The sequence below is a fragment of the Schleiferilactobacillus harbinensis genome (assembly GCF_008694105.1).
In the GTDB taxonomy this organism is placed as follows: domain Bacteria; phylum Bacillota; class Bacilli; order Lactobacillales; family Lactobacillaceae; genus Schleiferilactobacillus; species Schleiferilactobacillus harbinensis.
In genome coordinates this window covers 1,547,762-1,604,123 of record NZ_CP041364.1, presented here as the reverse complement: position 1 = coordinate 1,604,123, position 56,362 = coordinate 1,547,762, and the positions used below count along the sequence as shown (strand labels likewise).

Annotated in this window: 62 protein-coding genes and 1 riboswitch (2 of these 63 cut by a window edge); of the genes, 40 read left to right on the top strand and 22 right to left on the bottom strand. The window is 53.8% G+C overall.

Annotated elements, in window-relative coordinates; genetic code table 11:
• The 4 genes in view from FMM01_RS08175 to FMM01_RS08160 are tightly spaced (at most 24 nt apart) and all read left to right on the top strand, a layout consistent with a single transcriptional unit that may run on beyond the window.
• Positions 1-582 carry the 3' portion of an aspartate kinase gene (locus FMM01_RS08175; RefSeq protein WP_150392176.1) on the top strand. Its footprint begins 795 nt before the window's first position, so 582 of the gene's 1,377 nt are visible here — the last part of the coding sequence; its start codon lies beyond the left edge, outside the window; its stop codon occupies positions 580-582.
• 19 nt (positions 583-601) lie between these two features.
• Positions 602-1,648 carry a homoserine O-acetyltransferase/O-succinyltransferase family protein gene (locus FMM01_RS08170; protein ID WP_150392175.1) on the top strand — a complete coding sequence of 349 codons (1,047 nt, stop codon included), beginning with the start codon at positions 602-604 and terminating at the stop codon, positions 1,646-1,648.
• Positions 1,645-2,670: a homoserine dehydrogenase gene (locus FMM01_RS08165; RefSeq protein WP_150392174.1), complete on the top strand. Its 1,026-nt coding sequence runs from the start codon at positions 1,645-1,647 to the stop codon at positions 2,668-2,670. Before FMM01_RS08170 ends, FMM01_RS08165 begins: the two co-directional genes overlap by 4 nt.
• A 24-nt stretch (positions 2,671-2,694) precedes the next feature.
• Positions 2,695-3,789 carry an aspartate-semialdehyde dehydrogenase gene (locus FMM01_RS08160; RefSeq protein ID WP_150392173.1) on the top strand — a complete coding sequence of 365 codons (1,095 nt, stop codon included), beginning with the start codon at positions 2,695-2,697 and terminating at the stop codon, positions 3,787-3,789.
• 285 nt (positions 3,790-4,074) lie between these two features.
• Here the strand turns inward: FMM01_RS08160 and FMM01_RS08155 are convergent, their stop codons facing one another.
• Both FMM01_RS08155 and FMM01_RS08150 read right to left on the bottom strand, forming a co-directional pair.
• Positions 4,075-5,736, bottom strand: coding sequence for a glycoside hydrolase family 13 protein (locus FMM01_RS08155; protein ID WP_027829690.1), 1,662 nt, complete (start codon positions 5,734-5,736; stop codon positions 4,075-4,077).
• Positions 5,737-5,843: 107 nt separating this feature from the next.
• A complete protein-coding gene (locus FMM01_RS08150; RefSeq protein ID WP_027829689.1) occupies positions 5,844-6,272 on the bottom strand; it encodes a PTS sugar transporter subunit IIA in 429 nt (142 codons plus the stop codon).
• Positions 6,273-6,510: 238 nt separating this feature from the next.
• Between FMM01_RS08150 and FMM01_RS08145 the strand changes: the two genes are divergently transcribed.
• The 14 genes from FMM01_RS08145 (at position 6,511) to FMM01_RS08080 (ending at position 16,634) form a co-directional block, all read left to right on the top strand.
• On the top strand, positions 6,511-6,966 hold the full coding sequence (locus FMM01_RS08145; protein WP_027829688.1) for a helix-turn-helix transcriptional regulator: 456 nt from the start codon (positions 6,511-6,513) through the stop codon (positions 6,964-6,966).
• Between the two features lie 216 nt (positions 6,967-7,182).
• Complete coding sequence (locus FMM01_RS08140) at positions 7,183-8,670, top strand: BglG family transcription antiterminator (protein WP_150392172.1); 1,488 nt, start codon at positions 7,183-7,185, stop codon at positions 8,668-8,670.
• Entirely contained in the window at positions 8,660-9,103 is a 444-nt protein-coding gene (locus tag FMM01_RS08135) for a PTS sugar transporter subunit IIA (RefSeq protein ID WP_027829686.1), read from the top strand. The genes FMM01_RS08140 and FMM01_RS08135 overlap by 11 nt, the downstream gene beginning before the upstream one ends.
• Positions 9,090-9,563 carry a PTS sugar transporter subunit IIA gene (locus FMM01_RS08130; RefSeq protein ID WP_027829685.1) on the top strand — a complete coding sequence of 158 codons (474 nt, stop codon included), beginning with the start codon at positions 9,090-9,092 and terminating at the stop codon, positions 9,561-9,563. The genes FMM01_RS08135 and FMM01_RS08130 overlap by 14 nt, the downstream gene beginning before the upstream one ends.
• Positions 9,560-9,859, top strand: a complete 300-nt coding sequence (locus FMM01_RS08125; protein WP_027829684.1) for a PTS sugar transporter subunit IIB — start codon at positions 9,560-9,562, stop codon at positions 9,857-9,859. Before FMM01_RS08130 ends, FMM01_RS08125 begins: the two co-directional genes overlap by 4 nt.
• 32 nt (positions 9,860-9,891) lie before the next feature.
• Entirely contained in the window at positions 9,892-11,289 is a 1,398-nt protein-coding gene (locus FMM01_RS08120) for a PTS galactitol transporter subunit IIC (protein ID WP_150392171.1), read from the top strand.
• Positions 11,290-11,334: 45 nt separating this feature from the next.
• Positions 11,335-11,634, top strand: a complete 300-nt coding sequence (locus FMM01_RS08115; RefSeq protein ID WP_027829682.1) for a PTS sugar transporter subunit IIB — start codon at positions 11,335-11,337, stop codon at positions 11,632-11,634.
• Between the two features lie 197 nt (positions 11,635-11,831).
• On the top strand, positions 11,832-12,374 hold the full coding sequence (gene amaP, locus FMM01_RS08110; RefSeq protein WP_150392170.1) for an alkaline shock response membrane anchor protein AmaP: 543 nt from the start codon (positions 11,832-11,834) through the stop codon (positions 12,372-12,374).
• 30 nt (positions 12,375-12,404) lie between these two features.
• Entirely contained in the window at positions 12,405-12,590 is a 186-nt protein-coding gene (locus FMM01_RS08105) for a hypothetical protein (protein WP_027829681.1), read from the top strand.
• 34 nt (positions 12,591-12,624) lie between these two features.
• Positions 12,625-13,062 carry an Asp23/Gls24 family envelope stress response protein gene (locus tag FMM01_RS08100; RefSeq protein WP_146995111.1) on the top strand — a complete coding sequence of 146 codons (438 nt, stop codon included), beginning with the start codon at positions 12,625-12,627 and terminating at the stop codon, positions 13,060-13,062.
• 26 nt (positions 13,063-13,088) lie between these two features.
• Positions 13,089-13,505, top strand: coding sequence for an Asp23/Gls24 family envelope stress response protein (locus FMM01_RS08095; RefSeq protein ID WP_051225499.1), 417 nt, complete (start codon positions 13,089-13,091; stop codon positions 13,503-13,505).
• An 825-nt stretch (positions 13,506-14,330) separates the two neighbouring features.
• Entirely contained in the window at positions 14,331-15,275 is a 945-nt protein-coding gene (locus FMM01_RS08090; protein ID WP_027829678.1) for an ABC transporter ATP-binding protein, read from the top strand.
• Positions 15,268-16,101 (top strand): ABC transporter permease, encoded by an 834-nt coding sequence (locus FMM01_RS08085; protein ID WP_146995057.1) that lies wholly within the window; start codon positions 15,268-15,270, stop codon positions 16,099-16,101. Before FMM01_RS08090 ends, FMM01_RS08085 begins: the two co-directional genes overlap by 8 nt.
• Positions 16,102-16,147: 46 nt before the next feature.
• Positions 16,148-16,252, top strand: a riboswitch (TPP riboswitch).
• Positions 16,253-16,337: 85 nt separating this feature from the next.
• Entirely contained in the window at positions 16,338-16,634 is a 297-nt protein-coding gene (locus tag FMM01_RS08080) for a thiamine-binding protein (RefSeq protein ID WP_027829676.1), read from the top strand.
• 60 nt (positions 16,635-16,694) lie between these two features.
• Here FMM01_RS08080 and FMM01_RS08075 read toward each other — a convergent pair whose 3' ends face one another.
• From FMM01_RS08075 to FMM01_RS08055, 5 genes are all read right to left on the bottom strand, one after another.
• Entirely contained in the window at positions 16,695-17,594 is a 900-nt protein-coding gene (locus FMM01_RS08075) for a cation diffusion facilitator family transporter (protein WP_027829675.1), read from the bottom strand.
• Between the two features lie 128 nt (positions 17,595-17,722).
• The gene (locus tag FMM01_RS08070) at positions 17,723-19,042 is read right to left on the bottom strand and encodes a M20/M25/M40 family metallo-hydrolase (RefSeq protein ID WP_186810234.1); all 1,320 of its coding nucleotides are present in this window, start codon (positions 19,040-19,042) and stop codon (positions 17,723-17,725) included.
• On the bottom strand, positions 19,039-20,325 hold the full coding sequence (locus FMM01_RS08065; RefSeq protein ID WP_150392169.1) for a PTS sugar transporter subunit IIC: 1,287 nt from the start codon (positions 20,323-20,325) through the stop codon (positions 19,039-19,041). Before FMM01_RS08065 ends, FMM01_RS08070 begins: the two co-directional genes overlap by 4 nt.
• A gap of 19 nt (positions 20,326-20,344) precedes the next feature.
• Entirely contained in the window at positions 20,345-21,295 is a 951-nt protein-coding gene (locus tag FMM01_RS08060; RefSeq protein ID WP_150392168.1) for a glycosylasparaginase, read from the bottom strand.
• A 208-nt stretch (positions 21,296-21,503) separates the two neighbouring features.
• Positions 21,504-22,454, bottom strand: coding sequence for a LacI family DNA-binding transcriptional regulator (locus FMM01_RS08055; RefSeq protein ID WP_223850052.1), 951 nt, complete (start codon positions 22,452-22,454; stop codon positions 21,504-21,506).
• Positions 22,455-22,572: 118 nt separating this feature from the next.
• On the opposite strand from FMM01_RS08055, the gene FMM01_RS08050 reads away from it, so the two are divergent.
• The gene (locus FMM01_RS08050; RefSeq protein WP_150392167.1) at positions 22,573-23,970 is read left to right on the top strand and encodes a 6-phospho-beta-glucosidase; all 1,398 of its coding nucleotides are present in this window, start codon (positions 22,573-22,575) and stop codon (positions 23,968-23,970) included.
• Between the two features lie 37 nt (positions 23,971-24,007).
• Here the strand turns inward: FMM01_RS08050 and FMM01_RS08045 are convergent, their stop codons facing one another.
• Positions 24,008-24,292, bottom strand: coding sequence for a hypothetical protein (locus tag FMM01_RS08045; RefSeq protein WP_027829669.1), 285 nt, complete (start codon positions 24,290-24,292; stop codon positions 24,008-24,010).
• A gap of 220 nt (positions 24,293-24,512) precedes the next feature.
• Between FMM01_RS08045 and FMM01_RS08040 the strand changes: the two genes are divergently transcribed.
• Positions 24,513-24,722 (top strand): hypothetical protein, encoded by a 210-nt coding sequence (locus FMM01_RS08040; RefSeq protein ID WP_150392166.1) that lies wholly within the window; start codon positions 24,513-24,515, stop codon positions 24,720-24,722.
• Between the two features lie 210 nt (positions 24,723-24,932).
• Here FMM01_RS08040 and rpmG read toward each other — a convergent pair whose 3' ends face one another.
• From rpmG to FMM01_RS08005, 7 genes are all read right to left on the bottom strand, one after another.
• Positions 24,933-25,082, bottom strand: coding sequence for a 50S ribosomal protein L33 (gene rpmG, locus FMM01_RS08035; protein WP_027829668.1), 150 nt, complete (start codon positions 25,080-25,082; stop codon positions 24,933-24,935).
• A gap of 105 nt (positions 25,083-25,187) precedes the next feature.
• A complete protein-coding gene (locus FMM01_RS08030) occupies positions 25,188-26,336 on the bottom strand; it encodes a GGDEF domain-containing protein (protein WP_223850051.1) in 1,149 nt (382 codons plus the stop codon).
• Between the two features lie 9 nt (positions 26,337-26,345).
• Positions 26,346-27,731: an FAD-dependent oxidoreductase gene (locus FMM01_RS08025; protein ID WP_150392164.1), complete on the bottom strand. Its 1,386-nt coding sequence runs from the start codon at positions 27,729-27,731 to the stop codon at positions 26,346-26,348.
• A 21-nt stretch (positions 27,732-27,752) separates the two neighbouring features.
• Complete coding sequence (locus tag FMM01_RS08020) at positions 27,753-28,454, bottom strand: EAL domain-containing protein (protein WP_223850024.1); 702 nt, start codon at positions 28,452-28,454, stop codon at positions 27,753-27,755.
• A gap of 63 nt (positions 28,455-28,517) precedes the next feature.
• Positions 28,518-28,721 (bottom strand): helix-turn-helix domain-containing protein, encoded by a 204-nt coding sequence (locus FMM01_RS08015; protein ID WP_150392163.1) that lies wholly within the window; start codon positions 28,719-28,721, stop codon positions 28,518-28,520.
• Positions 28,722-28,734: 13 nt separating this feature from the next.
• Entirely contained in the window at positions 28,735-29,211 is a 477-nt protein-coding gene (locus tag FMM01_RS08010) for a DUF2975 domain-containing protein (RefSeq protein ID WP_150392162.1), read from the bottom strand.
• Between the two features lie 14 nt (positions 29,212-29,225).
• A complete protein-coding gene (locus FMM01_RS08005) occupies positions 29,226-29,702 on the bottom strand; it encodes a DUF2975 domain-containing protein (RefSeq protein ID WP_150392161.1) in 477 nt (158 codons plus the stop codon).
• Between the two features lie 224 nt (positions 29,703-29,926).
• Between FMM01_RS08005 and FMM01_RS08000 the strand changes: the two genes are divergently transcribed.
• The gene (locus tag FMM01_RS08000) at positions 29,927-31,384 is read left to right on the top strand and encodes an NCS2 family permease (RefSeq protein WP_027829662.1); all 1,458 of its coding nucleotides are present in this window, start codon (positions 29,927-29,929) and stop codon (positions 31,382-31,384) included.
• Positions 31,385-31,454: 70 nt separating this feature from the next.
• Positions 31,455-31,784 (top strand): hypothetical protein, encoded by a 330-nt coding sequence (locus FMM01_RS07995; RefSeq protein WP_150392160.1) that lies wholly within the window; start codon positions 31,455-31,457, stop codon positions 31,782-31,784.
• Positions 31,785-31,811: 27 nt separating this feature from the next.
• Here FMM01_RS07995 and FMM01_RS07990 read toward each other — a convergent pair whose 3' ends face one another.
• Genes FMM01_RS07990 through metE form a run of 3 tightly spaced genes read right to left on the bottom strand, consistent with a single transcriptional unit; the run spans position 31,812 to position 35,368 of the window.
• Complete coding sequence (locus FMM01_RS07990) at positions 31,812-32,174, bottom strand: iron chaperone (protein ID WP_027829660.1); 363 nt, start codon at positions 32,172-32,174, stop codon at positions 31,812-31,814.
• 55 nt (positions 32,175-32,229) lie between these two features.
• Complete coding sequence (gene metF / locus FMM01_RS07985; protein ID WP_146995045.1) at positions 32,230-33,102, bottom strand: methylenetetrahydrofolate reductase [NAD(P)H]; 873 nt, start codon at positions 33,100-33,102, stop codon at positions 32,230-32,232.
• Positions 33,080-35,368, bottom strand: coding sequence for a 5-methyltetrahydropteroyltriglutamate--homocysteine S-methyltransferase (metE, locus tag FMM01_RS07980; RefSeq protein ID WP_150392159.1), 2,289 nt, complete (start codon positions 35,366-35,368; stop codon positions 33,080-33,082). The genes metF and metE overlap by 23 nt, the downstream gene beginning before the upstream one ends.
• A 569-nt stretch (positions 35,369-35,937) precedes the next feature.
• Between metE and FMM01_RS07975 the strand changes: the two genes are divergently transcribed.
• From FMM01_RS07975 to tnpC, 5 genes are all read left to right on the top strand, one after another.
• A complete protein-coding gene (locus FMM01_RS07975; protein WP_150392158.1) occupies positions 35,938-39,345 on the top strand; it encodes a hypothetical protein in 3,408 nt (1,135 codons plus the stop codon).
• Positions 39,315-40,553, top strand: a complete 1,239-nt coding sequence (locus FMM01_RS07970; RefSeq protein ID WP_150392157.1) for a hypothetical protein — start codon at positions 39,315-39,317, stop codon at positions 40,551-40,553. Before FMM01_RS07975 ends, FMM01_RS07970 begins: the two co-directional genes overlap by 31 nt.
• A gap of 79 nt (positions 40,554-40,632) precedes the next feature.
• Complete coding sequence (locus tag FMM01_RS07965; RefSeq protein WP_146995692.1) at positions 40,633-40,827, top strand: hypothetical protein; 195 nt, start codon at positions 40,633-40,635, stop codon at positions 40,825-40,827.
• Positions 40,802-41,161: an IS66 family insertion sequence element accessory protein TnpB gene (gene tnpB, locus FMM01_RS07960; RefSeq protein ID WP_057824131.1), complete on the top strand. Its 360-nt coding sequence runs from the start codon at positions 40,802-40,804 to the stop codon at positions 41,159-41,161. Before FMM01_RS07965 ends, tnpB begins: the two co-directional genes overlap by 26 nt.
• Before the next feature lie 100 nt (positions 41,162-41,261).
• The gene (gene tnpC, locus FMM01_RS07955; protein WP_150391513.1) at positions 41,262-42,818 is read left to right on the top strand and encodes an IS66 family transposase; all 1,557 of its coding nucleotides are present in this window, start codon (positions 41,262-41,264) and stop codon (positions 42,816-42,818) included.
• Positions 42,819-42,979: 161 nt separating this feature from the next.
• On the opposite strand, the gene FMM01_RS07950 is transcribed toward tnpC, so the two are convergent.
• On the bottom strand, positions 42,980-43,666 hold the full coding sequence (locus FMM01_RS07950) for a type 1 glutamine amidotransferase (RefSeq protein ID WP_150392156.1): 687 nt from the start codon (positions 43,664-43,666) through the stop codon (positions 42,980-42,982).
• A gap of 81 nt (positions 43,667-43,747) precedes the next feature.
• Positions 43,748-44,293, bottom strand: a complete 546-nt coding sequence (locus FMM01_RS07945) for a CvpA family protein (RefSeq protein WP_190973485.1) — start codon at positions 44,291-44,293, stop codon at positions 43,748-43,750.
• A gap of 156 nt (positions 44,294-44,449) precedes the next feature.
• Between FMM01_RS07945 and FMM01_RS07940 the strand changes: the two genes are divergently transcribed.
• Complete coding sequence (locus tag FMM01_RS07940) at positions 44,450-46,066, top strand: APC family permease (protein ID WP_150392154.1); 1,617 nt, start codon at positions 44,450-44,452, stop codon at positions 46,064-46,066.
• A gap of 88 nt (positions 46,067-46,154) precedes the next feature.
• Positions 46,155-46,583: a hypothetical protein gene (locus FMM01_RS07935; protein ID WP_051225496.1), complete on the top strand. Its 429-nt coding sequence runs from the start codon at positions 46,155-46,157 to the stop codon at positions 46,581-46,583.
• A gap of 40 nt (positions 46,584-46,623) precedes the next feature.
• Here FMM01_RS07935 and FMM01_RS07930 read toward each other — a convergent pair whose 3' ends face one another.
• Together FMM01_RS07930 and FMM01_RS07925 are read right to left on the bottom strand one after the other, a co-directional pair.
• Positions 46,624-47,157, bottom strand: a complete 534-nt coding sequence (locus tag FMM01_RS07930) for an ECF transporter S component (protein ID WP_150392153.1) — start codon at positions 47,155-47,157, stop codon at positions 46,624-46,626.
• Positions 47,157-47,540, bottom strand: coding sequence for a DUF4430 domain-containing protein (locus FMM01_RS07925; protein ID WP_150392152.1), 384 nt, complete (start codon positions 47,538-47,540; stop codon positions 47,157-47,159). The genes FMM01_RS07930 and FMM01_RS07925 overlap by 1 nt, the downstream gene beginning before the upstream one ends.
• 72 nt (positions 47,541-47,612) lie before the next feature.
• On the opposite strand from FMM01_RS07925, the gene FMM01_RS07920 reads away from it, so the two are divergent.
• The 11 genes from FMM01_RS07920 to croR form a co-directional block, all read left to right on the top strand.
• Positions 47,613-48,194 carry a GNAT family N-acetyltransferase gene (locus FMM01_RS07920; protein ID WP_223850023.1) on the top strand — a complete coding sequence of 194 codons (582 nt, stop codon included), beginning with the start codon at positions 47,613-47,615 and terminating at the stop codon, positions 48,192-48,194.
• Between the two features lie 100 nt (positions 48,195-48,294).
• On the top strand, positions 48,295-49,029 hold the full coding sequence (rsmG, locus tag FMM01_RS07915; RefSeq protein ID WP_150392151.1) for a 16S rRNA (guanine(527)-N(7))-methyltransferase RsmG: 735 nt from the start codon (positions 48,295-48,297) through the stop codon (positions 49,027-49,029).
• A gap of 53 nt (positions 49,030-49,082) precedes the next feature.
• The gene (noc, locus tag FMM01_RS07910) at positions 49,083-50,057 is read left to right on the top strand and encodes a nucleoid occlusion protein (protein ID WP_150392150.1); all 975 of its coding nucleotides are present in this window, start codon (positions 49,083-49,085) and stop codon (positions 50,055-50,057) included.
• Between the two features lie 13 nt (positions 50,058-50,070).
• The gene (locus tag FMM01_RS07905) at positions 50,071-50,838 is read left to right on the top strand and encodes a ParA family protein (protein WP_150392149.1); all 768 of its coding nucleotides are present in this window, start codon (positions 50,071-50,073) and stop codon (positions 50,836-50,838) included.
• Positions 50,828-51,706, top strand: a complete 879-nt coding sequence (locus FMM01_RS07900; RefSeq protein WP_027829645.1) for a ParB/RepB/Spo0J family partition protein — start codon at positions 50,828-50,830, stop codon at positions 51,704-51,706. Before FMM01_RS07905 ends, FMM01_RS07900 begins: the two co-directional genes overlap by 11 nt.
• Before the next feature lie 15 nt (positions 51,707-51,721).
• Positions 51,722-51,973: a DUF951 domain-containing protein gene (locus tag FMM01_RS07895; RefSeq protein WP_150392148.1), complete on the top strand. Its 252-nt coding sequence runs from the start codon at positions 51,722-51,724 to the stop codon at positions 51,971-51,973.
• A gap of 42 nt (positions 51,974-52,015) precedes the next feature.
• On the top strand, positions 52,016-53,116 hold the full coding sequence (gene ychF, locus FMM01_RS07890) for a redox-regulated ATPase YchF (RefSeq protein WP_027829643.1): 1,101 nt from the start codon (positions 52,016-52,018) through the stop codon (positions 53,114-53,116).
• A gap of 27 nt (positions 53,117-53,143) precedes the next feature.
• Positions 53,144-53,908 (top strand): DUF1129 domain-containing protein, encoded by a 765-nt coding sequence (locus tag FMM01_RS07885; RefSeq protein WP_051225494.1) that lies wholly within the window; start codon positions 53,144-53,146, stop codon positions 53,906-53,908.
• Between the two features lie 117 nt (positions 53,909-54,025).
• Positions 54,026-55,513 (top strand): IMP dehydrogenase, encoded by a 1,488-nt coding sequence (gene guaB, locus FMM01_RS07880; protein WP_027829642.1) that lies wholly within the window; start codon positions 54,026-54,028, stop codon positions 55,511-55,513.
• Positions 55,514-55,603: 90 nt separating this feature from the next.
• Positions 55,604-55,927, top strand: a complete 324-nt coding sequence (locus FMM01_RS07875) for a hypothetical protein (protein WP_150392147.1) — start codon at positions 55,604-55,606, stop codon at positions 55,925-55,927.
• A gap of 232 nt (positions 55,928-56,159) precedes the next feature.
• A protein-coding gene (gene croR, locus FMM01_RS07870) for a response regulator transcription factor CroR (RefSeq protein ID WP_035441395.1) crosses the window boundary here: on the top strand, positions 56,160-56,362 show its start. Its footprint extends 490 nt past the window's final position; the window shows 203 of its 693 coding nt (coding positions 1-203); it begins with the start codon at positions 56,160-56,162; its stop codon lies beyond the right edge, outside the window.

Sequence of the window (56,362 nt, the reverse complement as noted above, 5' to 3'; positions counted from 1 at the left end):
CCGGCCATTCAAGGGGATGTGCGGATCAACGTCAAGAATACCAACGACCCCGAGGCCCCGGGGACGCTCATCGCACCGACCAAAGAGGTCAACCATCATCATTTGATCACTGGAATTGCTGCCAGCAACGGCCATATTGCCCTGTACATTCACCGCTACCTGCTGAACCGCGAAGTGCGGTTCCCCTTGCAAATCCTGCAGGTGTTGGCCAAGTACCACGTAAGCTATGAGCAAATGCCGGCGGGGGTGGATGATTTGACGATTATATTTTCCCAGAAGCAGGTGATTCCCGCGGTTCAGACGGCCATGACCCGGGAGATTCGGGCGGCAGTCCAGCCGGATGTGCTGCGCTGGATTCCGAATTTGGCGATGGTGGTCGTGGTCGGGGAGGGACTGGCGCATCGGACAGATTTGGTGGCCCAGATTCTGACGCAACTGGCCACGGTGGAAATTGCCCCGGTGATCATCAGTCAGGGCGCCGCCCGCATCAACCTGACCATGGGCGTTGATACCACCCAGGCCGCCGCGGCGATCCAAGCGCTGTACGCGCTGAGCGCGGAGGATTATAATAACGCCCAATGAGAAAGGCAGGCGAAGAAAAATGAGTACAGTGACCCGATTGAATGGGCTGACCCGGGATCCGGTGCCGCAACCGACCACTGGTGCAAAAAAGATTCTGGTCTTGAATTTAATGCCCAACCGGGCGGTCACGGAGCAGCAGTTTGCTTCGATTTTTGCGGCCACGGGTTTTCCGGTGACGCTCACGTTCTGTCTGCCGGCCAGCCACCAGATTCGCCGGCATGCCAATCAGCTGCATGCCGCCTATGCCACTTTTCCAGAAATTGAAGACCAATTCTTTGATGGCCTGATCATCACCGGCGCCCCGTTGGATCAAAAGCCGTTCACCGATGTGGATTATTGGGATGAGCTCCAGGAGATTCTGACCTGGCGCCGGACTCACGTTCAGGGCAGTCTGTTTCTTTGCTGGGGCGCCTATGCCGCTGGAGCGGTCGATGGCGTATTTGCCGGCCACAGTATTCCAGAGAAAATTACCGGGGTATTCACGGTTGAAGGGTATACAATGCCCCAATCCCGGTATTTTTTGGTGCCGCTGGCAGCGATTGAGCGGGGCGAGATTGTGGCTGGCAACTTGGACTTGGGCGCTGTGATTGTCACCGACGATACCACCCACTCGACCTATGTGGCCGGGCACTTTGAATACAGCGCCAACACACTGGCTTTGGAGTATTACCGGGATCAGGCAAAAAACGGCGATGCGGCGCCGGAACCGCAGCATTATTTTACCGGCGATAACCAGTACTCCTGGACTTGGCGGGCTGATGCCGTGGCTTTCTATCGCCGCTGGCTGGCGAAAATCACGGACAGTCAGCCGCCGGCAGCGGCGGACACTGGCACCGCTTTGCCAACCATCCCGCTGACCAGTTTGGCCGCGGCCCGGCGCGCCGGTTTGACCCCGTGGCAAGGGGCTAATGTGGACACGTTGATTTATAACCTAACGCCGCATACAGACCGAGTCTGGCTGCTGGACACACCGGCGCATCACGTCGATCTGGCTAATGCCTGGGCGATTTTGCATCATATTCAGCCAGAAATTCAAGTCATTGCAACGAAAGAAGGGATCGTATGACGATCAAGATTGGGCTGCTCGGACTGGGCACAGTGGGCGGCGGGGTCATTGATATTTTGCGCGCGCAGCATCCCGCCTGGCCGGTCCAGGTCACCCGGGCGGCAGTACGGCACATCACCCCGGCCCGCCAAGCCCAATATTCGAACATCCCGCTGACCACCGATGCGGCCAGCGTGGTCGCTGATTCGACAATTGATGTCATCATTGAAGTGATGGGCGGTGTTGACCCGACCTTGCCGTTGCTGGAAACGGCTTTGCACACGGGGAAGCACGTGATTTCGGCCAATAAGGATCTCATCGCCCAACACGGCGAAGAGCTCGCCCAGTTGGCACTGGCTCAGCACGTGGGTTTTTATTACGAAGCCGCCGTGATGGGTGCCATTCCGATTTTACATACTCTGGCCCATACGTATCCAAGTGACCAGATCCAGCGCATCGTCGGGATCGCCAACGGCACCAGTAATTTCATTTTGACCCAGACCAGTTTCTTTGGATCCCGGTATACCAGCGCACTCAGAGAGGCTCAGGCCAAAGGCTTCGCCGAGGCGGATCCGACCAATGACGTATCTGGGTTGGATGCCGCCTATAAGCTGGCGATTTTGACCCGCTTGGCCTTCGGTGTGACGCCAACCATGGCCCAGATTCCACGGCAGGGAATCGATCAAAAACTCCCTGACGCCATCGTCAAACCGTTGATCATTGCCGAACGTCGCGGACCGCGTCAACTCATGTTGGCGGTGGGGCCGTATGTGATCAAGCCCAGTAATCCGCTCAGCGGCGTGAACGGCGCCAACAATGCGGTGCTGATTTCATCCACCAACATGCAGGACATGATGCTCATGGGCCCCGGGGCTGGGGCCCGGCCCACCGCCAGCGCGGTATTGGCCGATCTGGCCGACCTCGTGACCCAGATCCGCCAGGGCACGGTGCCGGATCCGTATCATGAACGGACCCGCTCGGCCGCCGACTGGCAGATCATTGCACCGGAGCCGGTCAGCACTGGTATTCCAGTCTTAGCGTAATTCAGGAAAGCAGAGGGAAATCAATTGGCAGAAAAATCATATACGGTCGCGATCCTCGGGGCAACGGGTGCTGTGGGCACCCGCTTGATCACGCAGCTAGAACACTCCACGATTCCAGTGAAACAGGTGAAACTGTTGGCGTCATCCCGGTCCGCTGGTAAACAATTATCCTTCAACGGGCGGCCAGTTACCGTCGAAGAGGCCACGCCGGCGTCCTTCCAGGGGATCGATTTGGTCCTGGCCTCTGCGGGCGGCGCTGTGTCTAAAGCGTTATTGCCCGCAGCCGTGGCGACTGGTGCAGTCTGCGTGGACAACACCAGCTACTGGCGAATGAACGATCACGTGCCGCTGGTGGTGCCCGAAGTGAATGCGGCGGCGCTGGCGGAACATCACGGGATTATCGCCAACCCTAACTGTTCCACGATTCAAATGGTGGTTGCCTTGGCGCCAATTCGCCAACAGTATGGGCTCAAGCAAGTGATTGTCTCCACTTATCAGGCAGCCAGCGGCGCCGGGCAGAGTGCGCTGAATGAGCTTTATGCCGAAGCCAAGCAGGCTGTGAATGGCGAAGAAATGACGGCGAACATTTTGCCGGTGAAGGGGGCGGCGCACCACTATCCCTTGGCGTTTAATTTGCTGCCGCAAATTGATGTCTTCCACGATGACGGTTATACCCACGAAGAGTGGAAGATGATCCACGAGACCAAAAAAATTCTGGTGGGCGATAAAAACAGTCCCGACCCCAAAGTGACCGCCACCTGTGTCCGGGTGCCGGTACCCATCAGTCATGGGGAATCCGTCTATATTGAGACAGAACAGCAGCTATCCCCAGCCGACTTGCGAGCGACACTGACCGCCGCCCCGGGTGTCGTGGTGCAAGATGATCCCGCCCAGCAGTTATATCCCCAATCGCTGACTGCTACCGGCAAACGGGATACGTTCGTCGGCCGGATCCGCGCCGACGCCGAAAATCCCGGCAGCTACAACCTTTGGATCGTGTCCGATAATTTGCTCAAAGGGGCCGCCTGGAACACCGTTCAAATCGCCGAAGAGTTGGTCAAACAGAACCTAGTCCATGTGGCGGCCGGTGATGCCGCTTTGTTTTCTGACCAGGATTAATCGCAGGAACGTAAAAACGCTCTGACGGGAAAATGTTCTCGTCGGAGCGTCTTATATTTTCGTGGTAGATATCCTGGTGTTCTGCGTATCCAGTGCCAAGTGCGTAGCAAGCGGAGGCGGATGGGGCTCAGCCATGGAAACAACACGGCGGCTTTGCCGCCGATGTTGTTAGGCGATTTTGAGACTGCGCAGCAGGCTCAAAACGCCGTCATGGCGTTCCAGCCCCATCCGCCGCAGCTTGCGGAGCACTTGGCACGGCGTACGAAGAACAAACTCTATCCCAGCTTACTTCGTCAGATAAACCTTCACTTCATAAGGCCGCAACGTGCTGCCTTGATCATCATCATAGTTGCTGAGAATCAAGTTCGTATTCGCCGGCGCCGCCGCGTAATCACGCGTGATCGTATCCTTGCTGAAGTTGGCCGTCAAGGTCAATTTTTGACCTTCAAACTCCCGAGTATACGTCCAGGTCTGTTCGTCATCCGGATCCAGCAATGTGTAATCACCATACGTGATGATTGGATACTGCTTGCGCAGCGTGTTCATCTTCTGGTAGAAGTAGAACACGGATTCCGGATCAGCTAAGGCCGCCTTCACATTGACCGTATCGTAGTTGGCATTCAGCTGGATCCACGGATCCACACCCTCTGGGGTGAAACCAGCGTTAACTGAATCATCCCACTGCATCGGTGTCCGGGCATTGTCCCGGGAAGAATGGTGCAGGGCGGCAATCATCTGATCGTTAGTCAGCACCTGATGCTGCTCTACCAAGTCACGATAGGCATTGCGGGATTCGATATCCTTGTAATCTTCGATGGAGTTGAAGTTCATGACGTTGGTCATGCCGATTTCTTCCCCTTGATAGATATACGGCGTCCCTTGCTGGAAGTGGAGGACCGCGCCCAGCATCTTAGCCGACCGGACCCGAAACTCCGGACTGTCGTTGCCGAAGCGGGAAACGACCCGGGGCTGATCATGGTTGTTCCAGTAGAGGGAATTCCAGGCCTTGCCATTCAGTTCGGTCTGCCACTTGCTCATGATGCGTTTCAGGTTAGTCAGCTGCCACTGGTGCGGGCGCCACTTCCCAAGTTCTTTGTCGCTGTCGACCCCCATATGCTCGAATTGGAAGACCATATCCAGTTCATGGCTGTTAAAGCCGGCATACTTCAGGGCATCATCTGGGTGGACGCCGGGCGTCTCGCCCACAGTCATGATGTCATACTTGCTCAAGACCTTTTGGTTCATTTCTTCTAAGTATTCGTGAACGTGGGGCCCGTTGGCCGGTTGCCGCGGTACGGGGTGCTCAGCGGTAGGCGCGAACTCTTTGGTCTTCGAAATCAGGTTGATGACGTCCATCCGGAAACCGTCAATGCCCTTATCCAGCCACCAGCTCATCATATCGAAGACGCTGTTGCGCACCTTAGGATTGCGCCAGTTCAAGTCAGGCTGTTTCTTTGAGAAAAGATGCAGGTAATATTGGCCGGTCGTATCATCAAACTGCCAGGCGCTGCCGGAGAATGACGATTTCCAGTCGTTGGGTGCGTGACCATCCACCGGATCCTGCCAAATATAGTAGTCCCGGTACGGATTATCCTTGCTCTTGCGGCTTTCCATGAACCAGTGGTGTTCGTCGGATGTGTGGTTGACCACTAAGTCCATGACGATCTTCAAGCCCTTAGCGTGGGCTTCTTTAAGTAATGCGTCGAAGTCTGCCATGGTACCGAAATCGGGCATAATTGCCTGATAGTTGCTGATGTCGTAGCCGTTGTCATCGTTCGGAGAACGATAAATCGGGTTGAGCCAAATCACATCTACCCCAAGTTTCTTGATGTAGTCCAGCCGCTGCCGAACGCCATCCAAATCGCCGATGCCGTCCTTATTCGAGTCTTGGAATGAGCGGGGGTATACTTGATATACGACCGCTTCTTGCCACCAATGCTTGTTCATAGTAAAAATACATCCTTTCCTTTTTTGCCTATGCTTCCACCTTACCACGAAACCGTTTCAGAACGGGTAAATATCCCGTAAATGTTAGCGGTATCAGGCAGCTGACATTAGTTTTCCAAGATCAGCAGGCGGCGAATGGCACCGGATAACAGGCTGACCGGCAATTGATGCAGTTCGCGGCAGGCCTGCGGGTCGGCCAGGATACGCAAAAGCTGAATGAATTCAGGCTGATTATGCGTATTAGGCCCAATCAAGACAATGACCAGCCACAGCGGCAGCTGGTCTGCCCGTTGGAAGCTTTGCTCATTGATCAGCGGAGCGGTCACCACCCGGGGATCATCGGATGTGGGGGGATCAAAGCAAAGCACTCGGATGCCTTGTTTGGCCAGCGTCTTGTTCTTCCCGGGCCAAGCCGCAACGCCGGCGAGAAACAGGTCTGGGGAAGCAATCACCTGTTGTTCCGCGAGCCGCTTGCCGACTTTTTTCAACACTGCGTCGTACCGGGTAGTGGCGACGGGTTGTAATTCAACGATCATTTTTCCTTTTCCCCCCTTGGCAAATCAACCGCTTACGTTACTTGCTTGATCCGTGCAAAACGATGCGGATATGCTACAGTAGAGATAGCATAAGTGGGAAAATTGTGCAACTGGTATATAGGTAACAACTGTTATGTATGCAACGGTTGACAAAATGTCCGGTTGAGTTGGTAGCCTGATTTTCCCACTTGTTGGATAATGTAGGACATGGGCCGCAAACCAAAAAGGGGGTGACGTCATGTCATTGGGGGAAAAGCTATTTAAGTTGCGCAAACAGGCCGGCTATTCCCAGGAGACAGTTGCCGAAAAGGTGGGGGTCACCCGGCAGACAATTTCCAAATGGGAAAACGACCAGGCGTTACCGGAAATGATCAAAGGAAAATTATTGGCAGAACTCTATGGCGTTACATATGACAGCCTCGCCAGTGAAATTACTGGCACGCGGACAATCGCCGCAGCAGCGGATCCAACGCCGGACATTGATTGGACCAATGCCTGGAATAGGAGATACCCGGTTTTAACTCATTATCACGACGATCCGAAGTCCCATATCATGCGGTCCCAAGTATTCGGGTTGTACGATGATATTCAGAGAGAATTGGGGCTTTCTGAACTCGATACTTTCCTCGTCATGCGCGATATGGTGTGTGAGCGGTACCGGCAGTATACCCGCAACCGGGGGAAACCTAACTGACAGCTGGAATACAGGGCAGTATCAGCGATATGCTGATGCGGCCTTTTTGTTTAACACTGAGTGAGATAAGAAAAGCTGATTTAGCTCTTAATACTGACATACCAGTTGCTAAAACATTGTTTTTGTGTTTCGCTTAAGAAAACTGTCCACAGCATCGGACACAACTCCGGACGCCTTCTGGACAAATGTCGTTAGTATATTAGATGGGTGAGGTAAATGAGAGAACGGACAAAAGAGCTGCTGACTCTGCTGGCCCGCGCCGATGGCTATGTCACCGCTGAAGAACTGGCCAACAGCTTAGCAGTATCGAACAAAACAATTTATCGCCTGGTAGAAAGAATCAATGCGGCCCATACCGAGCCGCTGATCGTGACCAGCCGCGGCAAAGGCGTCAAGCTGTTGAGCGAAAACGCGGCGGCCCCGGTGAAATCGGTGGTGCCCAGCGGTCACAGCGAGTTTTCCCCGTTGCAGCGGCAGAATAAAGTGTTGCTGACGCTGTTGTTCAAGGCCCCATATTATGTTCAGCGAATTCAACTTTTCGCGGCATATTATGTGAGCGATTCCGTAATTCAGAGTGATCTCACGGCAATCAGCAATTTGCTGGCCGCCGATGAGTTGAAGCTTGTCCGGGATCACACGCAAGTGGCGGTTTCCGGTAAGGAAGAGAACATTCGCCGGGCCATCAATCACACCCTGGAACGGCTCAATTTATTCTCGGTCACCAGTATTTCCGAATTCAGTGCTGGCGCCACCGGTCTGGATAAGTTTGACCAAGCCTTCATTGTGGGCGAGATCAACCGCATTGAGCGCACGATCGACGGCGATATTCCCTACCCGTACAACATTAATTTGTTCTCCCATATGTATACCCTGATCATGCGGGCGCGGAACGGCCGCTGGGCCGAAGCCGATTACCAAATGACCCCGGTAGATGTTCAAACCGCCCAGGATAATGCGGTGCTCTATGAGTTAGCCAAGGTTATCATTGGTGATTTTGACCGGTACCTGGTGACCCAGCTGCCTCTCACGGAAGAGCTGAACATCTTCCAGTATCTGCTCTCCATTCAATTGGGCGGGGAAGCGTCGCAGCTTTTGCCCATGGCCCCCGAGGTATCAGCGTTCACCAGATTTCTTACGGACCAAGTGGCCCAGCAGAGCCACCTGGTCTTGGATGCCGCCTCCTTGACGGATCTGGAGCGGCATATTCAGCCGATGCTGAATCGGCTGCGCAACGAGATCACCGTTAAGAACGTCTGGCTGACAGAGATCAAGAAGCAATACGGCGACTTGTTCAAAGTGATTGCCCAGGCGTTGACGGCAGCGGCTAAACATTTTCGTTTGGCCCCGATCAGTGCTGACGAAGCCGGGTTTGTCACTCTGTACTTCGCCCGCTGCATGGAGGAACAGGATCGGCCCAAGCGGGTCGTGATCATGTGTACTAGCGGGCAGGGTACGTCGGAGCTGTTGCGGGTCAAGGTCAACAAGTACTTCCCGGATCTGGTGGTGCCGGCGGTGATTTCCACCGCCCAATATACGGAGGACAATATGAGCACGTGGCATCCGGACGTGGTCTTATCCACTGTTCATGTCCAGCCCATTGATCATGTGCCAGTCCTGTTGGTCAGTGCGTTATTCGGCGATTTAGACCGCACCAATCTGCGGCACATCCTGAATGACCAAGTGGAGGCAGCCAATGCGCATTGACGTATATCCGACGACCACCATTGGCTTTCGCCCGACACTGACCGCGGTGGGCGCGTACCTTGCTGCAAGGGGCATTGTGCCGAGTGCGTCTGTATTTTGCGAAACGGCATTAGCCCGCGAACAACTCGGCAGTACCAGTATCGGCGCCGGGCTAATGGTGCCGCATTACATGGCGGCGGGCTTTACCCCCGCGCGACTGGTGCTGGTGCCGATTCATGCCGACGCCAGTTGGGCGGGGGTGGACGGCGAACCGATCCAGCTGCTGCTGATCACCTGCTTTGATCCCGCTATGCCTCAACCGGCGTTCCGCGATCTGCTGCGAGCGCTGGCGGATCCCAACAATGGCGCTCGGCTGATTCAGACACCGGATGCAGAGTTAGCCGCGGTGGCGGCTAAAATGATGAAAATGGAGGACAACAATGGGCTTAATTAGTGAATCACTCGTATTCCCAGAGCAGACATTCGCCAACAACGAAGAAGCGTTGCGCTTTTTGGCGGAGAAATTGAACGCTGCCGGCAAGGTGCACGACGACTTCTTCGATGCCGTTTGGGCCCGGGAGCAAAAATTCCCCACCGGTTTGCCGGCGGGCAAGATCAACGTGGCCATTCCCCACGCCGATGCCAAATATGTTAAAGAATCCGCCATCGCCGTGGCGACGCTGGCCAAGCCGATTCAATTTCACAACATGGCCCTGACCGATCAAGAATTACCGGTTAGTCTGATCATGATGCTGGCCATTCATGAACCCCATGGACAAGTGCAGGTGCTGCAAAACGCGATGGCTCTGTTTCAGGATGAAAAGCATCTGGCCCAGTTATTGGCTGAACACGACGCGCATACGTTATTTGCCGACTTGGACAAGACTCTGGCCGGCATCTCGTTAGACCAATGAGCGCGCTGAAACGGGTCCTCATCGTCTGCGGCGCTGGAGTGGTCACCAGTACAGTGGCCATCGAACGGCTTCAGGAAGAAATCAACCGGCGCGGTTTGCAACACCAAATCAGCCTGACCCAGGGCAACTTCCAAGATGCCCTGGCGGATGGTGATACATATGATCTGGTTTGCACCACCACTGTAGTGCCCAATGGCATGCCAGAACATATGCTGTCAGCATTGCCACTGGTCTCCACGGTTGGCGTGGACCAGTTCTACACCATATTTTTTACCAAATTAGGTTTACCGCAATAATAAAACAGACTATTTGAGAGGGGTACTTTCTCATGAAGTATATCGTCGATGCCATTATGTACATCGTCAATCTCGGCCCCACCGTCATGATCCCGATCGTTATGCTGATCTTCGGGCTCTGCATGCGGGTGCCGTTTGCCAAAGCCCTGCGGGGCGGTTTAATGGTTGGGATCGGCTTCATCGGGTTGAACGCGACTGTGTCCATCCTGACCAGTGTCATGAATCCGGCGATTAAGAACATGATTGCCATTGCCCATATCAACTTGAAAGTCATTGATGTCGGCTGGCCGTCCGCCAGTGCCATTGCTTATGGGACGGCGGTCGGGGTTTCTATGATTCCCCTAGGCATTTTGATCAACATCATCATGCTGCTCACCCAGACCACTCAGACCATCGATGTGGATATCTGGGATTTCTGGCACTTTGCTTTCAGCGGGTCCTTGGTTTATCAATTGACCCACGACATTGTTTTGAGCCTGTTCCTGGCTTCCGTCAACATGATCGTGATCATGGTCATTGCTGACCGGATGGCGCCGTTATCTGAAAAATACTTAAGCCTGCCCGGGATTTCTATCCCCCACGGCTATGCCGGTTCTTTCGTGCCCAGCGCTATTGTCATTAACTGGATCCTGGAGCGGATTCCCGGCGTGAACAAAATTCACTTGAACGCCGAAGACTTCAACAAGCGCTTCGGTGATTGGGGTGAGCTGACCCTGCTGGGCTTCGTCATCGGCTGTATTATCGGGGCCATCGCCTATGCGGCCGCGCCGGGGGTTAACGTCGCGGATAAGATCGGCAAGATCCTGCTGATGGGCGTGACCCTGTCTGCGGTCATGGTCATCACGCCGAAGATGGCTGCTTTGCTGCTGCAAGGGGTCATACCGGTTTCTAACGCCATCACGGGTTGGACTCAGAAGAAGTTCTCCGGCAAACGCAAGCTGTACATTGGGATGGATACCGCCGTTGGGATCGGCAGTCCCGTCGTTCTGGCCTGCGCGACCTTGATGATTCCGGTGGCCTTGATCTTTGCCTTCATCCTGCCGGGCAACCAATTCCTGCCCACCATCGGGCTGGTCGGCTTCGTCTTCATGTTCCCGCTGATCGTTTCCGTGGTCCACGGCGACTTCTTCCGGTCCTTCATCATTGGGGCAATCAACGTTATTCTGGGTCTGTGGATCGGCACCAACCTGGCGCCGTTGATCACGAAGGCCGCTCGGGCCGCGAAGTTCCCGATCCCCAAGGGCTCTTCTCTGATTTCCAGTATTGACCACGGTTCCGACCCGTTCCCTTGGTTGCTGGTGCAAGTGGCCAACTACAAGTGGGTGGCCTACATTCTGGGAATTGCCCTCTGCGCGGTATTGGTTCTCTGGAATCGCCATCACATCGTTGCCGACGCCAAGACTGGTTCTGCCAAGGCCAATGCGCAATAATATAGACGGCAGTCAGTGCCATCAATAAGAAAGGTGTTCATAATTATGAAAAAGATTCTCGTAGCCTGCGGTGCCGGTGTGGTCACCAGCACGATCGCCATTGGCAAATTACAAGAAGAGTTAGATAAACGCGGTGTGCCTAAAGATGAGTACAAAATCGACCAAGCCTCGATCCCCGAGGTACCGTCCATGGCCGATGACTACGATTTGGTCATCACCACCACCCAATACAAGAACCCCAATGGCAAGCCTGTCACTAACGGCCTGCCGTTCCTGACCAATATTGGTCTGGATCAAACAATGGATGAAATTATCAAGCATCTGGACTTGAAGCCCACCAAGTAATTTCTTCTATCAACAAGTAACACCCAGTCGTCGCATTCGTGTGATAACTGGGTGTTTTTGTATGCCGCTGTAGCCCTGCCGGTGCCGACGCCCTTGGTTGGCTGCTGATTGCCAGTGGGCGAAGCGCTTCGTTAGACTGATATTAGATAGAAAAGCGATGGCTTCTCTATTCAGCAAGACGAAAGCGAGGTGAGGGGATGCGTTCAGGGACGAAAGTCATCTTAACGCTCATGGGACTAGTGGCCTTAATCGCGCCATTAATACTGCTGGTGCTGGCGGCACCGGCAGTGTCCTGGCTGATGCCGCTGCGGCGGTGGCTGAGTGATCAGGCGTGGTTAGGCACCACCGCGGCGATCCTTAGCCTATGGACACTGGTCTATCTCTTGGGGGCGATGTTGCGGATACTCTTCAAAAAGGCGACGACCGATCAATTGACCTTTGCCACTAATCAGGGGCAATTGCACATTTCGGAAACGGCAGTGGCGAACACGGTGGAACGGGCCGTCGTTGCAGAACACCCGGTGACTCGGGTGGACGCCCGCGTGGCACTGCTCGATCGGGGCCAAAAAGCTCGGGTCACAGTACAAGCGTTCACCCACCACGACCAGGGTCTGAAGCAATTGGGGGCCGACATCGAACAGACGGTGCGGGACAAAGTACAGACGACCTTGGGGATTCCGGTGGAAAGAGTACGGGTCACCGTGGCCCCGGGCAAATCCGCTAACGCCCGGGTGATCTAGGGACAGAAACGGAAAAGGATGGTGAAACCAATGAGTCGCGCCATGAAATATGCCTTGATTGGCGGTCTGATCACGACGGCCATCATTCTGGCCGGATTCTGGTCAGCCCTATTGATTGTTGCCGTTGCCGGTATTTGCTGGGTGATCGGCGCTTTCCAAAGCGGGGAGATCTTGCCAGTGCTGAAACGCATTCAGCAAATGCTGCAAACGAATTGAGTCAGCAAGTGACAGAAAGCAGAGGTGCAGGGGAATGGATGCAACGCAAGACGCAGTAACCAAGACACCCATGGTGAGCACGCTGAGCTTTGCCGATGGGGTCATTACTAAGATCGCTGGGGTGGCGATCCGCGAGGTGGACGGGGTGCTGGCCATGACCGGCGGCTTCTTGGACGATATCGCAGATAAATTCCGCAATCAGGTCGACTTGACCAAAGGCATTAGTGCCGAAGTCGGAGAGAAACAAGTTGCCATTGATGTGGATATTGTCCTGGAATACGGGCGTGATGCCCAACAGATTTTCCAAAAGATTTGCGATCGGGTCCGGGACCGGATCGAGGGGATGACCGGACTCACCGTCGTGGAATTGAACGTCCACGTCAGCGACGTATTAACTCGAGAAGCGTGGCGCAAGCAGGCCACAGATAATGAATTGGCGCGGCAGAAGAAGCTGGCCGCCCAAGGTGTGTAGGGACAGAAACGAAAGGAAGATGTTAAATGACCACAGCAACGATGGACAACAAGCAAATGACCGGCGTGAACAAGGAACTCTCCTTCAATGACAATGTAATTGCCAAGGTCGCTGCCCACGCGGCCAGCGACATCGAGGGCGTCTTGGATCTCAAGGGCAGCATGATGGATAACATGACGAATATGTTCACCTCCGGCGATACCCGCGGGGTCAGCGTGGATGTATCTGATGACGCTGAAGTCGCCGTTTCCTTTGAAGCCATTCTGGAATACGGCAAGAGTGCGCCAGCCATCTTCGACCGGGTGGTGAACACGGTCTGCAAGACGATTCCGGAACTCACGGGGTTGAAGGTGACCGAGGTTAAGATGAACGTGAAGGACATGCTGACCCGGGAAGAATGGACCGAAGAGACTAAGAAGAACGACGACGATACCCACAAGTAACCATTTGTAGAACGTTGACCGCTCGTCAGCGTTCTTTTTGCTGTGTTTTGCGGTGCGCCAGACCGTTGTGCGTACCGGCCAGCAGGGGTGCAGCTCAGTTAGGAAAAGTTTAGTAAAATTACTTGCGGCGTGCAAACAAATAACGGATACTTAAAAGGCAGCTGTTTTTAGGGATTTGGCTTCTCTTTGGCTTAATCTTTGTGAATACTCGTCTAGGAACCCTTTTACAGCGGGTGCCTACCAACTTTCGCTAAACTATTTTGTAAAAAATAGAATAACCTCCGTTATTCACACTTTGTTCATAAACATCCGTTAGTATAGAGAACGGTTGAGATAGAACTTAACCACCCCAATAATTCAACTTTTTTCATTTCCTTCCCCCCAAGTGAACATGAAAAAAAGACTGACGATCCCCCAATCGTCAGCCACCCTTACTCCTTTTACCGCTGGTCCCCCAACCAGCGGTTTTTTTGTACACAGAGGGCGCAGGCCGACGGTTAGCGGCGTAGGCATAAGGAGCAGGATGCAGAAAACCCGCACTTAGGTTTTATGCATCCTGCTCCTTATGCCCTAGCCGCTGTCGGCCGGAGCCCGTTTAGGAGGAGAACGCCACCCCCTAGCCGCTGTCGGCCGGAGCCCGTTTAGGAGAAGAAGCCGCGACCGGCCCCATCCCTTTTAAAGAAAGCCTCACCCCCGCCACCCTGCCCCAAATGTGTCAATAATGTAAGACCAATCGCATCGAATCAGTTTCGTCCTACCCCCATTTCTGCTAGACTGGTCCCATGAGTAATAATTAAGCGGCTCATTGGAAGGTAGGTATGATTTATGGCAGATACGACAGACTACGCCGCCAGTGTCGAGCATTTATCCAAGAAGATGCACTACGTTCAGATCTTGAAGGATGTGACTTTTTCTGTGGGTAAGGGCCGCATCCTGGGTCTTTTGGGACCAAACGGGGCCGGCAAGACGACGACGCTGCGGATCATGGTGCATTTGATGCGCCCGACCAGCGGTACGGTGACCATCATGGGGGAAGATGTTGAAAAGAACTTCACCAAGGCCATCGCCCACGTCGGGGCAATGATCGAAGCGCCGGAGTTCTATAATTATCTGACCGGCTTCAAGAATCTGCGCCTCCTGGCAGATATGAGCCGGAAACAGATCAGCAATGAAGATATTAACGCAGTCTTAAACCGCGTCGGTTTGGCCAATCATGGCAATGCCAAAGTCAAGACGTATTCTCTGGGAATGCGCCAACGGTTAGGCGTTGCCCAGGCTATTTTGCACAAACCGGAAGTGTTGTTGCTGGATGAACCGATCAATGGCTTGGATCCGGCGGGCGCCCATGATTTTCGGACGCTGATGAGTGATTTGCGCGATCAAGGCACAAGCATTGTCATTTCCAGCCATATCTTAAGCGATATTCAATCTCTGGCTGATGATTTGGTGGTCTTGCAGCACGGTCAGGTGACGTACCAGGGGACCATGGATGAGTTGATTTCCCACGGCACCAACCACTTGACCTTGATCACCGCCAAGCCGGACGACACGGTCGTCATTTTGCAAAAACTGCAAATGCGCTATACCCGCAAGGCCGATACCTTTGATATTGAGGTACCTGCTGGCGATCCCCATGCGTTCCAGAAGCAGCTGGCTGAAGAATTGTTCAACGCCGGCATCCCGGTCACGACGATGCAGCTGAAGCAAGCCAGCTTGGAAGAGAGCTTCTTGGCGCTGACCAAAGAGGAGGGGGAGAAAGCCAATGTTTAATCTATTTCGCAATGAATGGCGCAAACTTTGGGCGAAGAAGTCATCTTGGATTCTGTTGCTGATCGCAGCGGTTATCTCTGGTCTGACCGCTTGGGGCGCCAAGGCGTTGAACACCAGCTTCACAGTTGGGACCAACGGTGCCGCAACTGGCGGCAGTACTGGCGCAATCAAGGCCGCGGATGCTTTTTCCTCGATCTTTTCCAGCGGGGCCGCCTTTGTCGTGATTTTTGCCATTGTCATGACGGCCATCATCATTACTGAAGAATTTGCCAAAAACACGATCAAAATCTTACTGACTCGGCCGTATTCCCGCCATGCCATTCTCTTTTCCAAACTGTTAGCGAGCTTTGCATATCTGGTTGTTTCACTCTTGGCCATCTACGTAGTCGCTGCACTCTTTACCGGGGCGTTCTTTGGCTTCGGCGGCTTGGATAAAGTGGTCGGCCATGGGATGAATTCTTGGCTCTATGGCCTAGCTGATGTCGGGGTGAATGTGCTCAGCAGTATGTTCTACCTGTCGATGGTTTTTGTGCTGGCAGCAGGGATGCGGTCCCAAGGGCTGGCCATCACGTTCAGTATTCTGATGCAACTGGTGCTTGGTATCTTCAGCGGTCTATTGGACGTGCTGATGACGACTAAGAAGTGGTACTGGATCAAGTGGAATCCGTTCAATTTGATGGCTTATAATCCGTTATCCAGTTCGCAAGCAACCGGGGCGGCGGCCCTGAATGTTTGGGGCTGGCTGATTGGCTTAGTGATCTATATTGCAATTTTCTACCTCATCGCCGACTACATCTTCAACCGCCGGGACGTTTCCCTTTCCTAGCTTGCGCCACGCCCCATTTCCGAGTATTCTGTTGGGGAATAAAAAAATCGAATAGCAGGGGAGTCGCGTTAGCGGCTGAGAGGCGGGTGTGACCCGCGACCCTTTGAACCTGTCAGATCATGCTGGCGTAGGGAGTTGCGGATGGTAGTCCGCATTCATGTGGTGTAAGGCCCTGGCTAGCTGTGATCTTGACGGCGGTCAGGGCCTTTTGCTATTCCCCAAGGAGTGATTGACAGATGAATGCCAGTGTTGCGATTCAAGTACTGCCCATGTATCCGGATAAGCAGAAAGTGGTAGCCATTGTGGATAAGGTGCTCGATTATATCAAGTCCACCGGCGTCACTTACGATGTCAGTGCCTTTGAAACCAGCTTGGAGGGCGATTACGACCAATTGATGGACATTGTCAAAGAAGTGCCCAAAGTGGCCGTGAAAGCTGGGGCCGACGCGCAGATGGTGTACGTTAAGATCAACTATTTCCCGGAGAGTAAGGGTTTGACGATTGCGGACAAAGTGACGAAGTACCGGGAATAACCGGACGAAAAAATGCGGATCGCCTAAAACTCAGGCGGTCCGCATTTTTGTATCCGGTCGTTACACTGAATGATCCGTGGACTCATCGGTCAGCCGGCCCAGCTCAACCTGGGTGGTGACATGACAAAGATCGTATTGGGACGTGAGCAGCCGGTCGCAGCGTTCCAGGAAGGCGTTGTTATCCGCCATGGTGTTGCGCACCAGATGGACGGTACAGGCGTTCTCCGTCGTACTCAACGGCCAGATGTGCAGGTCGTGGATCTCAATTACACTGGGGATTGCCAGCAGCGATTCCCGCACCTTATCCAAGTCGATATTCTTTGGTACGGCATCCAAGGAGAGCCGGGCGGCGTCCATCAGCAGATGCCAAGTGGTGATCAGGATGATCACCGCGATGATCAGACTGATCGTCGGGTCCAGCCAGTACCAGTCGGTATACAGCATCACGAAGCCGGCAATGACGACCCCGACGGAGACGGCGGTGTCGGCAGCCATGTGGAGAAAGGCGCCGCGAATGTTAAGGTCGTGTTTCTGACCAGAAAGGAAGAGAAAAGCGGTCAAGCCGTTGATCACCACCCCAACAGCCGCCACGATGATCACGGACCAACCGGAGACCGGCGCTGGGTGCTGGATACGCTGCAAGGCCTCAATAATGATTCCGCCGATCGCCACCAGTAAAATGACGGCGTTCAGCAGGGCGGCCAGAATAGACGAGCGCTTGTAACCATAAGTGAATTTCTTGGTGGCCGCGCGCTGGCTGAGGGCCATCGCGGCCCAGGAAATGGCCAGCCCTAAGACATCAGAAAGGTTGTGACCAGCGTCGGCCACCAGAGCGAGAGACCCCATCGCGAGACCGACCCCGCCCTCAATGATGATAAAGGCGGCGTTTAAACCAATGCCCCATTTGAAGGCCGCCGTATGATCCTGCGGCGGCGTGGGTTGAGAATGAACATGGGCCATCATAACACCTGCTTTCTCGAAATATTGCTTCACTAACATATGAATGTATGCTCATGTGTTCATACGTACAGTGTAGCACATCGCCTATTAAAAAACACCGAATAGTGAAAACTATTCGGTGTCAACGTTTATAGGTTTGCGAGGGCTTGGATGCTCAGGTAATTGATCACCAGCATGCGGCGGAAATCGCTAATATTCAGCCACTCGTCTTCCTTATGAGCGATCCCCTTTTGCCCGGGGAAGGAAGGACCGAAAGCGACAATGTTGGGCATACTGCGGGCATAAGTGGCGCCCGTGGTGGTGACCGGTGAACCATCGGTGCCGGTGATATCGGTGTATACCTTGGCCAAAGCCTGGATGAACGGGCTGTGGGGGTCGTGTTTGACCGGGGCCATGCGGCTGGTCACCGTCAAGGCGGCCCCCGCCGGCAGCAGGCCACGCAAGTTGCTGACAATTTCGTCCTCCGTCGTATTTAAGGGATAACGGATGGAGAAGGCCAGAGTGAGGTGGTCGCCAGAAAGCGCAATACGATACGGCGTTAATTGCAGTGCGCCGCTCACCGGATCGGTGAAGCGGATATTGGCGTGTTCGCCAGCAAAGGCCCCCGCAAAGTGCGCTTGATACCACTGGAACAAGTCGCCGGCGCCGCCGGGCAGCTGGGTACCGGCGGCAGTGAGGTGATCTAAAACATTGTCGCCTAATTCTGGCGCGTTACTGGGTGCTTTCTTCCCGTGGAAGTGTTCTTGATGACCATCCGGGAAGGTGAGGGCGGCCCGGTCGGGAACGATGGCCGGGGAGAATTCGCCACTGATGGCGAATTGCGGACCCAGCACGGCAGTGTCGATGGGCCAGGTGATCGCGCCTCGCAGGATGCCCCGTTCGCCGTAGACGACGGGATATTTGCCATCGGGGGTGTAGCCCCAAATGGGCGCGGGCTGCTCGGCCAGGTATTTAGGAATATCCTGACTGCCGCTTTCTTCATTGCTGCCAGCGAGAACGCGGACGGGCCGTTTGAGCGGGGCGCCGTCTTCCGCCAGCCAGCGCAGGGCCCAGAGGGCAGACAACCAGGGCCCTTTGTTGTCCAAAACGCCGCGGCCTAAGAACTGAGTCGGCGTAATCGTTAACTCGAAGGGCGGGGTGTGCCAACCGCTGCCGGCAGCCACCACATCCAAGTGGCCGACGATGCCGACGTAGTCATCCGTGGCGGCAGCTGGCGAACGGTATTCGCCCCAGCCGACGGCGTCCCCAGCCAGGCCGGTGGTCAGGCCGGCTTCTTGGGCAATTTCTAACCCAGTGGTCAACGCCTGCCGGGGGTTGACACCGAAGGGCGCGCGGGGCGCTGCTGGGCCCTCTACGGACGGCACGGCGATCAAGCGCCGCAGGGCGGCGGTAATCGCTGGCCAATCACGGTCCAGCCGCTGTTCAAATTTCTGCTCTAATGGTTTCACGCTTGTTGGGCCTCCAATTCAGATTCCAAATACTGCTGGTCCTGAACCTTGGCAAAGGGATAGTAGATCAAACACCCGAGAATCAAGAGGATAAACTGCAATACCACGCCCCGCCAGCTGCCGGTGGTCAGCCAGCCGGAGAAACCGATGGGCGTCGTCCAGGGCAGATTCACCCCGTTGGTATACGGAATCCAGCCCCAGGTGAAGCACAGGCCGGCAATCAAAGTATTCAAAACGGGCGTGATGATGAACGGCACCGCGATCACCGGGTTCAGGACGACCGGCAAGCCGAAGATGATTGGTTCGTTGATGCCGAAGATCCCCGGCACCAAGGCCAATTTGGCCAGTTCCCGCATGCGCTTGGACTTGCAGAAGAAGAGAATGACAATCAGCAGGCTCAACGTGGAGCCGCCGCCGCCAAAGGTGGTGAACATATCAATGAATTGCTGGGTGTAAATATGGGGCAGAGCGCTGTGCTGCTGGAACGCGTGCAGGTTGTCCTGGGTCAGCACGAAGAAAATCGGTGACCAGACGCTGTTGACCACCGCCGGGCCGTTGATCCCGAAGAACCACAGCAGCGAGGACAGCGTATTATACAGCAGGACGGACGGCAGCGAGTTGCCCACGTCCTTGAGCGGGGCTTGCAATATCGAATAAATAAATTGATATGCGGTGCCGAAACTGGTGAACGTAAAAATCAAGCGGACAAAGAAGAACACCAGAATGACGCAGGCACTGGGGATCAAGGCAGAGAAAGAGGCCGTGACCGCCGGCGGCACGCCATCAGGCATTTTAATTTCCCAATGCCGTTTGACGGCGAAGCGGTAGACTTCCACACTGACGAAAGCAATGACCAGGCCGAGGAAGATCCCGTTGGGGCCGACAAAAGTTGTATTCACGGCTGAAATGGTCTTCTTGCCAACGACCATGGTGGTCGGGGTCAAAATAAAGAAGGAGACCAGGGCCACGATCGCCCCTTGAATCGCATCCACGCCGCGGTTTTTCGCGTAGGCATAGGCGACTGCCAGGGAGGACAGCATCCCAGTAAAGCTGAAGACGGCATTGGATACGGCGGTGAACCAGTCGATCCACCCTTTGCCGAAGACACCGGTCCAGAATTCTTCCCAATGGGGAATGGGGAAGTTGCCCAGGAGCAAGAAGATTGAGGTCACGATGATCAGCGGGGTAATGATCAAGAAGCCATCCCGCATGGATTTGAGCACCACGTTATTGCTCAATTTCACCGCAATCGGTAAGACATGTTTTTCCATCCATTTATTCATGGCATTTTTCGCTCCTTTCCTAAGCTAATGGTGCTTGCCGGCGGGCTTTGTCCGCCGCCAGCCACTCGGCCGTGACCGGTTGAATATCCGGCTGGTCGCCGTTGGGCTGGGCAATATAGATTTGCGTCGGGCCATCGTCCTGGGCCACGGCGAAAGTGAATTCCACATTCGTCGCAATGCCCCAGTCGCCGTCCTGACGCAAAGCAACGTAGGAAAATTCCCGGGGATGCTGGCCAATTTTGGTTAGCCGATCAATGAACGGATATACGGCTTGACGCAGGGCTTCGCTGGCACTAAGCCCGGTGCCCATCAGGCGAACGGTCTCGTAGCTGAGGCTGGCTTTCATCAAGTCTTCCCCCATGCCCGTGGCCGCGGCCCCGCCAATTGTACTGTCGACGTAGTAGCCGGCCCCAGGCAGCGGAGAATCGCCCACGCGGCCGGTGCGCTTCATGAACAGCCCAGAGGTGGATGTACCCACGGTCATTCGGCCCTGAGCGTCCAGCGCGACCATGCCCACGGTATCGTGCCCGTCATAGGGATTCAGGTTCTTGCTGGCTAATTCCTGGCGTTTCTGTTCCCATTTCTGCCCAGCGCGTTCCGTCAGCATGTTTTTCAACTGAAAACCATGGGTACTGGCGTACTCGGTGGCTCCGGTACCCACCAACAGGTTGTTAGCCGGTTCCTGGCTCAGCGCTTGCGCCACCGCGATGGGGTTGGCGATGTCCCGGGCGCCGGCGATGGCCCCTAGGCGGAAGGTATCGCCGTCCATGTAGGCCGCGTCAGTTTCCACCACACCGGCTGCATTGGGCAAGCCGCCATAGCCGACGGATTGGTAATACGGATAATCCTCCACCGCTTTAATCGCGGTTACCAGAGCGTCTCCCGCGCTGCCCCCAGCACGCAATTCGGCCATCGCCGGGGTGATCCCGGTCTCCGCCATGCGCCACGTACCAATCATTGCAATTGTCATTTCTTCCTGCTCCCTTCAATGGATATATGAACAATTATGGCATAGGAAACCGCTTTTGTGGGATAAACCACAAGGATAACGGGTGTTATATTGGGAAAAACGGCATAAAAAACGGGATATGCACAGGTGCGCATATCCCGCTGCTTCCTTTTCCCCAAAAGTTGAACATAGATAGTATAGCGCTTACTTGAGCAAAATGCACGCGCTTTCAATAATTCGTGGTTTGCCGTTCAATAATTTTCGGCACGACTGGCTTCATGGGCTGCTGCGGCTCATTGAGCTGGTTGTACAGATAAGCAAAATCGTTCTCCGCCTGGGCTTCAATATGCAGGTCCACCGTCGTGATGCCCATCAAGCGGCTGATCTCGCTGTTATCCATGCCGACCACCGCCACATCCTGGGGTACGCGGATGGCAGCCTCCCGGAGATGGGCAATAAACGCCGCCGCCACGTAATCCGAAAAACAAATCACCGCATCCGGCCTTTGCGGCGTAGTCAGCCAAACATCGGCCGCTTGGCTGCCCGCGCCGTGCTGGCCTTCATGATACTGAATCCAACTCGTGTCCACGGCGGGGTCTTCAGCTTGGAAGTCCTTCAAGGCTTGCAGCTTGGCCTGGGTGTTGGCGTGGCGGGTGCCGGTGAAGACACTGCCGATGCGCCGGTAACCCTGGGCGGCCAGCCGCCGCAGCAATTGCATATACAGCGGATAATGGTCCACATAAGACGAATAGATGACCGGTGAATCGACCCGCTGCCACGTGGCCAGCGGGCCGAATTGGGTATACGGGGTGAGCCGGTCCCAATGATTCAGCCGAGTGAGCAGGAACGCCGCATCCAGACTGTGATCCATCAGGCCGTTAAGTACCGTCAGTTCCCGCTCGGCGGTTTGCGTGAAATAGACATTCACGTGGTAGCCCTGCGCATCGGCGGCCTTCCCGAAGGCCGTAAGAAACTCGCCGGCGAGTTGGAAATAGTCGCTGATCAAAAAACCGATGATGTGGGTCTGCTGGCGGCGCATATTGCGTGCCGCCTGGCTGGGCACATAGTGGAGCGTATCGATGGCGGCAAGAATGGCCTGGCGCTTTTCTTGGCTCACATAGCCTTTACCGCTGATCACCCGGGATACTGTGGACTTCGATGTCTGGGCGAGCCGGGCAATATCAAAAATAGTCGCAGTTATTTCAAAAACCTCCTTGACCTGGGAACATTCCCATACTTTAGAGTAACAGTGAGCAAAGAAAATGTCGATGTGTTCAATACGAAAGGAGATCCTCCCTATGTCCCGTCAAGCCTTGAAACTCGTCACCATCGGCGGTGGGTCCAGCTACACCCCCGAACTGATTGAAGGATTCATCAAACGCCAAAACGAATTACCGATTAAAGAAATCTGGCTGGTAGATATTCCTGCCGGTGAAGAAAAGCTGCGCATCGTTGGCGCCATGGCCCAACGGATGGTCAAAAAAGCCGGTCTCGACTGGCAAATCCATCTCACCCTGGACCGGCGTCAAGCCCTGAAGGACGCTGATTTCGTATCCACCCAATTCCGGGTGGGTTTACTCAATGCCCGCATCAAGGATGAGCGCATTCCCGCCAGCTACGGTATGCTGGGGCAAGAAACCAATGGGGCCGGCGGCATCTTCAAGGCCTTTCGGACGATTCCTGTCATTTTGGATATCGTGGCAGATATGAAAGAACTCTGCCCCGACGCTTGGCTGGTCAATTTCACGAACCCCAGCGGTATGATCACCGAGGCCATTGCCACTTACGGCAAGTGGGACAAAGTGATTGGCCTGTGCAACGTGCCGGTGGGCGCGATGCTTTCGGAACCGCCCTTGATTGGCAACACCCTGGATCAGCTGACCTATAAGTTTGCCGGTATCGATCACTTCCACTGGCATAAAGTATGGGACGAAACCGGTAAAAACGTCACCATGGATATCGTGGACAAAATGTACAGCGATGACGCCGGTCTGCCCAAAAACATCTTCGACGTGCCGTTCTATCGCGCCCAGTTGGACGACATGCAGATGATTCCCTGCGGCTATCATCGGTATTACTATCGAGAAGAAGAAATGCTGGCGCATGCGCTGGAAGAATACAAAGGCGTCGGCACCCGGGCTCAGCAGGTTAAGCGGCTGGAACATGAGCTGTTTGAACTTTACAAGGACCCGAACCTGGCCGTGAAGCCGCCCCAGTTAGCCGAACGGGGCGGCGCGCATTATTCCGACGCCGCCTGTGAAGCTATTGCGTCGCTATACGCCAATAAGAAAACCCACATGGTCGTGTCTACTGTCAATCATGGCGCGATTCCCGACTTGCCAGAGGACCACGTCGTCGAAGTATCCGCCCAAATCAGCGCCGCCGGGGCCGTGCCCATGGCCTTCGGCGCCTTACCGCCGGCGGAACGCGGCTGGCTGCAGCTGATGAAAAATATGGAATTAGTTATCTGCGAAGCCGGCGTCACCGGTAATTACGGCTTAGCCCTGCAGGCCTTCACCATGAATCCGGTGATCCGCAGCGGGCATACGGCGAAGCGCATCCTGGATGAATTACTGATTGCCCATCAGGATCACTTGCCGCAATTTGCGGATACCATCGCGAAACTCACAGCAGCGGGCGTAACCGTGAAAGACCCGATTGCCGCCGAATTAGATAAGGAACCGGCAACAGTATAAAGAGTGACAAAAACGGACGCGCGCGCGTCCGTTTTTGTCAGTGCTTAGAGTTATTTTCCGCCGAAATTTCAGTATTCAACTGCTTCGTAGCTTCATTGACCGCACCTTTCGCTTCCACCATGCCCAGCGGAAAATGATTCTCCCGTAAGGCCAGCACGACCGCGGTCGGATGGTTCGTCGGCAGCAATTTCTTTGCTTCTTCAACCAGTTCCTTATCGTCAAAGTGGAACATGGCTTTCATGCGCTTGTTTTCTTTTGAGAGTTGGAAATTGATGACCAGTACGGCGGCTAGCATCAAACCCATTAGGTAAGCATACATCATGACGGCAAACTTCCTTTCCTGTCGCATTATACCCTACTAGCCGGAAATGGACGATGCCAATGTTGATTGATCAGCCAAAGCCCTGTCGCTCTAAGTGGGAACCCATTTTATGGTATAATATTTTTTGACAATTCAAGGAGCGGTGGCTCTCTCGAAAGAGGTGGTGCGATGGATCAAAACCCCATTTCCCACGTAGATTCTATCAGAAAGGAGAGCCCACGTGTCAGCTGTTTCTGCCCTGGTGGCAGAAACGGTGGCGATTCTTGTATCATTGGCCGTGTTGATCAAGGCATTTGCCTTCCTCATCAAGTCGTTAACGACAGCGGTTAATGCGCTGCGAGAGCTCGAACTCGCCACCATCAATTGGCAGCAGGTCCGGCAACGGCACCGACGCCAAAGGCAAAAACGGCATACAAAAAGCCGCTCCTGATCGACATTCACGGCGGCTTTTTATGCTAAACTGAGTGTCACCGCTTCTTGCGGCGTCATTGGGTGACGTGTTCGCGCGCGTCACCCTTTTGCATATTATTGTAGCATATGGGTGCAATAGATTGCAGTGTTTTGAACTGCACATAGTACAAAAAACACCGCTCTCTAACGCCATATCTCAGCCGTTCAGGAGCGGTATTTGCTGTGCCAATTACTTAGCCTCTGTGAAGACAACGCGCTTGCGCAGCTTCGGAGAGTACTTCGTCAACTTCAGACGATCAGGCGTGTTACGCTTGTTCTTCGAAGTCAGATAAATCTTTTCGCCGGTTTCTTTGTTCTCGAGCATGATCCAGTTCCGCATGTCAGTCACCTCTATGCATAGTTTTACTTACCAATGATACCGGAATAGCGAGAAATGTCAATAGAGAGCGCAGGCCGCCGGTTAAGAGCTCGTTTTGGGGATTTCTCACTGCTCGCCGGTATCCACCGTGATCTGATTTCGCCCCTTACCCTTAGACTGGTACAGCATCCGGTCCGTCCGTTCATAGAAATCACTGGCCGTCGCGTCCGCCAGCGACAGCTGGGCAACACCCACTGACACGGTAATGGCCAGCGGCTGATCGTCGACGCGGATCACCGTCGCGGCAATCTCTTCCTGCAAATGCCGAGCGAAGTTTCCAGCATCAATCAACGCCACCCCGGGCAGCAGAATATTGAACTCTTCACCGCCCACCCGGTAGCAAGTGGCGGCGGGGTAGACCGCCGTTTCCTTGTCCAGCAAGCGGCCAATCGTTGCTAATACTTGATTGCCGGCAAGGTGGCCGTATTGATCATTCAGCGACTTGAACCAGTCAATATCAATGGCAATCATCGACAGCGGGGCGTTGCGCAGGTGATACCGCTTGAACAATTCCTCGTAATGCTTGTCGAACATGCCGTAATTTTGCAGCCGGGTCAGCGGATCATAGGTGGCTTCGTAGGTGATCGCGCTGAGGTGGTTATTTTCATTATCCAAGGCGCGCAAGACATAGGCCAGCAAGCCGTTGAGAATAATGAAACTGACAAAATGGCCCAAGGCCGCTTCACCGCTGAGGGGTGCGACGCGGCGCAACTGAAGAAAATAGGCCAGCAGCCAAAAGCCGCCGCCGACACAGTTGATGACCATCACGAGGGTGAGCAGATGCAAATGGATCCGTTTAGCAATCGTGGCGATCAGCGCCATGATCAGCCAGACGGTTACTTCAGTGGTCCAGCTTTCATACGTATTCAGGGTCAACCCGTAAAAAGCGGCACGACTGGCACAATCTGCCAGCACAACGACAGCGCTGCCCCGTCGGCCGAGGTAGATCATGGTGTAGATTAAGATCAAAATGCGAAAGTTGACCAGGGCAACGTCGGATTGCAGATCGTAACCGAGGTATTGGAAATAGATGGCCAGCACGGCAAAATAGCCGACGCTGACCACATTTAAAATACCCACTGAATAATCGATCTTTTGCCCAGCGTTGATTGTAAAATTCATAATTCCCCGGAGCAGCAGCTGGTTCAGCAGGACCACGCCAAGCATCACAAAAATATCAGTGATCAGCGGCTGCTGGAACCACGCATTGATCATCACATTGGGTCAGTCCTTCCTGGCCGCAGGCGCATGGTGGCGAGTGGTGGCCGCCGTTTCTTGGGCCACCGCCATCTGCGCCGCTTGGTTCAAATAGTTGAACGGCTGGTCAAAGTGCGGTTGAAACAGCATGTCGACATACGCCAGATCATCAATCGTATTGCGGTTTTGGATCGCAATCGAGACGGCGTTGGCAGACTGGGTCACTTCGTGGAGACTCCACAATTGGGCGCCGAGGACCCGCCGATCTTGCCGGTCGTAAACCAGTTTGATCGTTACCGGCGTGTTCGGGTGCATGAAATCCGGCCGATAGTTGGCGTGGTACAAAACACCGGCCGCGTCGATCCCGGACTTGCGGGCATTGGTCAGCGTGATCCCGGTGGTCGCCAGAGTATTGCCGAAGAGCATCATGGCGGTGGAGCCTTGGGTACCGAGAAACTTTTGCTTATGGCCGTACAGATTACGAGCAGCGATCATCCCTTGCCGCACGGCATTAGTCGCCAGCGGGATATAGGCCGGTTTCCCGGTGGGATTGAACCGGACCGTGCAGGCATCCCCCGCGGCGTAAATATCCGGATCGGAAGTCTGCTGGTAATCATTCGTAATGATCGCCCCATGGCGGTCCATGGTAACCTGACCCCGAAGCAGGTCAGTATTGGCCATGAAGCCAGTGCAAACGATAGCGAGATCCGCGGCGTACGCGTGGTCGCCGGTGTCAATTAGGAGGCCGCCAGTCTTTTCATCCGCTCTGAAAGCCTGGACCCGCTCATTGAGGTGAATCTGGACACCGTGGTCCGTCAACAAGTCCGTTATTTCCCCGGAAATTTCTTGGTCAATATAATTATTGAGAATCTGATCATGGCCCTGAATCAAGGTCACGTCGTGGTCCGTTTGGGCGTAAGCCTCGGTTAGTTCAACCCCGACATAGCCGCCGCCCACGACGGCGATCCGCCGGTGCTGCGCGGCGGTGTCGTGGATCGCCTGGGCCTGCCAATAATCTTTGCACAGCAAAACCCGCTCATGGTCAATGCCCATCAGCGGCGGTACGACCACGTAAGAACCAGTGGTCATGATCAATTTATCGTATGTATCGTGGAATATTTCATGGGTCTCTAAGTTTTCAATCGTTAAATCTTTTTTTGCTGTATCGATCTTCACCACGTCATGGCGAATGCAGACTTTCGCCCCAAGAGCAGCCAAGTCCGCCGGGGTGGCATAGAACATGTCTTCCAAGCGTTTTACCTGGCCGCTGAGATACAGGGGAATGCCGCAGGAAAGAAACGAGACATTATTGTCCCGCTCGTAAATCGTCACTTCGGTATCGGGATATTCTTGAAAAATTTGGCGCACAGCGGCGACACCGGCGTGGGTGCAGCCAACGATAATGACTTTCATTGATTTTCTCCAATCAGGATCCTATTGCCCGGGATCGGTCGGGTGGATCTTCAGTAAATGGGGCTTACCATAATAATACCCCTGGCGGAAGTCGATGTGCAGGGTGTCAAGGAGGGCATCATCTTCCGCCGTTTCGGTGCCTTCCACAATAAAGCGCAGCCTGTGGGCGGCCGCGATGTCCCGCCAGTAGACCAGCTGCTTCACCAGATCAGGGTCAGCCAACCCCGTGGTGAAATTTTGCAGGGCAAACTTCATTTCGCTAGCGTAGGGCAGCAAAGGCTGCACATCCGCCAGCTGATTCTGGCCGGTGCCCACATCGTCTAGGCTGATTTCCATGCCCCGTTCGTCGTATTGCTTGATCATTGGCATCAATTGCGTGATCGTGATGCCCTGATCGGTGGGTTCTTCTGTCAGTTCCACATTTAACCGTACCGGCCGCAGATAACTCTGGGCCTGAATCAAAGCCTCATTGATTTGCGGATTCAGCATTTGCGTCCGATTCAGATTAACGGAGACGGAGCCAATCTTCAAGGCAAGTTTGCGCGTGGTAGCAATGAGGACACTGGCGATGATTTCGGCGGGTACGGCCGCGAAGCTTTTAGGCGGCCGCCACCCGGCGAGGGTGTATTGTTTCATCAGTAATTCGTAGCCGATCAACGAGTTGTTGATCATGTCCAGCTGCGGTTGGATGAAATAACGGTAGATGCCTTCGTGCGTATCCATAGCGACCTGCTTTCTAGCGAATAAAAAAGGGAGTGCGACATTCGCTCTCCCTAATATAAATAATTATTGAACAAACTGCAAGATGTCGCCGGGCTGACACTCCAGAGCCGCACAGAGCTTGGTTAAGGTAGAAAAACGAATGGCCCGGGCTTTGCCCGTTTTGAGCACCGACAGATTGGCGATGGTGATGCCGACTTGATCGGCGAGTTCGGTGAGCGTCATGTGCCGTTTGACCAGCAGCAGGTCGAGATTGACTTGAATATGCATGGAATCCGCCTTTCTAAATAATCGCGTCGTTAGCATCTTTAACTTGCAACGCTGTTTCCCAGAGGCGTTGGAGAATGGTTAAAAAAACGGCGACCACTGCAGCAATCACCACCATGCCGGTAAACACGATGGCGGAACCGGGATCTTCTCCTTGAATAAGAATGACCACGATTTGCGGGAAAAACAGGAACAAACTCCCAGTCATTGCGACAACGCCCCATTTTGCCCGGCTGAGCAACTGTAACGCCCGGATGGTGAAGGCTTGCCGATGCGTCAATGCGCTGAGCAGGCGGGACGAGTAGCAAGCAGCCGCAAAGAACGCTGCGGCGGCACCATAAAGGCCAACTGTGAAAATAACCGCCACCGGTAAGTTATGGTATTGGTAGACGAAATGTTCCGGGACCCGCGGAAAGATAAAGACACAGCACATGATGGCAAATGCGCCAGCACCAACCAGACACGCTTGTAAGAACCAGGAACGCAACTTCATTTGGGACACCTTCCTTAAACTGTTAAGTCGTTTTCTTCCTTATAAGTGAGAGCCGTTTGCCACAAGCGTTGCAGGACCGCCAGAAATACCGCGACGACAAATGGCACGGCGACAATGCCGCAACCAATAACAAATAGACCTGGTGCATCTTCCTGATCGGCGGCGACGAAAAATTGCGGCAGGATCAGGCAAAGACTGGCTGCAGCCCCGGCCATCGCCCACTTAAAACGGCGCAGCAGCTGAACGACCCGCGGGGTGAAGGCCTGGTGCCGATTGGCCGCGACCAGCAAGCGGGAAGCCTGATAGGCGCCGACGAAAAAGCCCAAAGCCGCCCCGTACCAGCCCGCCGCGAAGAACCAAGACGCCACTGGGTGGCGGTAGATGTCCATCAACTTCCCCGTCATGCGCGGAAAGACGATCAGGCAAAAAATAACCGCCAGTACACAGGCAACGGCCAAACAGAACTGCAAGAACCAAGAACGTAATTTCAAAATGATCAGCCTCCTTAATCTCTTAAAGCCATTGTACCGCAATACTTATTGATAAACGATAAAGATTACATGAAAATCGATAATGTTCGTGAATTGATAGCCGCTTCTATTCGAAAAAGACGAACGATATATCAAAATAAGCCATTTATGTTCTAAAATCATCTTGAATTACCCCTCGGCCATCGGTATAATGGGCCTATTAATCGGGAAAAGAGGAACTGATTTTGGATACTTATTTCCAACTCCAAGAGAATCACACCACCCGCAGTCGGGAAATCTTGGCCGGAGTCACGACATTCTTCGCTATGTCTTATATTTTGTTCGTGAATCCGTCTGTTCTGTCCCAAACGGGGATGCCCAGCCAGGCGGTTTTCCTGGCGACCATCGTTGCTTCAGCTATCGGGACAGCCTTTATGGGATTGTTTGCCAATGTGCCTTACGCCCTGGCGCCGGGCATGGGGCTGAATGCCTTCTTTACGTATACCGTTTGTTTTGCTTTGGGTTTTAAGTGGCAGGAAGCCCTGGCATTGGTTTTCATTTGCGGCCTAGTCAATATCACGATCACGGTCACTAAGATTCGGAAAATGATTATTACTGCTATTCCAGAGGCACTGCAGCATGCGATGGGCGCTGGAATCGGGGTATTTGTGGCCTATATTGGTTTGAAAAATGCCAATATTCTGCAATTCACCAGCGATGCCGGCAGTATTGCATCGATCAACGGCAAGGCCTTTTCTGCTGGGACGACCCATTTTAAAGGCGGGATCACGTCGGTTGTGTCTAATGGCGGGATTGTCCCGGCTCTGGTCAACTTCACTCAGCCCGGCGCGCTGCTGGCGCTGATTGGGCTGACGATCGCGATTATCCTGATGGTGAAAAAGGTTCCTGGCGCCATTATTTTAACGATTATTATCACCACAATCATCGGGATCCCCATGGGAGTGACCGACCTGCACAACTTGGGCACGAATTCCTTGGCCAGTGCCTTCGGTCAACTCAAAATAACGTTTGGGGCCTGTTTCGGCAACCCTGGGATGCAGTCCTTGTTCAGTTCCTGGTCCCGGCTGCCGCTGGTGCTCATGACGATTTTTGCCTTTAGTTTCTCTGATACCTTCGATTCACTGGGCACCTTCATTGGGACCGGCCGGCGGACGGGGATCTTTTCCGATGAGGATATGTCCGACATGAAGAATGGCAAAGGCTTTTCTTCGAAAATGGATAAGGCCCTTTTCGCGGATTCTGTAGCCACCGGATTTGGGGCCATTTTCGGCACGTCCAACACCACAACCTATGTTGAATCCAGTGCTGGCATCGGGGCTGGCGGCCGGACAGGGTTGACCAGTGCGACGGTGGCCGTGCTCTTCATCATCAGTGCCGTCTTTGCACCGATTATTTCCGTGGTACCCACTCAGGCCATTGCCCCGGCACTGATTCTGGTTGGGATTCAGATGCTTGGTTCCTTCGCCAATATTGATTGGACAGATCTGACTGCTGCCATCCCGGCGTTCATGGCTTCCATCTTTATGGGGCTGTGCTACAACATTTCGTACGGGATCGCCGCCGCCTTTATTGCCTACTGCTTGATCAAGCTGATCACCGGCAAGGCTAAAGAGGTCCATCCGATTCTTTGGATCGTCACGATTCTCTTCATTCTGAATTTCGTCGTTTTAGCAATTCTTTAAGGACCTTGCAGAAATGTTAGGCCATGGGCCTTCTCCTTTTATTACACTGGTGATGAAAGGAGTGGCGACCATGGCCTTTTTATTTCAAAAAAAGCGCTGGCTCAAAATCACCGGCGCTTTGATCATTGGTATTTTAGTTTGTACCTTAGCCTACGCCCGAGTAACCAACGCGGACGGGTCGGCGGCCGCGGCGTATGCCCAGGTGTGCCGGCGGGTCAAACACTTGCCGCGGCGGGCGACCCGCTCTACGATCATTCACCAGTTAGGCGAACCCAATAGTCAGGTGCTCACCCCTGGTAAGCACCGCCAGACCATGCATTGGCGCTATCCCAAAGTTGGGCAGGTGACCATCGTTTTGGACCATGATCGGGTGATTTCGATTCAGAAGAAGGCATATTAAAAGGAGACCAGATCGGTCTCCTTTTTATTATGCCTCAACAGATTGAATGATATGCTGCAACCATTGGTGCAGCAGTTCTTCTGGGATATCCTGGTGAAATGCGATGTTCACGCGTTTCGCCCCGACGTCGTACCCGCCCTTGGTAAACTCAGCAGCGAGCTTTTGCGGCACGTCTTGATTGGATGACACCGAGACGTGTTTTTGATACGCCGCGATGCTCAGCCGCTGGCCATTCAATAAGTAGAAAGGCTGGCCGTACTTGATCGTCGGTTCAGCGCCGGGCCATTCTTCATTGATGAAGTGGTCTAACGCCGTGAGCAATGGCCGCGCGTCAACGCTGGCTTGGTTGAGATAATCCTGGATGTCTTTGACTTCTGGTTTCTCTGGCATGGAATCCCCCCTTAATCGCTATAGGTCTAGTATAACGCGAAATGGGGGCTAAAAGTTAAGCGTGGATGACTTGTTCAGCGGCCGCGAAGATTCTTTGGGCGACATCGGCGTTATCCATCGTGTAGAGATGGACGCCGTCCACGCCATGGACCAGCAGATCAATAATTTGGTCTACGGCATAGGCAATGCCGGCTTCCCGCATGGCCACCGGGTTATCTTGGAAGCGGGCCATCATCCGGGTGAACTTCTCCGGCAGGGCGACACCGCTCATCGTCGCCATCCGTTCGATCTGGTGGGCATTGATGACGGGCATGATGCCGGCCTGGATCGGTACTGTGATCCCGGCTGCCCGGGCTTGGGCAACGAAATCGTAGAAGACCTGATTGTCGAAGAAGAGCTGACTGATCAAGTGACTGGCGCCGGCATCCACTTTGTCTTTCAAATAATGGATATCGGTGGCGAGATCCGGCGATTCCGGGTGGCCTTCGGGGTAACAGGCGCCGATCACGTTGAAGTCGCCGCACTGGTGGATGTAGCGGATCAAATCGCAGGCGTGGGGGAAGTCGTTGCTCAACCGGCCGCCGGCGGGAATATCGCCGCGCAGAGCGAGGATGTTTTCAATGCCGTGGGCCTGCAGCTCATTCAGCAGGCCGTGAATCTGGTCGGCGGATAATTGGCTGGCCGGCAAGTGGGCGACCGTTTCAATCCCGTAGGTGTCTTTGATATAACTCGCCGTGGCCAGAGTACCGGTGGCCTGGAGCGCGCCATTGGCGCCGAAGGTCACTGAGACATAATCGGGGTGCAAGTCGCTGAGCACTGCCAAGGTTTCGTCCATTTTTCGCAGCGATGCCGCCGTGGCATTTTTGCGGGGCGGGAACACTTCAAAGGAAATGACCGGCCGATCCTTAAAGAGTTGGTTGATTTGCATGTTCCAGTTCACCTCGCACTTGCTTGGCGGCGGCGACCATATTGATCAGCGCCTGTTTGGCTTCGGGTTCTTCCCGGGTTTTCAAACCGCAATCCGGGTTGATCCAGACATTGTCGGCGGGCAGCTTGACCAGGATGTGGTGAATGATGTCGACGATTTCTTCCTCGGATGGGATCCGCGGGGAATGGATGTCATAGACGCCGGGACCAACGTGGGTCTGGAAGTGGACCTGTTTGAGAATGTCCAGCAGGGTGAAGTCTGCCCGGGAGGCTTCAAAGGAGATCACGTCGGCGTCCAAGTCATCGATGGCCTGAATGATATCACCGAACTCCGAGTAGCACATATGGGTGTGGATCTGGGTCGTCGGCTGGACCTTGCTGGCCACCAGCCGGAAGGCCGGCACGGCCCAATCCAGATACTGGCGATACCAGTCGCTTTGGCGCAGCGGCAGATTCTCCCGCAGGGCCGGCTCATCGATTTGGATGATCTTGATTCCGTGCTTTTCCAGATCCAGAACTTCACCCTGCAGGGCCAAGGCAATCTGCTCCGTGGATAATTTATTGGATACGTCGTCCCGGGGGAAGGACCAGTTGAGGATGCTCACCGGCCCGGTGAGCATGCCCTTGACCAGCTTGCTGGTCTGGCTTTGGGCAAAGACGGTGGTAGCGACGGTAATCGGGTGGGTCCGGGCGACATCGCCCCAGATGATCGGCGGCTTGACGCCCCGGGTGCCATAGGATTGGACCCAGCCATTGTCCGTGAAGCGGAACCCCTCAAGCTGTTCGCCAAAGTATTCCACCATGTCGTTGCGTTCGAATTCGCCGTGGACCAAAACGTCCAAGCCGATGTCTTCTTGGAACTTCAGCCAGCGCTTAGTTTCTTCTTCATTGAAGGCATTGTATGCGGCTTCATCGATCTCGCCCCGGCGCAGCTTCGCCCGGTTGCGGCGCACCGCCGCCGTTTGCGGGAAGGAGCCGATGGTCGTGGTGGGCAGCAGGGGCAGCTTCAATTCCTTGGCCTGAATGGCCAACCGGGTCGCCCGATCCGGGGTCCGCTGATAATCTGCCGGCTGCAAGGCCGCGATCTGAGCGTTCAGCGTTTTGTTTTCCACGTAGCGCGGGGCGGCGAACAGCGCCGCATTTTCCTGGTAGGCCAGGGTGTCAGTTCCATTTTGGCGAATGTGGTCCAGATCCACCAGCTCAGCCAGTTTCTCCTCAGCGAAGGCTAAGTATTTCTTCTCGTTATCGGGAATATGGTGCTCATGCCGGACGGTGTAGGGCACGTGGAGCAAAGAGGAGGAGGTGGACAGCACCAGACGAGTGGTCGGCTGATGCAGTTCAGTCAGCAGGGCCAAGGCCTTTTGATAATTAGTGCGCCAGATATTCTTCCCGTTGATGACGCCGGCAAACAAGGTCAGCGAATCAGGCAGGCCATTTTCTAACACAATGTCTTTATTCTTCGGCCCTTCAATGAAATCCAGCCCCAACCCGTCGAAGGGCAGGGTGGTGATCAGCTTGTAAGAATCCCGCACATCACCGAAGTAAGTCTGGAGCAGGATATGCCCGTCGCCCTTGGCGGCCAGAATGGTATCGTACAGCTGGGTGAAGCGGTCCAGGTCCTTGGCCGTCTGGTCATAGACCAAGGCGGGTTCATCCAGTTGGATCCAATCCGCGCCCAGCGCCCGCAGCTTCGTAATAATGCGCGCGTAGGCAGCCGCCAAGGAAGGCAGAAAGTCATCGGGGGTCAAGCCGTCTAAAAAGCGGCTCAGCCGCAGCAGGGTATAGGGGCCGATCAAGGACGGCCGCGCATTGATGCCCAACTTTTCAGTTTCGGCGAACTCGTCAAACAGTTTGGTGCCGACCACTTGGATCTCGGTATCCCGGTCGAATTGGGGCACGATATAGTGGTAGTTGGTGTTGAACCACTTCTTCATGCTCAACGCCTTCTCGTCCCCGGCGGGTCCTTGATATCCCCGGGCCAGCGCAAAGTATTCGTTTAACGGATCCAGAGCCAACGCCTTGAAGCGCTGGGGCACCAGGTTCAGCAGAAAGGCGGTATCCAGGGTCGTATCGAAGAAGGAAAAGTCTCCCGTGGGTACCTGATCGATACCAGCGGCTTGGACGGTCTGCCAGTGGTGCTGGCGCAGCTCCCGGCCGGCGGTGTGCAATTCGTCTGCGGTGATCTGGTGCTTCCAATACTTCTGCGTTGCAAACTTTAATTCCCGTTTTTCACCAATGCGTGGATAGCCGATAATCGTTGTGGTCATATAGAGTCCCTCCAATGGGTGTGATGAAAATAAAAAAATCCGTCCCCGATCCGCTGCAAAATATTACAACAGATCAAGGACGGATTCCCGTGGTACCACCTTGGTTCGCAAGGAGCTCGCGCCCGCTTGCCTCACTCAGTCCGGCCCAGAGGGCGAGACCTGAACGCTGTAATGGGCGTCCCCATGATCGGCTTGCCATTGCTCGCCGACCCTGCGTAACCAAGACCATGTTCACTGACTTGCCGTTATGACCTCGCACCGCATGGCCACTCTCTGGAGAACGGTAGTACCAGCTACTCATCTTCATCGCTTTTGATTTAATAATTGACCGTAGCATACCCAGAAATGTGGGGGATGTCAAGCGGCCGAGCTCAAATTTTGCAGGAGTGGAAAACAGAGACCCTATTTATAACTAGACAGAATTAAGAAAAGTGTTCAGTTAATTCGAATCGTTGAATGCTTTTTCCGGAATACGGCTGTTATCTGATGGGATTAGATGGTATCCTGAATGTGTGACAAATAGGTAGACAATTCACTTGGGTGAGTTGTTATCTGGGGAGGAAATACTTATGAATACGCAGTTCAGTAAACGCCGGTGGGGGACTAGGCGTCGCTTTTCAATCCTATTTGGTATCGCGGTATTATTGTTGTTACTGGCTTGTCCTGGCCGCCCCGTCCATGCCGAATTAATGGATTTACCGGATCAAACGGATCCGACCAATACCAGCAAAACGGCCAACAATATCTCATCACTGGCTACAGGGATGAATAAAAATCTCGTGACAGGCGACACCGATACGACGGTCACTTCCGGCATTGCGGATGCAAAATATGATTTTTCAAATTATCAGATGCAATCACCGTTGTCTGTCTACCCGTTACGGTCATACACACCATACAATCCTAATGTGTCCCGAGATTCTTCCGGCAACGCGAATGGTGATTATTTTCATGACCAAGCCAATACCAATCGGAAGGTATATTCTGCCTTTAAACTGGTGTATCGGCGTTTTGCTGTCCCGCAAAGTTTAGCCGATTCCACAACGGATATGGAAACAGAAAAGGCTGGAAATAACGGTAAGGCGGTGTGGGTCCCAAATTTGCACAGCTATACCGATGCCAATGGCAAGACTCAAAAAGAAGAAGCCTATCAGGGCCACTTTTTGCAAGCTACAGGGGTGGTCAATGTCCATATCATGGTTGACACTGCCTATGGTAATGCAATGAATAATATTTATGATGGCAATTATGGCGTTATGGTCCGCTTCAAGATGGAAAAGGGCGTTAATGCTGCCGCCATCGCCAAAGCGATTGTTTGGGATCGCGCTTACTTCCGGATGGCCATTGACGTCCCCAAGATGTCAACGGACCGGGTCACCAGAATTTATGTGCCAATGCAATTCGACCATACAGTTTATCTTGATCCTAATCACCCGAATGTTTTCTATTTGAAAGTTAAAGGGATCCCCCTTGCTAATGACAATCCAACGACGACATCATTGGCCGGGATGACCGTGTCGCCCAACCTGACCCGGGGGGTATTGCCCTTTGGTACAAGCCGGGGGGCCAATCCAGCCGTTGTCGCCAATACGCGTACTAATGCCAACGGCAAAGTGCAAGATAATGCCGATGCGGTACCGCGAATCGCGGCTGGATTCTCCGCAACGGATATGCAAGCCTATTTAACCAAAGTACCAGCTGCCAAGAATATTCCCGGTCTAACGAAAGACAGCAGTGGGAATGTTGAGAACACGACGGTTAATTTAGCACTGGTCAAAAACTTTATTCAACAGGATTTGCGAGATTTCCAGAATAACGTCAGTACCTATACCGGATCCATGGCAGGCCACAATTATGCGGATGCCGGTTATCCCACCGTTAGCGGCGATCCCAATGGCAATCCGTATGCCAGTGCTCAGAGCTCTTGGGCAAAAGTTCAAAAAAATGCTGACGGCAGTTGGACCCGTACCAACCCGTTAATGGATCCGAGTTACCAATTTAATAGTGTGCTTGATTCGAATGCCGTCCAAACTGAATGGTTGTGGAATCCTAATGCGCCCACCTCTGGGGTAGGTACGAGTCCTTCTAAAGGGTACAGTGTTGGTTATCCCTATACGTATTCGCTTCTGTCAGCGTTGTTTACGATGGCCAATGGCAGCAACTATGGTGGTATTTTCGCGGATGCCGCCCAAATGCTATATCAAGCTGCGGTCGGCTATATTGCGAAAGACGGTTTTGCCGGATCCTGTTACGTCAACTTCTTCATCGACATGGACAAATACAATGGCAACTTAGATGACCATTCGCCCGCCAAGACGTTGACGAAGGGAATGCTGATGCCGTCAGCACAGAAGAATCACACCTATAACTTGTCCATGGATATTGTCGGCAGCGATAAGCTGGTTGATCCGCAGACCAAGACGACAGCGACGCCTGCTGTATCACCCCATGATACGCCGATGGATCGGGCTTTGATTCGACCTGACTACTACACGGAAGATCCATCACATTTGAATGCCGCGGGTAAGGTCCTGCAACAGTATTTATGGGCCGCCCCAGCAATTCCGCCCACATCGCAGTATGTGAGTCAAATTCGCCAAAACGTGTTGCAGACGACCAATCAAAATAATAATTGGACCGTTAAATCCGAGTCCGGGGCAATTCCCTGGAACCAAACGCCACCAGCACAAAGTACGCAAGGCGGCAAGGGCGGCTTCTGGGTGATGGGCACTTGGCAAACCAGCCTCTATTGGAACGATACACTCGGCGGTCAAATTGTGGGGGCTGCCAAGACGGATAATAATGGCTTTATTCAAACCACCACGGTCAATGGTAAAACGGTACCCGTGGATGGCACCATTGGTGTGAACACCGATCCTGACCGCACTGATGCCTTTGCCGTCAGCATGAACAGTTGGAATTCCTACGTATCGCCCTGGGATTGGAGTAAGGCCCTCAATACTGACAATACTCAGATTCAAGCGACGAGTGATGTAACCAATCCGGCCGACCCGAACTATGGCAGTACAATACCCTGGGAAAGTGTCACGCCGCTGGGCTCTCCCAACGGTACGGCCGGCGACAGCAGTGCTTTGCTGACCAAGGATGGGTCAAAGAGCTACAACGCCCGCAGTGTCACCTTGGAAATGGCGGCCAGCGGCTTGTTGTCGTCCAATTTGCCGCAATCCAGCGATATGACGTATGGAGCTTATGATTCGAATGCCATCACTAAAAACACCGTGAGCACCGCCCGCTTTGCCCGAGTGGTCAATTATTACTCCAACTTTGAAAACATTGGCGGAGCTGACACGGATGCCTACAACTGGGGCACCAAAGAAGACAGGAATACGCAGAGCTTGATCTATACCAAAGACGTATCCGGTATTCCGGTGGACAACCAGCCTCAAGTCGTTAATCGGGTGAACGCCGATGTCACGGATAGCGACGGCAATGCAGTGACTGTACCGACCACGACGTCACCGATTCCCAAGAATCTGCAAGTCCATTATTCAGCCATCATGGGGGACGGGGCGTATACGCGCCCAGCGACTCTCTATGTCATTCAAAATGGCTTCACGCCGCGCGTTGATCTCACAAATCGGGTCTATAACGTGACAGCGGCTGAGCTGAAGAAAGGCATTACAATCGATGGTAACTGGACCGCGGATTGGACACCCGCACTCGCCGACAACGGGAAGGTGTTAGCCCATGCCGGTGACAGCAGCGACTTTGCTGCGGATGATCACGAAGCACTCAAGGCTGGCACACCGGAGCGTGGACGAAGACGACGAAGCCAGACAACTCAGCGGAAGCACCCGGACCGCATAGTTTTTCGTTCACGGTCAATGACGTTGCGGCCAACACTGATCCCTCAAAATCCAGTGACGGTTCAATTGGTATTGCCAACACGATTGGTTCTCATGTCATCACCGTGCGGACGAAGATTGTGTATACCTATGAGGACAAGTCATACATAGGCTTTGCGGATGCGCAGCAAGTGGTTAACGTGATACCGGATGGGTATGATAAAATCAGAGCAACAAAAGGTATTGTGACCGATCCGAATGAATGGTTGATGTACACTCTTGCAGAGTATCAAAATCTTGTTGGGTATCAGAATTACAATTCCAATGATTTTATCAATTACAACAGTCCTTATGATACGATTCAAGCGTATGTTCAACCAACGGATCAGATTCGAGTAAGAACTCGTTTCGCAATCCCTAAGGACGCGGGATTTAGCTTCTTGCGGGATATTAAGGTTGTGTTGAATATGCCTACAACAAATGACCCGGCACACCCATATTTTACAATGTCTCCGGGAATGAATGATGGTGGCTGGGAAGACGATACAAGTGGGCGGAGAACGCAGATGGTACTTTGGACAAGTTCTCCTGATGGAAAAACCTGGGCAAATCCTGGTAACGTTGACTTTGTGACTCCAGATTCACCAACTCAACCTTCAAAATATACTATTGATAAGTTGGACGGTCCACTTGATATTGGTAGCGGGACATCAACGAATGGATTCGTTCCTGGAAATGTATTTGAGGTTATGTATACCTTGAATGTACCTAATATCAGCGCCAGTAATATCCCGGCAAGCCAGATGATTCGTGACAGCATCACAGGGACGACCGATAGCGGTAAGACTGTCACGCTGGATACAAATCCGATTTACATCAATTCGGGTGGCGATAATACTTACGGCTTGCTTCATGTACCCGACCTTGACTTTGGTCAAGTATCCAGTACGGGCGTGGGAACTACCAAAGAATTACCCAGTGATGCAGAAAGAGATCAGTATTTTGAAGCATTCGATAACCGGGCTGTTGAGCCCATCGATCCAGATACACCAACCCGTGCTCCCTGGTATCTGTATGCGCAACTCGGCAAGTTTTCTGCGACAGATGGTTCGGCGAATCGCAGCATTGGCGGGTCGAAAATAACGTTTGACTATCACACCAGTGAATCACCTTCTGCACCGACACGTGGAACCATTACTTCCGGTGGTGATCCGGTGAAGATCCTAACTCGCCCCAGCGGCAAATATCCGGCCAACTTCCGGCAGGATGTTGGTCAGACGACTTTCACGGTGGGTGATAGCGGGGACGGTACCAGTGGTTTCACCGGCGGCAAGTACCAGGCCACGGTGACCTACACCATGACTCCTGATGATGGGTAAGCGGTCGTTAAACGGGTATATGGTTCGCGCCGTAGCCTCCTTGTATGCTTGAGTCATCAAGTGCACAAGGAGGCTTTTTATGGTTCAAATTAAAGATATTGTGCCGGTTCAAATGACAGATCGGACACCCAGCACTGGTGGGAAGCCCCAGATAGCTGCTCGAATCAAGCTCAAAGATGCCGAAGTGATTTTTTATAATGGTGCTGATCGGAGCACTCTGCACATCGTCTTACAGGAGTTGACTGGTAATGTTCCCCAATATCCAAGAACTTAACATCTACATCATCTGTGGCAAGACTGACCTCCGCAAAGGAATTGACGGTTTAGCTGCCTCACTGCGGGAACTCTATGGTGAGAACGAAGTCCCGTACGACCACTCACTATTCCTATTTTGCGGCAGTCAGCGGGACCGGTTCAAGGCCCTTTACTGGGATCGCAGCGGCTTCGTCCTCTATTACAAGCGGTTCGAGAACGGCCACCTGCAATGGCCCCGCAACCGGTCCGACGTACAACGACTAAGCCATTACCAGTTAAAACGATTGATCACTGGTCTAAGTATTATTGAGAGGCGTACCATTCATGACCGCAGGGTCGGATATACCAATTAAATGTGGAAGAGGATGCCAAATGAAATTTGGTATTACCTCTTCCTTTTTATGATCTATAAATGATATAATCCAATAATCAATAATTCAGGAGGGCCACACATTGGTCGACCCAAAAAATAGCATTGCACTCGCAGATGCCACCCCCGAGCAATTACGGACTATCGTCCAAAATTTACTCCACGAAAACCAACAGATGCAGGAGCAGCTGGCCGTATTGAAACGTGTTCTCTATGGTCGTCGCCGCGAATCCAGCCAAAATTTGCCAGATGGGCAAACCAACCTCTTCAACGAACACGTGCTCACCCAGGAAGAACAAGCAGCGGTCGCCAAGGCGAGTGGCGAAGACGAGCCAGTCAAGAAACGCCCTAAGAAAGTGGTTCACCGAAAATCGATGGACCTGAGTCAATTACCACAAAACACTCGCGACTATACTTTAGACACTGAAGATCAGATTTGCCCAGGATGTGGGAAGATGATGGCCGATATTGGGCGGACAGCCGTACGTAAAGAGGTCGACTTTGTCCCCGTTAAGTTGTTGGCCACCACTGTTTACCAGCACACTTACGTCTGCACTAACGAGCAGTGTTTACAAGACCACGGTAAGGTAATCACCAAGAAAGCAGACGTACCGAAGCCCGTGATCTCCCACAGTATGGCTTCAAATGCGGTCGTGACCGAATCAATCTTGACCAAATTTATCTATAAAGTGCCGGATTACCGGCAAGAAAAGCTCTGGCATAATCGTGGCGCAGATTTTACCCGGCAAGCCCTGTCTGGTTGGCCTATCAAGGCAGCCGAAGAATATCTGCGGCCGCTCTACAATTTGATGCATCAAGAACTGCTGGCCCAGGATATCATTCACGCCGATGAGACGCCCTACCGGGTGCTCGCCATCAAGAAGGCCAAGACCTATTACTGGGTTTACACCTCAGGCAAGTTTGCGGAGCATCAAATTATCCTGTATGACCACGGCGACACCCGCGGGTACGGCGAAGCTGAGCGCTTCCTTAAGGGATATACGAAATACCTGCAGACCGATGGCTATGCTGTGTATCCCCGGTTGCCGGATCTGACCAATGTTTATTGCTGGGCGCACGTCCGGCGGAAGTTCGACGAAGCGGTTACCGGTGGTGATACCGGATTGGCACCCATTGGTCGGCAATACTGTAATGAGATGTTCCACTTGGAACAGGGATGGCGTGGCCTGCCCGCAACTGAGCGACTTGCGCAGCGTAAAGAACACCTCCAGCCGCAGATGGATGCCTTCTTCAAATGGTTGTTTGAATTGGGTGACAGTTACTTACCGAAATCCAAACTTGGTCGCGCAGTTGAATACGCACTGGGCCATGAAGTAGGATTACGGGCGGTTCTCCAAGACGGCCGGTTGGAGTTATCCAATAACCGGGCCGAACGAGCCGTCAAAGAGCTGGTGATGGGCCGCAAAAATTGGCTCTTCTCACAGAGCAAACGCGGCGCCGTAGCGACGGGCATCTTATTAAGTGTGCTCAAAACTGCAGAGATAAATCACCTCGACCTTCGTCAATACTTGAACTATTTGTTTGCGGCATTACCTAATTTGCCGGTGCCCGGGGACTTGACGGTCCTACAGGACTATTTACCCTGGTCACCGAAAGTGCAGGAGATCTGCCACGAATAAATAATTCGAGTACAGCAGTGGCGCAATCCTTATGTTAGAGGGTTGCGCCACTTTTTCATATACGCCCGTTTAACGACCTCTTACGATGATGGCGGCAGCACCCTGAAATAGTGCACAGTCAAAAACAGCGCCCAGAGAAATTTCTCTGAACGCTGTTTTTTTTACGCCATGACGGCTTCTTTGCTGTGGGCTAAGCGATCCTGATGATTTTGGATGATCAGCTTCATGATGCCTTCCGCGATGTTCAAGTTCTTCAGCAGCGGCCCATGGGAGTAGCTGCCGATGACATTTTTATAACGCATGCCCTCGGTGTGGTCATCCGGGTTGTTGCCATAGCCTTCAATCATCGTGCCAAAAGGCTTCAGCTTGTCCTGGTCATCAAAGTACGTCCGGCCGGAGTGATTCTCGAAGGCCTGGGCCGGCCCAAATTGCGTAATGAACTTGGTATCGCCGATCATTCGGGCATCGGCCTTGAAGACAGTGTGCAGCGGCAAAATATTCAGGCACTTGATCACCGTGCCGTCGCTCATCTTGTAGTAGGTTCCCAGGAACTGGTAGCCGCCGCAGATGCACAGCATCGGTTTGCCGGCTTCAATGTAATCCTTGATGGTTTCCCGGTGCCGTTGCAAGTCCTTGGCCACCACGGTCTGTTCGAAGTCTTGACCGCCGCCGAAAAATAGGAAGTCGTAATCGTTGGCGTCAAAGTCGTCGCCTAAACTGACGTTGGTCACCGTGGTGTCATAGCCCTGCTGCTTCAACAGGAAGCGCAGGATCTTGACGTCCCCGGAATCACCGTAAGTATTCATTAGATCCTCGTACAGATACGCAATTTTGATTGGTTCTGCCATGTGGTGTTTAACCCCCTTCAACGCTGTTCAACTTAGATTGTACTCTACCACGAACCGGCCTGTCTTGCACCTGTTTTGCTTTTACGGCAAGAGGGCAAAGGCCATAGTCAGATCATTGGCTGAAACGTGGAACAGCCAAGCCAAGACGTCCCGCCACACGATTTGCGATTGGGTCAGGAGCCATTGGGCCCAGGAAGAATTGAGAATGGCCAGTTGCAGGTCGTTATTCGGCCAGCGGCTGAGCACCGCCAGGGTCAAGGTGACGAAGATGACTGTCATGACTAAAGTGAGCAGGGCGCCGAGCAAGGCGTTGATTTGGTGGACGACGGGAAATTTCGTAAACCAGCGGGTCCGGCGGGTGATCCACCAAATGATCAGGCCGCCGATGGTCATGATCAGATAAAAGGCGATGACATTGCCCGCTGCCCCGGCAAAGGCCGTGCTTTCGGGATGGGACTTGGTCCAGAGGCCGCTGAGCCACTCGCCGACGGGTTTGTTGTACCACCAAGCAATGAAGAACAGCAGCAGGCTGCCGCCGAGATGCACCAGTTGAGCGACGACACCCCGGGACCAGCCGCGAAAAATCGCGAAGAGGAAGAGAAAAGCCAGGATCACGTTAACGAGCATGGTTAAAATCCTTTCTGCAAAGGTGATACCCTTATTGGACCACGAATGCGGGCAGGGAAAAAGGGACTTGGGACCGATAACCAAGCGGGACATGTTACACTGGGCAAGACTGATTCTTTTTTAGGCAGTTACATTTTGGAGGGTTTTTCAGAAAATATGGCAGCAAAGAAGAAACAAACAGAACTGATCAGTTTATTTCAACTCGTGATGCTCGGACTGGGGTCGCTCATCGGCTCCGGCTGGTTGTTCGGGGCCTGGGAAGCGGCGAAGGTCGCCGGGCCGGCAGCACTCATCTCCTGGGTCATCGGCGCGGTGGTGATCGGCACCATCGCCTACAATTACATCGAACTGGGGACAATGTTTCCCGAATCCGGGGGCATGAGCAAATATGCCCAGTACACCCATGGGTCGTTACTGGGCTTCATCGCCGCCTGGGCCAACTGGGTGTCGCTGATCACCCTGATTCCCATCGAAGCCGTGGCGGCGGTGCAATATATGGCCTCTTGGCCCTGGTCCTGGGCCCGCTTCACCCGCGGTTTTCTGCAAAACGGGCCGATCACCACGGTGGGGCTGTTGGTGGTCTTCGCGTTCATCGTCGTGTTCACGCTGCTGAATTATTGGTCCGTGACCTTGCTGACCCGCTTCACCAGTTTTATTTCGGTGTTCAAGGTCGGCGTGCCGCTGTTGACGATCATCATGCTGACGATTTCCGGGTTTCACCCCGGCAATTACGGCCACACGGTCCAGGCGTTCATGCCTTACGGCACTGCACCGATTTTCGCGGCGACCTCGGTATCCGGGATCATCTTTTCGTTCAACGCGTTCCAGACCGTGATCAATATGGGCGATGAAGTAAAAAAGCCGGGCAAAAATATCGGCAAAGGGATCGCCATTTCACTGGTGATCAGTGCGGTCTTGTATATCCTCTTGCAAAGCACGTTCATCACGGCGATGCCCCCCCACCAGCTGGCGAAATACGGCTGGCAAGGGATCAACTTCAATTCGCCGTTTGCCGATCTGGCCGTCCTGCTGGGCCTGAATTGGTTGTCTGTCCTGCTTTACATGGATGCCTTTGTTTCGCCATTTGGTACCGGCGTGTCGTTTGTCGCCTCCACCGGTCGGGCGTTGCAGGCCATGGCAGGGAACAATCACATTCCCCATTTTGTCGGCAAAATTGATGCCCGTTACGGGACACCGCGGGTGGCGATGGTGGTCAACGCCATCCTCAGTATGGCCATGGTATCCGTGTTCCGTTCCTGGGGTACGCTGGCCAGTGTGATTTCCACGTCGACGCTGATTGCCTACCTGACCGGTCCCACGACTGTCGTGTCTTTGCGCAAAATGGCGCCGAACTTCAAACGCCCGGTCACCTCGGCCCATCTGCGGATCATGGCCCCGCTGGCCTTCGTGCTGGCGTCGCTGGCGACCTATTGGGCAAAATGGCCGACTACCGTGGAAGTCATCTTAGTGATCCTGCTGGGCTTTCCGTTCTATCTCTACTTCGAATGGCGGACGGGCTGGGCGAATACTAAAAAACAGGTCCAGGGCAGCGCCTGGCTGCTGACGTACTTGATTTTCCTATCCGTAATGTCCCTGATCGGCAGTCAAGAGTTCAATGGTTTGAACTGGATCCATTACCCCTATGATTTCTTGGTGCTGATCATCGGCGCGCTCCTGTTTTATTACTGGGGCATCCATAGCCATTGGGAATCCAAGTCGTTTGGCCGAGCCAAGATGGTTAATAAGCGGGTCAAACTGCCAGCAAACAAATAGACCATTACGCTTTCACCCTTGAATGAAGGCGGCCAGAGCCGTAGAATGAAAATTGCAAGAGTCGATTAAATGTAGGGAAGATGTCAATATGGAATTAGCAGGTAAAAAAATTGCCTTCGACGAGGACCTCAGCGACGCCCAAATCAAAGATTTGCATGAACACTATAACCAATTGTGGGATACGTTGAAAAAGACGTTTGAGTTTAAGGACGACAAGCGCCAGTTGCAGGTACTCTATGAAGAGGCTGACAACGAGCATACATACGAGTCCGGCTATTTCGTTTTGCAGATTCGCCACTTCGGCGATCAGTACCGGTTTGACGAGTTCAACATCACCATCAATAACCGCAGTGTGTTCAATGACAACCCGGATGAATTGGTGATTCAACTGGCCAAGTATGATGATTGGGATGCGCTGACGGCCGATGCCGTCAAGCATGCCAAGGCTTGGGTGGACGAGATGAATAAAGAAGCGAATAAAGAAAAGAAAGAGCCGAAGCGGGAATTAACCGACTAGGGCTCTGCCATGGCATATGAAAAGCGGTCAAGCTGAGAAATCAGTTTTGACCGCTTTTCTGATACTTGGTCAGGGCTAGCACCAATGGCTTCTTCAATACAAAATAGAATACTAGATTTCCGGCGGCATGGTAGCCGTCAAAGGGGATGCCAGCTAGATAATACGCCCAGAAGCCTAAGCCGCTGAGTTGGCCAAAGACGGCCATACCGAGGCTGACGAGAAAGCCGTAGAGAAATCCAAGCAGACCGCAGAGGGTAAGCTGAGCCCAAAACCAGCGGCGCAGCGGCGTCACGCGGGCCAGAAAGCCGACCAGCAGGATACACCCGGCGTACGCTCCAATCTGGGGGATGGTCCAAATGCCGAAACCCAGGAAAATGTTCGACAGGACCATCGTGTTCACGGCGAGGATCAGGCCGGCGGCAAGACCCAATTGCAGGGTGACCAGCATGAGAATCGCCGTTACCGGCTGGACATTGGGAATGGGGATCTTGACAATACGCAGGGCAGCACACAGCGCGGTGAGCATGGCGAGGAGGGTGACTTGGCGGGTTCGATTGGGCGTGGTGAATGGCATTATTTGGTCGGGGCCAGGTTGAAGACGACCTTATCCTTGGCTTGGACTTTCTGCTGGCTCGCACCCTTGCTGGCCATCTTGCCGTTGACGGTGTACAGCCAGTAGATCTTCTTGGCGGTGTTTTGGCTCTTGCCGGCAATGCTGGTGATGAAGCCGTTGGCGGCTTTGACTGACCAGCCTTTCTTCAAGCCGGTCAGGACGACAGCGTTGTTTTTCGGCACCTGAATCGTCTTTTTGGCAAAGGCCTGGTTGTTTTCCCGCAATTCATAGGTGACTGAAATCGTGGCGGCGGCAACGTGCTTGGGCTGGCTGCCGGCGGTACAACCGGCGAGCAGGGCAAGCAAGCCAAACAGAATCAAAACAGTTGGTATCATTTTCTTCAAGACAATAGTCCTCCTCAACAATGAAACAGTACCCAAATTATACCATCGCTGCCGACCATTTCGCGGTAAACTATGGGCACATCATTATGGAAGAAGTTGAGGATTATCGCCATCACCATTCGCATTGCTACTACTGCCGACGCGCCTCGTCTGGCGGCCATTTACGCCCCCTATGTCACCAGTACCGTGATCACTATGGAATACACGCCGCCGACTGCTAAAGAATTTCTCCGGCGCATCCAAACGACGCTTCAGCGTTACCCCTACCTGGTTGCCGTGGATGATCAGGGAATGATTCAAGGATACGCGTATGCCAGTGCTTACAGCTTCCGCACTGCCTACGATTGGGCCGCGGAGGTCTCAGTATACGTTGCCCAAGACGCCATCGCCCATGGTATCGGCCGCCGGTTATACCAAGCCTTGGAGGCCGCCCTGCGCCAGCAGCACGTCGTCAGCCTCGGCGCCTGCATCACGGCGGATAACGCCCGCTCTATCCGCTTTCACGAACGGGACGGCTACACCCAGCATGCTTTATTTCCCCATTTTGCCTATAAGCTGGACCAGTGGTGGGATGTACTGTGGCTGACCAAGGTGCTGACTTCGGGCAACACGGCCCCGCAGCCCTTTGTTCCCTTCGCTGAAATAAAACGCTAACCCCTTGACCTGCCTTGCTTTTCGTCGCTCATTCAGGTAAAGTGGAGAAATGTGGAACACTCTGTGTTTCACGGTTAAATAGACGAGAGGAGCACGGGCAATGACGCCGCAAGTTTTCCAAGAAACGCTGGCCCAGCAGGGGCTGACCCTGACGGCTGCGCAGATGGCGCAGTTTCACCAATATTTTGAATTATTGGTCGCCGCGAATGAAAAAATGAATTTAACGGCGATCACCGCTGAAGGGGACGTCTATTTGAAACATTTCTACGATTCCCTGACCCTGATCCAAGCGGTGCCTGCGTTGGCGACTGCACCTCTGGCGATGATGGATGTCGGCAGCGGCGCAGGTTTGCCGGGTATTCCGGTGAAAATTGCCTTTCCTCAAATCTCCCTCACGATACTCGATTCTTTACAAAAGCGAATTAATTTTTTGAACGATGCGGTCGGCCAATTGGATCTCACCGGGGTGGCCTTGATCCATGGCCGCGCCGAGGATGCCGGCAACAAGCGCAGTCCCCAGCGAGAGGCCTTCGATGTCGTGACCGCCCGGGCGGTGGCGCCGTTGAACGTCTTGGCCGAGCTGACCTTGCCGCTGGCCAAAGTCGGCGGGGTCTTCGTCGCCATGAAGGGCAGCAGTGCCCCAGCGGAAGAGGCGGCGGCCGAGTATGCGGTGGCGCAACTCGGGGCCAAGCTTGAACAGGACGTGGCGCTGACCTTGCCGGAAGAAGCCGGCGAGCGCCACTTGCTGGTGTATCGCAAAACACGGCATACGCCCAAACGGTATCCGCGCAAGGCCGGCACGCCCCACGCTGAGCCGCTCGTTCAGAGTCATTAAACGGATACGCGTCGATGCAGGCCTGCATCGCAATACGGAGGCAATGACAGAAAATGGCATTTTCTTTCTTCAAGAAAAATACGCACAAAGCGCAGAAGCAGGAAACCAACGAGGCAGCGGATCAGCAGCAGACGGTGAATCAAGTCGTGATGGTGCCGCTGGGCAATATCGTGCCCAACCGGTTCCAACCGCGCAAACACTTCAACGATGCGCGGATCTCAGAATTGGCCGGGACGATCAAGGAACACGGGCTGCTCCAGCCCATCGTCCTGCGGGAATATGAATCAGATCATTACGAAATCATTGCGGGTGAGCGGCGCTTTCGAGCGGTGCGCAGTTTGCACTGGAAAGAAGTGCCGGCCATCGTCCAGAAGATGAATGATGAGGAGACGGCGTCCATGGCACTGGTAGAAAATCTGCAGCGGGAACAGCTCTCGCCGATTGAACAAGCCCGGGCCTATGCGGCCTTGATGAAGCTTAACGATTTGACCCAGGAATGCTTGGCGCAGCAGATGGGCAAGTCCCAATCTTTTGTGGCCAACAAGCTGCGCCTGCTGAAACTGTCTGACGCGGTGCAAGAGGCCATCATGGATGGTCAGATCACCGAACGGCACGGCCGCGCTCTGCTCCAGTTGGATGATTTGCAGCAGCAGCTGGCTCTGCATAAAGTACTTCAGGATGGGCTGAACGTGAAAGAAACGGAAGAACTCGTGGATCACTTGCTGCATCCGGAACCCGCTGCGCCGACGCGGCCCGAACCAGCAGCACCAACAGCGGCCGAAACTGAGGCGGACACCACTGAGCATACCGCAGCGCCAATGCCGAAGAAGCGCCCGGCAAGTCAGCCGAAACAACGGGTGCGCAGTACCCATAGTACCGATCCCCGGGTGGCTATCAATACGATTAAGAAGTCTGTCGCGATGGTCCAGGAGGCGGGGGTGCCGATCACGTATTCCGAGAGTGACGACGATGCTGGCCACCACATTCAGATCACGGTCCCGACGGCCGATAAAACAGACACAGAGTAGGAGGCCACCTGGGTTGGCGAAAGTAATTGCCGTAGCAAATCAAAAGGGCGGCGTGGGCAAGACCACGACGACCATTAATCTGGGCGCCGCACTGGCTGAGATGGGCAAAAAAGTGCTGCTGGTGGATATCGATCCCCAGGGTAACGCGACCAGCGGGGTAGGAATCGAAAAAAGCTCCATCCAGCATGATGTCTACGAAATTTTGATCGATGAGGCACCGCTGGCCCCAGCGATCCGGCCGACGGAGCGCAAAGGGCTGGACATCGTTCCGGCCACTTTGCAACTGGCTGGGGCCGAGGTAGAGCTGACCACTCAGATTGCCCGGGAGACCCGGTTGAAGAATGGTTTGGCTCCGGTGCAGGGACAATATGATTATATTTTAATTGATTGTCCCCCGTCCCTGGGCCAGCTGGCACTCAACGGCTTCACCGCGTCGGATCGGATCTTGATTCCGGTCCAAAGTGAATACTACGCCCTGGAAGGGCTGGGCCAGCTGCTCCAAACCATTGATTTGGTGCGCAAACATTTCAATCCGGATCTTGCCATCCTCGGGGTCTTGATGACGATGTTTGATGCCCGTACGAATCTGGCCGCTCAAGTGGTGGCGGAAGTGCAGCAGCACTTCGCTGACAAGGTGTTTAAAACGATTATTCCTCGGGCGACCCGCTTAGCGGAGGCCCCAAGTTTTGGGGAGTCGATCATTGATTATGACAGCCAATCCCGGGGTGCAACAGCGTACCGGGAATTGGCCAAGGAGGTGGTGGCGCGCTATGGCGACTAAGAAACGTAAAGGACTCGGCCGGGGTATTGATGCCCTGTTCGCCGATATCGAAACCGGTGAGAAGGCTGAGGAAGTCGTGGCCGAACTGCCCGTGGCGGATATTCGCCCGAACCCGTACCAACCGCGCCAACGATTTACAGATGACAGTTTACAGGAACTGGCCCATTCGATTGAACAAAACGGTGTCTTGCAGCCGATCATTGTCCGGAAGAGCGTCAACGGTTATGAATTGATCGCCGGGGAACGGCGGCTGCGGGCGTCAAAGATCGCCCAGAAGACCACCATTCCCGGCATCGTCCGCCAACTGGATGATTCCACGATGATGGAAGCAGCAATTCTGGAAAACTTGCAGCGGGAGGATCTGAACCCGCTGGAAGAGGCGGAAGCCTATGACATGATGCTCAAACGGTTGCACTTGACCCAAGCCGAGGTCTCCGAGCGGTTGGGCAAGAGCCGGCCGTACATTGCCAATTATCTGCGGATCCTGTCCCTGCCGGCACCAGCGAAGAAGTACTTAGCCGATGGCGAATTATCCATGGGCCAGGCCCGGACTTTGCTGGGGTTGAAGGACAAGGCCCAGATCATGCCGGTGGCTAAAAAGACGATCAAGGAATCCTTGACCGTCCGCCAATTGGAACGGCTGGTCAGCGAGATGAACCAGACACCGGCTAAGAAGCACGCCCCCAAGCCCCAACGGTCTAAGTTTGTGGAAGCCACCGAGGAACAACTGCGGCAACGGTTCCAGACCAAGGTGGCCATCCAGGAGAGCAAGGCCGGGAAGGGCAAGATCGAGATTCCCTTTGTCTCCACAGACGATTTGAACCGCATTTTGGATGTGCTGTCCATTTCTCTGGACGACACCGACTAAGAGGAGGCTGCGCCCATGTTTGCCCTAGGTGATTTAGTACAAATGAAGAAACCCCATGCCTGCGACACGAACCGCTGGGAGATTCTGCGGGTCGGCATGGACATTCGCATTAAGTGTATGGGGTGCGGGCATATGATCATGATGCCCCGCCAAGAATTTACCAAGAAGATGAAGAAAGTATTGACCGCGGCAGCGGACGTGGCGGCTGCTAATGAGCCCCATTACGTTCAGCCGCGCCCCTTAGATCCGCCCAATACAGGACTGTAACATCAGCATACAGATATTTTGGAAAGCAGGTTTGCAAGCAAAATGGCATTAACAGCAGGTATCGTCGGACTGCCCAACGTCGGCAAGTCCACATTGTTTAACGCAATTACGAAGGCCGGGGCCGAAATGGCCAACTACCCCTTCGCCACGATTGACCCTAACGTGGGGATGGTGGAAGTGCCCGACAAGCGTCTCGCCCGGATCGATGAAATTATTCCGGCGAAGAAGATCGTTCACACCACCTTTGAATTCACCGACATTGCCGGGATCGTCAAAGGTGCCAGCAAAGGGGAAGGCCTGGGCAACAAGTTCTTGGAAAACATCCGCCAAGTGGACGCTATTGTTCATGTCGTACGGGCTTTCGACGACGATGACATCACCAGTGTGACCGGCAAGGTCGATCCCGTGGACGACATCGAAACCATTAATCTGGAATTGAGCATTGCTGACTTAGATTCCATCAACAAGCGTTTCGGCAAGGTAGAGAAGGTTGCCAAGACGAAGGACAAAGCGGCGCTGGCCGAGCTGGCTGTTTTGCAAAAGATCAAACCGGTACTGGAAGATGGCGGCTCCGTACGGTCTATTGAGTTTAACAAAGACGAGCAAAAAATCGTCAAGGGCTTGTTCCTGCTCACGGCTAAGCCGGTGTTGTACGTGGCCAACATTGCTGAAGACGACATGGCCGACCCGGAGCAATCCAAGTATTATCAAGCGGTCAAGGATTATGCGGCCAAGGATAACGCCGAGGCCATCGGTATTTCTGCTAAGACGGAAGAGGAAATCGCCGAATTGCCCGATGCGGACAAGCAGGACTTCTTGGAAGCCGAAGGGGTGACAGAATCCGGTCTGGATCGCCTGATTCGTGCGTCCTATCATTTGCTGGGTCTGGCCACGTTCTTTACGGCGGGCGGTCCGGAAACCCGGGCCTGGACGTTCCACAAGGGCATGAAGGCGCCGCAGGTCGCAGGGGTCATTCACTCCGACTTTGAACGGGGCTTTATTCGAGCGGAAACGGTGTCCTTCACCGATTTGGATAAATACGGATCGATGGAGGCCGTCCGCAAAGCCGGCCGCCTGCGCTTGGAAGGTAAGGATTATCTGGTCCAAGACGGGGACATCATCGAGTTCCGCTTCAATGTGTGATTATGAGTGAGAAAAGAGGAAAATAATTTGGATCCACGGGAACGTAATGCCCAGGCCCACGAAAAACAACAGGAAAAGGTCGTCCACCTGTCCAAACAGGAGGAGATCGACAAGCAGATCGATGCGATGAGCACTCAAGAAATCAGCGCTGGTCTTTCCAAGCGCAATGCGGACTATGTCTTTCAGCTGCGCAAATCCTTGAGTGATGCCGGTTATTCAGAACAGAAGATCGATACCGAAATGGCGCTGATCCTGCCAGAGATCATGAAAGCCCAGCGCCGCGGGACCCCCGCCAACAAGCTGTACGGCGGGCCCACGGTCAAGGCGTATGCCATCACGCATAAGCCCAAGCCGGTGAAGAAGACCCCGTTTTGGCAGAAATCGTTGGATAGTGGTCTGATGTTCTTGGGCATCCTGACTTTGATGAACGGGATCATGAGCTATTTTGCCAAGGCAAAAAACAGCACCGGGGCGACCGGTATTCTGAGTATGGTCGTGATCTCCGTTGTCTTTGGTCTGGCTTTCACGGAAATGAACGATCTGATGCGGCTGCCTAAGAGCAAGCGGCCCAAGATGTGGAAGATGGTGGCCTACATGGTGGGCTTGCTGGTGGTGGCCATGGTGGTCCTGTCGCTCACTTTCTTTGTGCCGAAGGTGATCAATCCGGTCCTGCCGGCCCCAGTATTGCTGGTGCTGGGTGCCGCGGCATTCGGTGTGCGCTACCTGCTGCGCCGGTATCTGCACATCACCGAGTCCTTCTTTATGCCGGCACCGCCAGCGGACGACAAGTAATTATGAACGAACGATTATAGACCTTTATAATCGTTCGTTTTTTGTTTATCAATTTAAACTTGACAAGGGTCAATGTTCCTGTTATTCTACACAACAAAACTATATGGAGGTCACGTAATGTCTAATTGGGATACCAAGTTTGCCAAAGAGGGTTTAACGTTTGATGATGTGTTATTGATTCCGGCCGAGAGTCATGTACTGCCCCGGGATGTGGACCTGTCTGTTCAGCTGGCGGATAACCTGAAGCTGAACATTCCGGTCCTTTCTGCTAGTATGGACACCGTCACCGAAGCACCCATGGCCATCGCGATGGCCCGTCAAGGCGGCTTGGGCGTGATCCACAAGAATATGACGATTACGGAACAGGCCGACCAGGTCCTGCAGGTCAAACGCAGCGAGAGCGGCGTCATCACCGATCCGTTCTTCCTCACCGCCGATCGTCCCGTATTGGCCGCCGACACGTTAATGAAGAAATACCACATTTCCGGTGTGCCGATCGTCGACAACGAAGAATCCCGCCAATTGATTGGCATCGTGACCAACCGGGACCTGCGCTTTGTCGATGATTACTCCGTCACCATCGATAGTGTGATGACCAAGGACCGCCTGGTCACCGCACCGGTCGGGACTTCTCTGGACGAAGCCGAATTGATCCTTCAGCGCCACCGCATCGAGAAGCTGCCCCTGGTGGATGATGACGGCCGCTTGAGCGGTTTGATCACGATCAAGGATATCGAGAACGTGAAGAACTACCCCAACGCGGCCAAGGACAGCCATGGTCGGCTCCTGGCTGCTGGGGCAGTCGGTGTCACGAAAGATACGATGGAACGGACCGAAGCGTTATTTAATGCCGGCGCGGACGCCGTGATCATCGATACCGCCCACGGTCATTCCGCTGGCGTATTGAAAAAAATTGCCGAGATTCGCGCCGCCTTCCCGAACAAGACCTTGATCGCCGGGAACGTTGCCACGGCTGAAGGCACCGCTGCTTTGTTCGACGCCGGCGTCGACATCGTTAAAGTCGGCATCGGCCCGGGCTCCATTTGTACCACCCGGATCGTCGCCGGTGTCGGTGTACCCCAAATCACCGCCATCTATGATGCGGCGACGGAAGCCCGCAAGCGGGGCAAGGCAATCATCGCTGACGGCGGGATCAAGTATTCCGGCGATATTGTCAAAGGCTTAGCCGCTGGCGGCTGGGCCGTCATGCTCGGCAGCATGCTCGCCGGGACCGATGAGGCGCCTGGTGAATTCGAAATTTACGAAGGCCGCCGCTTCAAGTCTTATCGCGGTATGGGTTCCCTGGCCGCCATGTCCCAAGACCACGGCTCCTCCGACCGGTATTTCCAAGGCAACGTGAAGACGACTAAGAAATTAGTGCCGGAAGGCATTGAAGGCCGCGTCGCCGCCAAGGGTGCCGCTGCCGATGTCCTCTATGAAATGATGGGCGGTGTCCGTTCCGGCATGGGTTACGTTGGCGCCGCGAATCTCGCTGACCTGCGAGACAACGCCCAGTTCGTCCGGATCACCAACGCCGGCCTGCGGGAAAGCCATCCCCATGACGTACAGATCACCAAAGAAGCCCCGAACTACAGCCGGGCATAATTAATAATTTGTCTCTATTGAACCGTTGTCGCTGACAGCGGTTCTTTTTTTCTCTAAAATGGGAATTATTAAGAAAGCGAGGCGACCACCATGGCCGAAGAAACAGATTTCCTATTACGTCAAATCAAAGGTATCGCTGGCCAACTCGGCTATATCCTCGGCAAACGCGCCGAAGGTACCGAATCCGCCATCATCTTCCCCGCCAATAAACCGCCCCTGCCTTACCAAGACGTATTACGCGAACTGCTCCACACCCAGCACTACCAGGAGGCACTCACGAAGTTTACTCAGATTCGTTACGCGATGGAACAAGACGACTACGTTAAGAACAAGACGACTACGTTAAATTGGGGTTATGGCTCTATGCCGCTTTGCTCCAACTGCCAGAGAAGGAGCGAACTGAAGCCGGATTGACAACTGCTGAACTGCAGAAGGGGCTGAATAAGTTAGCGGCAATTCAGGGAGAAGTATAGAAGATTACTGAGGAAGGGAATGTTTCAATTTTGATGCATGCTAGCACTTGGCACGGCGTACAAAGAGGGACCTTTCTGCCAACACCCTTAAACATTCTTAATGTATCTCTGGTATTATTATCTTCAGGCAGCGCTCAACGCCGCCAATCCCAGCTGAACGGAGTGTTTTTTCAATGACAAAAATACTAATCGTCGACGACGACAAAGAAATCGTCGAATTACTCAACATCTACGTTAAAAATGAAGGCTACGACAGCGTTCTTGCCTATTCCGGCAAAGAAGCGATGACCAAACTCGCCACCAACCCCGACATCGCGCTCATGATCCTCGATATTATGATGCCCAGCATGTCCGGCATTGACGTGATCAAAGAAGT

Excerpts from the sequence above, each read along its gene's own strand:
- FMM01_RS08170 (WP_150392175.1), top strand. The coding sequence starts at position 602 with ATGAGTACAGTGACCCGATTGAATGGGCTGACCCGGGATCCGGTGCCG.
- FMM01_RS08165 (WP_150392174.1), top strand. The coding sequence starts at position 1,645 with ATGACGATCAAGATTGGGCTGCTCGGACTGGGCACAGTGGGCGGCGGG.
- FMM01_RS08155 (WP_027829690.1), bottom strand. The coding sequence starts at position 5,736 with ATGAACAAGCATTGGTGGCAAGAAGCGGTCGTATATCAAGTATACCCC.
- FMM01_RS08150 (WP_027829689.1), bottom strand. The coding sequence starts at position 6,272 with ATGATCGTTGAATTACAACCCGTCGCCACTACCCGGTACGACGCAGTG.
- FMM01_RS08145 (WP_027829688.1), top strand. The coding sequence starts at position 6,511 with ATGTCATTGGGGGAAAAGCTATTTAAGTTGCGCAAACAGGCCGGCTAT.
- FMM01_RS08140 (WP_150392172.1), top strand. The coding sequence starts at position 7,183 with ATGAGAGAACGGACAAAAGAGCTGCTGACTCTGCTGGCCCGCGCCGAT.
- FMM01_RS08135 (WP_027829686.1), top strand. The coding sequence starts at position 8,660 with ATGCGCATTGACGTATATCCGACGACCACCATTGGCTTTCGCCCGACA.
- FMM01_RS08130 (WP_027829685.1), top strand. The coding sequence starts at position 9,090 with ATGGGCTTAATTAGTGAATCACTCGTATTCCCAGAGCAGACATTCGCC.
- FMM01_RS08125 (WP_027829684.1), top strand. The coding sequence starts at position 9,560 with ATGAGCGCGCTGAAACGGGTCCTCATCGTCTGCGGCGCTGGAGTGGTC.
- FMM01_RS08120 (WP_150392171.1), top strand. The coding sequence starts at position 9,892 with ATGAAGTATATCGTCGATGCCATTATGTACATCGTCAATCTCGGCCCC.
- FMM01_RS08115 (WP_027829682.1), top strand. The coding sequence starts at position 11,335 with ATGAAAAAGATTCTCGTAGCCTGCGGTGCCGGTGTGGTCACCAGCACG.
- amaP (WP_150392170.1), top strand. The coding sequence starts at position 11,832 with ATGCGTTCAGGGACGAAAGTCATCTTAACGCTCATGGGACTAGTGGCC.
- FMM01_RS08105 (WP_027829681.1), top strand. The coding sequence starts at position 12,405 with ATGAGTCGCGCCATGAAATATGCCTTGATTGGCGGTCTGATCACGACG.
- FMM01_RS08100 (WP_146995111.1), top strand. The coding sequence starts at position 12,625 with ATGGATGCAACGCAAGACGCAGTAACCAAGACACCCATGGTGAGCACG.
- FMM01_RS08095 (WP_051225499.1), top strand. The coding sequence starts at position 13,089 with ATGACCACAGCAACGATGGACAACAAGCAAATGACCGGCGTGAACAAG.
- FMM01_RS08090 (WP_027829678.1), top strand. The coding sequence starts at position 14,331 with ATGGCAGATACGACAGACTACGCCGCCAGTGTCGAGCATTTATCCAAG.
- FMM01_RS08085 (WP_146995057.1), top strand. The coding sequence starts at position 15,268 with ATGTTTAATCTATTTCGCAATGAATGGCGCAAACTTTGGGCGAAGAAG.
- FMM01_RS08080 (WP_027829676.1), top strand. The coding sequence starts at position 16,338 with ATGAATGCCAGTGTTGCGATTCAAGTACTGCCCATGTATCCGGATAAG.
- FMM01_RS08075 (WP_027829675.1), bottom strand. The coding sequence starts at position 17,594 with ATGGCCCATGTTCATTCTCAACCCACGCCGCCGCAGGATCATACGGCG.
- FMM01_RS08065 (WP_150392169.1), bottom strand. The coding sequence starts at position 20,325 with ATGAATAAATGGATGGAAAAACATGTCTTACCGATTGCGGTGAAATTG.
- FMM01_RS08060 (WP_150392168.1), bottom strand. The coding sequence starts at position 21,295 with ATGACAATTGCAATGATTGGTACGTGGCGCATGGCGGAGACCGGGATC.
- FMM01_RS08050 (WP_150392167.1), top strand. The coding sequence starts at position 22,573 with ATGTCCCGTCAAGCCTTGAAACTCGTCACCATCGGCGGTGGGTCCAGC.
- FMM01_RS08045 (WP_027829669.1), bottom strand. The coding sequence starts at position 24,292 with ATGATGTATGCTTACCTAATGGGTTTGATGCTAGCCGCCGTACTGGTC.
- rpmG (WP_027829668.1), bottom strand. The coding sequence starts at position 25,082 with ATGCGGAACTGGATCATGCTCGAGAACAAAGAAACCGGCGAAAAGATT.
- FMM01_RS08030 (WP_223850051.1), bottom strand. The coding sequence starts at position 26,336 with ATGATCAATGCGTGGTTCCAGCAGCCGCTGATCACTGATATTTTTGTG.
- FMM01_RS08025 (WP_150392164.1), bottom strand. The coding sequence starts at position 27,731 with ATGAAAGTCATTATCGTTGGCTGCACCCACGCCGGTGTCGCCGCTGTG.
- FMM01_RS08020 (WP_223850024.1), bottom strand. The coding sequence starts at position 28,454 with ATGGATACGCACGAAGGCATCTACCGTTATTTCATCCAACCGCAGCTG.
- FMM01_RS08015 (WP_150392163.1), bottom strand. The coding sequence starts at position 28,721 with ATGCATATTCAAGTCAATCTCGACCTGCTGCTGGTCAAACGGCACATG.
- FMM01_RS08010 (WP_150392162.1), bottom strand. The coding sequence starts at position 29,211 with ATGAAGTTGCGTTCCTGGTTCTTACAAGCGTGTCTGGTTGGTGCTGGC.
- FMM01_RS07995 (WP_150392160.1), top strand. The coding sequence starts at position 31,455 with ATGGCCTTTTTATTTCAAAAAAAGCGCTGGCTCAAAATCACCGGCGCT.
- FMM01_RS07990 (WP_027829660.1), bottom strand. The coding sequence starts at position 32,174 with ATGCCAGAGAAACCAGAAGTCAAAGACATCCAGGATTATCTCAACCAA.
- metF (WP_146995045.1), bottom strand. The coding sequence starts at position 33,102 with ATGCAAATCAACCAACTCTTTAAGGATCGGCCGGTCATTTCCTTTGAA.
- metE (WP_150392159.1), bottom strand. The coding sequence starts at position 35,368 with ATGACCACAACGATTATCGGCTATCCACGCATTGGTGAAAAACGGGAA.
- FMM01_RS07975 (WP_150392158.1), top strand. The coding sequence starts at position 35,938 with ATGAATACGCAGTTCAGTAAACGCCGGTGGGGGACTAGGCGTCGCTTT.
- FMM01_RS07965 (WP_146995692.1), top strand. The coding sequence starts at position 40,633 with ATGGTTCAAATTAAAGATATTGTGCCGGTTCAAATGACAGATCGGACA.
- tnpB (WP_057824131.1), top strand. The coding sequence starts at position 40,802 with ATGTTCCCCAATATCCAAGAACTTAACATCTACATCATCTGTGGCAAG.
- FMM01_RS07950 (WP_150392156.1), bottom strand. The coding sequence starts at position 43,666 with ATGGCAGAACCAATCAAAATTGCGTATCTGTACGAGGATCTAATGAAT.
- FMM01_RS07945 (WP_190973485.1), bottom strand. The coding sequence starts at position 44,293 with ATGCTCGTTAACGTGATCCTGGCTTTTCTCTTCCTCTTCGCGATTTTT.
- FMM01_RS07940 (WP_150392154.1), top strand. The coding sequence starts at position 44,450 with ATGGCAGCAAAGAAGAAACAAACAGAACTGATCAGTTTATTTCAACTC.
- FMM01_RS07935 (WP_051225496.1), top strand. The coding sequence starts at position 46,155 with ATGGAATTAGCAGGTAAAAAAATTGCCTTCGACGAGGACCTCAGCGAC.
- FMM01_RS07930 (WP_150392153.1), bottom strand. The coding sequence starts at position 47,157 with ATGCCATTCACCACGCCCAATCGAACCCGCCAAGTCACCCTCCTCGCC.
- FMM01_RS07920 (WP_223850023.1), top strand. The coding sequence starts at position 47,613 with ATGGGCACATCATTATGGAAGAAGTTGAGGATTATCGCCATCACCATT.
- rsmG (WP_150392151.1), top strand. The coding sequence starts at position 48,295 with ATGACGCCGCAAGTTTTCCAAGAAACGCTGGCCCAGCAGGGGCTGACC.
- noc (WP_150392150.1), top strand. The coding sequence starts at position 49,083 with ATGGCATTTTCTTTCTTCAAGAAAAATACGCACAAAGCGCAGAAGCAG.
- FMM01_RS07900 (WP_027829645.1), top strand. The coding sequence starts at position 50,828 with ATGGCGACTAAGAAACGTAAAGGACTCGGCCGGGGTATTGATGCCCTG.
- FMM01_RS07895 (WP_150392148.1), top strand. The coding sequence starts at position 51,722 with ATGTTTGCCCTAGGTGATTTAGTACAAATGAAGAAACCCCATGCCTGC.
- ychF (WP_027829643.1), top strand. The coding sequence starts at position 52,016 with ATGGCATTAACAGCAGGTATCGTCGGACTGCCCAACGTCGGCAAGTCC.
- guaB (WP_027829642.1), top strand. The coding sequence starts at position 54,026 with ATGTCTAATTGGGATACCAAGTTTGCCAAAGAGGGTTTAACGTTTGAT.
- FMM01_RS07875 (WP_150392147.1), top strand. The coding sequence starts at position 55,604 with ATGGCCGAAGAAACAGATTTCCTATTACGTCAAATCAAAGGTATCGCT.